The organism is Streptomyces sp. NPDC057697 (assembly GCF_042799335.1).
In the GTDB taxonomy this organism is placed as follows: domain Bacteria; phylum Actinomycetota; class Actinomycetes; order Streptomycetales; family Streptomycetaceae; genus Streptomyces.
On sequence record NZ_JBHVJA010000005.1, the window covers coordinates 230,686 to 288,356 of the forward strand.

At 72.3% G+C, this 57,671-nt stretch carries 39 protein-coding genes and 1 pseudogene (2 of these 40 only partly in view); 29 read left to right on the forward strand and 11 right to left on the reverse strand.

What is annotated here, in order from left to right; all coding sequences use genetic code 11:
* Together ACFVFH_RS16530 and ACFVFH_RS16535 are read right to left on the reverse strand one after the other, a co-directional pair.
* Positions 1-388 carry the start of a PLP-dependent aminotransferase family protein gene (locus tag ACFVFH_RS16530; RefSeq protein WP_383768501.1) on the reverse strand. 929 nt of this gene lie to the left of the window's left edge, so the window shows 388 of its 1,317 coding nt (coding positions 1-388); it begins with the start codon at positions 386-388; its stop codon lies off the left edge, out of view.
* Positions 389-395: 7 nt separating this feature from the next.
* Positions 396-1,049 carry an O-methyltransferase gene (locus ACFVFH_RS16535; protein ID WP_383768504.1) on the reverse strand — a complete coding sequence of 218 codons (654 nt, stop codon included), beginning with the start codon at positions 1,047-1,049 and terminating at the stop codon, positions 396-398.
* 536 nt (positions 1,050-1,585) lie between these two features.
* Between ACFVFH_RS16535 and ACFVFH_RS16540 the strand changes: the two genes are divergently transcribed.
* Positions 1,586-5,449, forward strand: coding sequence for an amino acid adenylation domain-containing protein (locus ACFVFH_RS16540; protein WP_383768506.1), 3,864 nt, complete (start codon positions 1,586-1,588; stop codon positions 5,447-5,449).
* 7 nt (positions 5,450-5,456) lie between these two features.
* On the opposite strand, the gene ACFVFH_RS16545 is transcribed toward ACFVFH_RS16540, so the two are convergent.
* The 9 genes from ACFVFH_RS16545 to ACFVFH_RS16585 all read right to left on the reverse strand — a co-directional run bounded on the left by ACFVFH_RS16545 (position 5,457) and on the right by ACFVFH_RS16585 (position 17,571).
* On the reverse strand, positions 5,457-6,065 hold the full coding sequence (locus tag ACFVFH_RS16545; RefSeq protein WP_383768509.1) for a winged helix-turn-helix domain-containing protein: 609 nt from the start codon (positions 6,063-6,065) through the stop codon (positions 5,457-5,459).
* 125 nt (positions 6,066-6,190) lie between these two features.
* Positions 6,191-7,639 carry an aldehyde dehydrogenase gene (locus ACFVFH_RS16550; protein ID WP_383768512.1) on the reverse strand — a complete coding sequence of 483 codons (1,449 nt, stop codon included), beginning with the start codon at positions 7,637-7,639 and terminating at the stop codon, positions 6,191-6,193.
* Positions 7,639-7,869: a 4-oxalocrotonate tautomerase family protein gene (locus tag ACFVFH_RS16555; protein ID WP_383768514.1), complete on the reverse strand. Its 231-nt coding sequence runs from the start codon at positions 7,867-7,869 to the stop codon at positions 7,639-7,641. Before ACFVFH_RS16555 ends, ACFVFH_RS16550 begins: the two co-directional genes overlap by 1 nt.
* Before the next feature lies 1 nt (position 7,870).
* Positions 7,871-8,689 carry a 2-keto-4-pentenoate hydratase gene (locus ACFVFH_RS16560; protein WP_383768517.1) on the reverse strand — a complete coding sequence of 273 codons (819 nt, stop codon included), beginning with the start codon at positions 8,687-8,689 and terminating at the stop codon, positions 7,871-7,873.
* Complete coding sequence (locus ACFVFH_RS16565) at positions 8,682-10,262, reverse strand: 4-hydroxyphenylacetate 3-hydroxylase family protein (RefSeq protein WP_383768519.1); 1,581 nt, start codon at positions 10,260-10,262, stop codon at positions 8,682-8,684. The genes ACFVFH_RS16560 and ACFVFH_RS16565 overlap by 8 nt, the downstream gene beginning before the upstream one ends.
* A gap of 47 nt (positions 10,263-10,309) precedes the next feature.
* Positions 10,310-10,801: a flavin reductase family protein gene (locus ACFVFH_RS16570; RefSeq protein ID WP_383768522.1), complete on the reverse strand. Its 492-nt coding sequence runs from the start codon at positions 10,799-10,801 to the stop codon at positions 10,310-10,312.
* Positions 10,798-16,206 (reverse strand): acyltransferase domain-containing protein, encoded by a 5,409-nt coding sequence (locus tag ACFVFH_RS16575; RefSeq protein ID WP_383768525.1) that lies wholly within the window; start codon positions 16,204-16,206, stop codon positions 10,798-10,800. Before ACFVFH_RS16575 ends, ACFVFH_RS16570 begins: the two co-directional genes overlap by 4 nt.
* A gap of 40 nt (positions 16,207-16,246) precedes the next feature.
* Positions 16,247-17,158 (reverse strand): catechol 2,3-dioxygenase, encoded by a 912-nt coding sequence (locus tag ACFVFH_RS16580; protein WP_383768528.1) that lies wholly within the window; start codon positions 17,156-17,158, stop codon positions 16,247-16,249.
* Positions 17,159-17,214: 56 nt separating this feature from the next.
* The gene (locus ACFVFH_RS16585) at positions 17,215-17,571 is read right to left on the reverse strand and encodes a 2Fe-2S iron-sulfur cluster-binding protein (RefSeq protein WP_383768531.1); all 357 of its coding nucleotides are present in this window, start codon (positions 17,569-17,571) and stop codon (positions 17,215-17,217) included.
* A 230-nt stretch (positions 17,572-17,801) separates the two neighbouring features.
* Between ACFVFH_RS16585 and ACFVFH_RS16590 the strand changes: the two genes are divergently transcribed.
* The 28 genes and pseudogenes from ACFVFH_RS16590 to ACFVFH_RS16725 form a co-directional block, all read left to right on the forward strand.
* A complete protein-coding gene (locus tag ACFVFH_RS16590; protein WP_383768534.1) occupies positions 17,802-18,743 on the forward strand; it encodes an amidohydrolase family protein in 942 nt (313 codons plus the stop codon).
* A 300-nt stretch (positions 18,744-19,043) separates the two neighbouring features.
* Positions 19,044-25,541, forward strand: a complete 6,498-nt coding sequence (locus ACFVFH_RS16595) for an amino acid adenylation domain-containing protein (RefSeq protein ID WP_383768537.1) — start codon at positions 19,044-19,046, stop codon at positions 25,539-25,541.
* A 65-nt stretch (positions 25,542-25,606) separates the two neighbouring features.
* Positions 25,607-28,345, forward strand: a pseudogene (locus tag ACFVFH_RS16600) (amino acid adenylation domain-containing protein); the annotation flags it as partial.
* Between the two features lie 3 nt (positions 28,346-28,348).
* Positions 28,349-31,912, forward strand: a complete 3,564-nt coding sequence (locus ACFVFH_RS16605; protein WP_383769038.1) for an amino acid adenylation domain-containing protein — start codon at positions 28,349-28,351, stop codon at positions 31,910-31,912.
* Between the two features lie 10 nt (positions 31,913-31,922).
* Entirely contained in the window at positions 31,923-33,062 is a 1,140-nt protein-coding gene (locus ACFVFH_RS16610; protein WP_383768540.1) for an aromatic ring-hydroxylating dioxygenase subunit alpha, read from the forward strand.
* A gap of 59 nt (positions 33,063-33,121) precedes the next feature.
* Entirely contained in the window at positions 33,122-34,150 is a 1,029-nt protein-coding gene (locus tag ACFVFH_RS16615) for a TauD/TfdA family dioxygenase (protein ID WP_383768543.1), read from the forward strand.
* Positions 34,147-35,322, forward strand: a complete 1,176-nt coding sequence (gene vioD / locus ACFVFH_RS16620; protein ID WP_383768546.1) for a capreomycidine synthase — start codon at positions 34,147-34,149, stop codon at positions 35,320-35,322. Before ACFVFH_RS16615 ends, vioD begins: the two co-directional genes overlap by 4 nt.
* Positions 35,319-36,503 (forward strand): cytochrome P450, encoded by a 1,185-nt coding sequence (locus ACFVFH_RS16625; protein ID WP_383768549.1) that lies wholly within the window; start codon positions 35,319-35,321, stop codon positions 36,501-36,503. Before vioD ends, ACFVFH_RS16625 begins: the two co-directional genes overlap by 4 nt.
* A 44-nt stretch (positions 36,504-36,547) precedes the next feature.
* A complete protein-coding gene (locus tag ACFVFH_RS16630; RefSeq protein ID WP_383768552.1) occupies positions 36,548-37,351 on the forward strand; it encodes a thioesterase domain-containing protein in 804 nt (267 codons plus the stop codon).
* 26 nt (positions 37,352-37,377) lie between these two features.
* On the forward strand, positions 37,378-37,605 hold the full coding sequence (locus tag ACFVFH_RS16635) for an MbtH family protein (protein WP_383768555.1): 228 nt from the start codon (positions 37,378-37,380) through the stop codon (positions 37,603-37,605).
* Between the two features lie 52 nt (positions 37,606-37,657).
* Positions 37,658-38,764 carry a 4-hydroxyphenylpyruvate dioxygenase gene (gene hppD, locus ACFVFH_RS16640; protein WP_383768558.1) on the forward strand — a complete coding sequence of 369 codons (1,107 nt, stop codon included), beginning with the start codon at positions 37,658-37,660 and terminating at the stop codon, positions 38,762-38,764.
* 31 nt (positions 38,765-38,795) lie between these two features.
* Positions 38,796-39,881: a histidinol-phosphate transaminase gene (hisC, locus tag ACFVFH_RS16645; protein WP_383768561.1), complete on the forward strand. Its 1,086-nt coding sequence runs from the start codon at positions 38,796-38,798 to the stop codon at positions 39,879-39,881.
* Positions 39,878-40,852: an alanine racemase gene (locus tag ACFVFH_RS16650; RefSeq protein WP_383768564.1), complete on the forward strand. Its 975-nt coding sequence runs from the start codon at positions 39,878-39,880 to the stop codon at positions 40,850-40,852. The genes hisC and ACFVFH_RS16650 overlap by 4 nt, the downstream gene beginning before the upstream one ends.
* On the forward strand, positions 40,849-41,991 hold the full coding sequence (locus ACFVFH_RS16655) for an alpha-hydroxy acid oxidase (protein ID WP_383768567.1): 1,143 nt from the start codon (positions 40,849-40,851) through the stop codon (positions 41,989-41,991). Before ACFVFH_RS16650 ends, ACFVFH_RS16655 begins: the two co-directional genes overlap by 4 nt.
* A gap of 66 nt (positions 41,992-42,057) precedes the next feature.
* Positions 42,058-43,209, forward strand: a complete 1,152-nt coding sequence (locus ACFVFH_RS16660; protein WP_383768570.1) for a SagB family peptide dehydrogenase — start codon at positions 42,058-42,060, stop codon at positions 43,207-43,209.
* Positions 43,202-44,584, forward strand: coding sequence for an MFS transporter (locus ACFVFH_RS16665; protein ID WP_383768573.1), 1,383 nt, complete (start codon positions 43,202-43,204; stop codon positions 44,582-44,584). Before ACFVFH_RS16660 ends, ACFVFH_RS16665 begins: the two co-directional genes overlap by 8 nt.
* A gap of 30 nt (positions 44,585-44,614) precedes the next feature.
* Positions 44,615-45,898, forward strand: a complete 1,284-nt coding sequence (locus ACFVFH_RS16670) for a trans-sulfuration enzyme family protein (protein WP_383768576.1) — start codon at positions 44,615-44,617, stop codon at positions 45,896-45,898.
* A 60-nt stretch (positions 45,899-45,958) separates the two neighbouring features.
* Positions 45,959-47,191, forward strand: coding sequence for an OsmC family protein (locus ACFVFH_RS16675; protein WP_383768579.1), 1,233 nt, complete (start codon positions 45,959-45,961; stop codon positions 47,189-47,191).
* A 78-nt stretch (positions 47,192-47,269) separates the two neighbouring features.
* Positions 47,270-47,935, forward strand: coding sequence for an MSMEG_1061 family FMN-dependent PPOX-type flavoprotein (locus ACFVFH_RS16680; protein WP_383768582.1), 666 nt, complete (start codon positions 47,270-47,272; stop codon positions 47,933-47,935).
* Positions 47,936-48,101: 166 nt separating this feature from the next.
* The gene (locus ACFVFH_RS16685; protein ID WP_383768585.1) at positions 48,102-48,962 is read left to right on the forward strand and encodes a Gfo/Idh/MocA family protein; all 861 of its coding nucleotides are present in this window, start codon (positions 48,102-48,104) and stop codon (positions 48,960-48,962) included.
* Between the two features lie 386 nt (positions 48,963-49,348).
* On the forward strand, positions 49,349-50,308 hold the full coding sequence (locus ACFVFH_RS16690; RefSeq protein WP_383768587.1) for an ArsR/SmtB family transcription factor: 960 nt from the start codon (positions 49,349-49,351) through the stop codon (positions 50,306-50,308).
* A 329-nt stretch (positions 50,309-50,637) separates the two neighbouring features.
* Entirely contained in the window at positions 50,638-51,702 is a 1,065-nt protein-coding gene (locus ACFVFH_RS16695; protein WP_383768589.1) for a phytanoyl-CoA dioxygenase family protein, read from the forward strand.
* A complete protein-coding gene (locus ACFVFH_RS16700) occupies positions 51,684-53,024 on the forward strand; it encodes a DUF6271 family protein (protein ID WP_383768592.1) in 1,341 nt (446 codons plus the stop codon). Before ACFVFH_RS16695 ends, ACFVFH_RS16700 begins: the two co-directional genes overlap by 19 nt.
* Positions 53,025-53,040: 16 nt before the next feature.
* Positions 53,041-54,210, forward strand: coding sequence for a type III PLP-dependent enzyme (locus tag ACFVFH_RS16705; RefSeq protein ID WP_383768595.1), 1,170 nt, complete (start codon positions 53,041-53,043; stop codon positions 54,208-54,210).
* A gap of 9 nt (positions 54,211-54,219) precedes the next feature.
* Complete coding sequence (locus ACFVFH_RS16710; RefSeq protein WP_383768598.1) at positions 54,220-54,777, forward strand: GNAT family N-acetyltransferase; 558 nt, start codon at positions 54,220-54,222, stop codon at positions 54,775-54,777.
* Between the two features lie 6 nt (positions 54,778-54,783).
* On the forward strand, positions 54,784-56,007 hold the full coding sequence (locus tag ACFVFH_RS16715) for an MFS transporter (protein ID WP_383768601.1): 1,224 nt from the start codon (positions 54,784-54,786) through the stop codon (positions 56,005-56,007).
* A gap of 141 nt (positions 56,008-56,148) precedes the next feature.
* On the forward strand, positions 56,149-56,847 hold the full coding sequence (locus ACFVFH_RS16720) for a 4'-phosphopantetheinyl transferase (protein WP_383768603.1): 699 nt from the start codon (positions 56,149-56,151) through the stop codon (positions 56,845-56,847).
* Between the two features lie 63 nt (positions 56,848-56,910).
* Positions 56,911-57,671: the 5' portion of a P1 family peptidase gene (locus ACFVFH_RS16725; protein ID WP_383768606.1), read on the forward strand. Its footprint extends 382 nt past the window's final position; only the first 761 of its 1,143 coding nucleotides appear in the window; the start codon lies at positions 56,911-56,913; its stop codon lies off the right edge, out of view.

A 57,671-nucleotide genomic window follows, 5' to 3' on the forward strand; every position in this document is an offset into this window, starting at 1 on the left:
CCTCGGGCCGGTGGCACAGGGCGCGCAGCGTGATGAACATGCCCTCCTGCGCGCCGACGGTCACCACGACGGCGGCCGGATCGACTTCCATGGACTCGTCGTTGAGGAGCAGCCGGGCGATCAGTTCGTGGATGTGGCCCGCGGTGCGTCCGTACTGGAAGAGCCGACGGGTGATCTCGCTCCGGTCCAGGCCCTCCTCGGTCAGGTGCTCCTCGAACGCGGCGAGGTGGCCGGCGATGTCCGCCGGGTCGAAGAAGTCGTCGAAGGGTCTTCCCGCCGCGAGGCTGAGCGCCTTGGGGTGGCGCGCGGCGATCTCGTTGAGGAAGACCGCCGACCGCATGACGGGATGGCCGAGCGCGGGGCTCAGCTCGTCGTGGGAGAGATACATGCCCGGCTCACGGCTTCCGGCGGATGAGGCGCAGGCCGTCGCGCACGGAGAGCAGCACGGATTCCAGGTCGGTCCGCGCGGTCACCAGGTCGTTGAAGCGGCGCATCCCCTCCGCGCCGGGACGGTCGTCCGTACGGTCCAGTACGGAGCCGCTCCAGAGGGTGTTGTCGGCGGCGAGGATTCCGCGCTCGGAGAGCAGTGCGACGAGCGGGTCCAGGTAGTCCGGGAAATGCGGCTGGTCGGCGTCGAGCAGGATGAAGTCGTACGGACCGTCGAGAAGTCCGATGGTCTCCAGAGCCGGTCCGGTCCGGACGTCGATGCGGTCGTGGTAGGGGCCGGCGGCGATGTGCTTGCGCGCGATGGCGGCGTATTCCTCGTCGAGCTCGCATGTGGTGATCCTGGCATCGCCGGGCAGCACCTTGGCCATGGAGAGCGCGGAGTAGCCGGTGAAAGTGCCGATCTCCAGTACGCGCTTCGGCTGGTGGGCGAAGAGCAGGAACTGGAGGAAGCGGGCCTCCACCGGGCCGACCATCATGTGCGGCCGATCGGATCGCTGGATCGTTTCCTCGGCGAGTTCCAGGAGTTCTTCGGTGTCCGGTGTCGTGTGTTCGAGGATGTACTCCTCGACGCCCGGAGCGGTGAGCGGGATGGGAGCAGGCACAGTGAATTCCCCTCGTTCGATACAGGCCGGCCGGAGCAGAATGCGGAATGCGGCAGTCGGGATGAAGGAGGTGCGGAATTGCGCGCGAATAAGAGAAGCGCTTCGTGCGTTCGATGCTTATATCCGGCCGATTAACAGTTGTGTGTGCGACCGATTGTTGAAATTATTTGCCGGGAGCGTAGTCCCCCGAAGACTCCTTCGTCAAGCATCGCCCGCCGTCGGCCGGCAGGCGTCCGACGACTCGTGTCGGCGCGCGTTCAGGTGTCATTCGTGGCTGTTTGACCCGCGTTGACCGGGCCGGATCGGGTGAGGCGGCGTACGTGGATAAGAGGAGCCCGGACATCCTCCCGCTCACCTGGTCCGACTGCGGAGTGCATTCCTCTAAATGCGTTCCGCCAACTCTTTGAAAACTGTCAAAAATATTGCGCAGACCCAATGCCTGGGACAATCTCGGCCATGGCCATGGCGTGCCGGACCAGAATGTACGCGCACCTGGCCGGCGAGGATCCCGCTCGATCGTGTGGAGGCCCCGAACCATGGTTCCGCTGTCGTTCGCGCAACTCCGTCTGTGGTTTCTGAACCGGCTGGAGGACGTCGGCCCGGCATACAACGTTCCGCTTGTGCTGCGGTTCTCCCGCCGCCCGGACGCCACGGCCCTGGCCGCCGCCCTGACCGATCTGACCGGCCGCCACGAGGTGCTGCGCACCGTCTTCCCCGACGAGGGCGGCGAGCCGCGCCCGCGGGTCCTGGAGCCGGGCGCCGCCGCCCTGGACATGACCGTCCGGGAGGTGCCCGCCGGGGGCCGGGAGGCGGCTGTGGAGGCGTTGCTGGCCGAGGGGTTCGACCTCACCCGGGAACCCCCGCTGCGGGCCACCCTGCTCCGGGAGCGCAACGGCGGCGACACCCTCGTACTGATCCTCCACCACATCGCCACCGACGCCTGGTCGATGGGCCCGCTGGCGCGTGATCTGGACACGGCCTACCGGGCCCGGACCGCCGGACACCCGCCCGCGTGGGAACCCCTGCCCGTCCAGTACGCCGACTACGCGGCATGGCAGCGCAAGGTGCTGGGCAGCGAGACCGACCCCGGCAGCCTGATCAGCGGCCAACTCGCCCACTGGCGAAGGACGCTGGACGGCATACCCGAGCCGCTGCCCCTGCCGGCCGACCACCCGCGGCCCGCCCGGCGCACCCCGCACGGCGGCTCCGCCCCTTTCACGGTGGACCGCGGCGTGCACACCGGGCTGGCCGCGCTGGCCCGCCGCCACCGCGCCTCGATGTCCATGCTCGCCCAGGCGGCCCTGGCGGTGCTGCTGACCCGGCTCGGCTCCGGGACGGACATCCCGATCGGCATCGCGGTCTCCGGCCGCGACGACGAGGCGCTGGACGACCTGATCGGCTTCTTCGTCAACACGCTCGTCCTGCGCACCGACACCTCGGGCGACCCCACACTGGAGGAGATGGCCGTCCGGGCCCGGGACACCGGCCTCGTCGCGCTCGACCACCGCGACATCCCCTTCGACCGGCTCGTCGGCGTACTCAACCCGCGCCGCTCGCTCGCCCACGGCCCGCTCTTCCAGGTCGCCCTGTCCGTCGAGACCGACCCCGGCGAGGAGAACGCCTTCGCCGCGCTCGGAGCCGCCGCGCAGCCGCCTCCCGTCACCACGGCCAAGTGCGACCTCTCCTTCAGCCTCCTGGAACACACCGACGAGAACGGCCCCGCCGGGATGAGCGGCGAAGTGGAGTTCTCCACCGACCTGTTCACCCAGGACACCGCCGCGGCCCTCGGGGAACGCCTCGTCCGCGTGCTCACCGCGCTGGCCACCACGCCCGAGCTGCGCATCAGCCGGGTCGGGGTCCTCACCGACGCCGAGCGGGCCCGGCTGGCGGACGACGCCCGCCGGGCCTCCACCGACGGCTACGAACCCCGCACCCTGCCCGAACTCTTCGAGGCCCAGGTCCGCCGCACCCCCACGGCCACCGCCCTGGTGCACGGCACGGTGTCCCTGGAGTACGCGGAACTCGACCGGCGGGCGAACCGGCTGGCCCGCCGGATCGTCGCGGCGGGCGCGGGCCCCGAGGACACCGTGGCCCTCGCGCTGCCCCGCTCCACCGCGCTGGTGGTCGCCGTCCTCGCGGTGCAGAAGGCCGGAGCCGCCTATCTGCCGCTCGACCTCGCCCACCCGCGCGAACGCATCCGCCACATGATCGAAGACGCCGGGGTACGGCTGGTGCTCACCGCCGGCGAGCCGCCCGAAGGAATCACCGCGCCCGCCCCCGCCGTGCTCCGCGTGGACGACCCCGGACCGGCCCCGGACGGGGCGGCCGACGACCCCCGCTCCGCCGCCCTGACCGACGCCGACCGGCTCCGGCCACTGACCCCCCACCACCCCGCCTACGTCATCTACACCTCCGGCTCGACCGGCAGACCCAAGGGCGTGGTCGTCACCCACGCGGGCCTCCGCAACCTCGCCGGACGGCTGGCCGCGGGCCCGGGACGCCGGGTGCTCCAACTGGTCACGCCCGGCTTCGACGTGTTCGTCTCGGAGCTGTGCATGGCCCTGCTCTCCGGGGCCGCGCTGATCCTGCCCCCCGAAGGCCCGCTCCTCGGCGACGCCCTCCACGAACTGCTGCGCGCGGAGCGGATCACCGACGCCTCGGCACCGGCCGCCGTCTTCCGGAGCATGCCCGACGGACCCCTGCCCGAACTGCGCCGGATGCTGGTCGGCGGCGAGGAGTGCCCGCCCGGCTTCGTCGCCCGCTGGGCGGACCGCGTCCAGCTCCTCAACTGCTACGGGCCCACCGAGGCCACGGTCACCACGACGCTGACCGCGCCGCTCACCGCCTCCGCCGAGCGCCCCTCCATCGGCCGCCCCCTCGATCACGTGGGCGTGCACGTGCTGGACGAGACCCTTCGGCACGTACCGGCCGGATCCGTCGGCGAGCTGTACATCACCGGGGCCGGGCTGGCCCGGGGATACCTGCGCCGCCCGGGGCTGACCGCACAGCGCTTCGTCGCCTGCCCCTTCGAACCCGGCCGCCGGATGTACCGCTCCGGTGATCTGGTACGCGTCCGGCCGGACGGCGGGCTCCAGTTCGCGGGCCGCGCCGACACCCAGGTGAAGCTGCGCGGACTGCGCATCGAGGCGGGCGAGATCGAGGCCGTTCTCTCGGCGGTCCCCGGGGTGGCCGAGGCGGCGGTGCTCGTCCGCGAGGACCACCCGGGCGACCAGCGGCTCGTCGCCTACGTGGGCGCCGCCCGGCCCTGCGACGTCTCCGCGCTGCGCGACGCCGCGCACAGGAGCCTGCCCGGATACATGGTGCCGTCCGCGTTCACCGTGCTGGACCGGTTGCCGCTGAGCCCCAACGGCAAGGTCGACCGGAAGGCGCTGCCCGCCCCGGGCCCCGCCGACGCACCCCGCCCGGCTGCCGGACGGGCCGCCGACGGGCCGGACGAGCGCTTCCTCTGCGACCTCTTCGCGGACGCCCTCGGGCTGCCCGGGGTGGGCCCCGACGACGACTTCTTCCGGCTGGGCGGCCACTCACTGCTCGCCGCCCGGGTGGTGGGCCGGGCCCGCGAGACGTACCCGGCCCTGGGCATCCGTCACCTCTTCGCCCACCCCACCCCCGCCGGGCTGGCCGCCGCCGCCCGGGACACGGCGGACACGGGCCGCGACCTGGACCCGCTGCTGCTCCTGAGGGAGGCCCCGCCCGGCGGGACCCACCTGTTCTGCGTCCACCCGGTGGGCGGACTGAGCTGGTGCTACGCACCACTGGCGCACCGCCTCGCCCCCGGGACCGCCGTGCACGGCCTCCAGTCGCCCGTCCTGCTGGGCGCACCGGCCCCCGGCACGGTCGAGGAACTGGCCGAGGTCTACGCGGAGCGCATCCGGCAGGCCCGGCCCACCGGCCCCCGCGCCCTCCTGGGCTGGTCCCTCGGCGGCACGCTCGCCCACGCCGTGGCGGCCCGGCTGGAGGCCGCCGGTGAACGGGTGAGCGGACTGGTCCTGCTCGACGCACTGCCAAAAGCACCGGCGGACCGGCCGGCGCGCGAGGTCCCCGAGGGGGAGGACGGACTGCTGGAGCTGGCGCTGGCCGGTCAGCCCGCCGCTCTCCTGGACGGGCGGGGGCGCGAGCGGGTGGCCGCGGCCACCCGGGCCGCGCTGCGCCTCGGCGGACCGGCCGGTGCCGGGCGGGTCGGGGCGCCGACGCTGCTCGTGGAGGCCGTCCCGCCGGGCCATGAGCCGCTGGACCTCGCGGCCTCCTGGGCACCACTGCTGACCGGGCCGGTCGAGGCGCACACCCTGGCCACCGATCACGCGGGGATCGTCTCCGCCGACGCCGCGCGGCTGCTCGGCCCGCTGGTCGACCGGACGCTGCACCGGTCCGCGGGCGGCTGAGACCCGGTCAGGAGACCGGGCGGTAGGGGAACCCCTGGAACTGGAGGACGACGTCCTGCACATCCCGGGCATCCGGCCCGTCCTCGCCGTCCGAGCGCTCGGGGTCCTCGGCGCGCCGAGCCTCCCAGCGTTCGAATAGGGCGGCCAACTCGGTCCGCAGCTCGCCCAGTTCGGAGGAGCTCAGCCGGAACCGCCAGTACCCCACGGCCGCGGCCTCCTGCCACCGCGCGGGCCAGTCCTGGTCGGTGAACTCCTCGGCGCGGCGGAACTGCTCGGTGATGACGGCCTTCTTGAGCGTCGAGAGCAGCCCCCTCAGCTCCTGCTCGGAGAGGAAGTCCGACTGCTCCACCGCGATGTACTTGTGCAGCGCGAACCACCAGCGTTCCCGCTTGGTGCCGCGTTCCTTGTCCTCGGCGATGAAGCCGTGCGTGGCCAGCTGGCGCAGGTGCCAGCTCATGTTCCCGCTGTCCTCGCCGAGCCGGTTGGCCAGCATCGTCGCGGTGGCGGGGCCGTCGGAGCGCAGAACCTCCAGGATGCGGACCCGCAGGGGGTGGGCGAGGCCGCGCAGGGAGTGGGCGTCGAGTCGCATCATGGCCTCGGTCGGTCTGTCCTCCATGGGCGGGACGCTACCCGTACGCAAATGCCTTCGTAAAGGCGCGACGTCCGTGGGCCGGCCCGGCGCTCGGGCCGGCCCACGGAACACGCACCGCGTCCACCGGCCGGTCCGGCCTGCGGACACGGTCAGTCGCGCGGGTCCGCGCCGATCCGCATCACCACGGCCTTCGGCTCGGTGAAGAACTCACGGCTGAACGCCCCTCCCTCCCGGCCGACCCCGGAGTCCCCGGCCCCGCCGAACGGCGCGCGCAGATCGCGGACGAAGAAGCAGTTCACCCAGACCGTCCCCGCGCGCAGGGCCGCCGAGACCCGGTGGGCACGGTCCAGGTCGCCGGTGAACAGCATCGCGTTGAGACCGTACGGGGTGTCGTTCGCCGCCCCGACGGCCTGCTCCTCGTCGTCGAAGGGCGCCACCGCCACCACCGGGCCGAAGATCTCCTCCCGCCAGAGCGGGGAGTCGGCCGGTACGTCGGTCAGGACGGTCGGCCGGACCGACCACCCCTCGCCGAGGCCACCGGTGGCCACGGTCGCCCCCTTGCCGCGCCCGGCCTCCGCCAGATGACCGGCGACCTTGCGGAAGTGCTGCTCGGAGGCGAGCGGACCGATCTGCGTCTTTGGGGCGAGCGGGTCCCCGACGGTCATCGCCGCGGCGGCCTGCGCGAACCGCGCGGTGAACTCCTCGTACACCGGGCGCTGCACCAGGACCCGGCTGCCCGCCAGACAGATCTGGCCCGCGTTGGAGAAGGCCGCCTTCACCGCCCAGTCGACGGCCGCGCCGAGATCGGCGTCCGCGAAGACGAGGTCGGCCCCCTTCCCGCCCAGCTCCAGGCTGACCGGCGCGAGATGGGCGGCGGCCGAGGCGGCCACCGCGCGCCCGGTCCGCGAGGAGCCGGTGAAGGTGATCCGGTCGACCCGGGGGTCGCGGGTCAGTGCCGCGCCCGCGTCCGCGCCTAGCCCCTGGAGGACGTTGAGCACCCCGGGCGGCAGCCCGGCCTCCAGGGCCAGCCGGGCCAGCAGCGTCGCCGAGGCCGGTGACCCCTCCGCCGGTTTCAGCACCACGGTGTTCCCCCAGGCCAGTGCCGGGGCCACCTTCCAACTCGCCAGCATCAGGGGGAAGTTCCACGGCGCGATCGCCGCCACCACCCCGGCGGCCTCGAACCGGCCGTAGCAGTGGTGCCCCGAGTCCATCGGCAGCACCTCGGCGGTGGCCAGCCGGGCGTGGTCGGCGAAGAACCGGAAGTTGGCCGCAGCCCTCGGCACATCGGCGTCCCGGCTCTGGGTGAGCGGCTTGCCCATGTCGTGGGTGTCGGCCATGCCGAGTTCCCCCGCGTGCGCCTCGATCAGATCCGCGAGCCGGTGCAGTGCCGCACCGCGCTCGGCGAAACCCATCCGGGGCCACGGCCCGGTGTCGAACGCCCTGCGGGCCGCGGCCACCGCCCGCCCGGCATCCGCCTCGCCGCCGAGCGGGAAGCGTGCCCACGGACGGCGCGTCCACGGGTCCACCGAGTCGGCGGCGGCCGCGCACTCGCCCTCCGCCGACTCCCGCCCGTCGATGACATGCCCGAAGAACTCCATCAGGACGCCTCCCCGGGCCCGTCGGCGGGTGCCGCGCGCGCGGCACCGCGTTCCGCGATCGTCACGTCACCGGCGGCCCACAGGGTCGCCGGAACCTCCCGGACCACCACCCGGACGGCACCGCCCGGCACTCCCAGCGACCGCTCGACGGCGGCGTGCACCTCATGGATGAGTTCACGCAGCAGTTGCGGCGGCCGGCCCTCCACGAGGGTGATCTCCACGAGCGGCACGTCACCCCACCCCCACGGTCCCGAGCCGCCCGAACCGGGCGGTCACCGGATGGCCCGGGACCAGCGGCACCGCCGCCGTCATACCGCCGGTCAGCACCAACGACCCGGCTTCGACGGCCAGTCCGCGCTCCGCCAGCTCATTGGCGGCACGGGCCAGCGCCTCGGCCGGCGAGCCCAGCACGTCCGCACCGGTCGCCGTGGCCACCGGCTCCCCGTCGACCTCCAGCAGGCACTCCTCGGCGACCAGATCCATCTCGTCGGGCGCCAGTTCGCGCTCACCGAGGACGAAGAGCGCGGCGGAGGCGTTGTCGGCGACCACGTCCGGCAGCGAGAAACGGAACCCGGCGTAGCGGCTGTCGATGATCTCGATCCCGGCCCGGACGCCGCGCACCGCGGCCAGCGCCGACGCGGCCGTCGCACCGGGTCCGGCCAGCCGCTCGCCCAGCACGAGCACCAGCTCCGGTTCGGCCCGGGGCTGGATCAGCCTGTCGTACGGCACCGCCCGGTCCCCGGGCCACCGCATCGCGTCGGTGAGCCATGCCGTGACGGGGGCGTCGATCCCGATGCTGCGCTGCTTCGCCACCGAGGTCAGACCGAGCTTGACGCCGATGAGCCGCGCCCCGTCGGCCGTCCGGCGGCGCAGGGCGGCGTCCTGGACCGCGTACGCGGTGCGCAGGTCGAGGTCGGGCCACTCCTCGGTGAGCTGCCGTACGGCGGTGTGCCGTCGCTCGGCGCCGAGCAGGGTCTCCGCCGCCCGGCCGATCCGTCCGGTGTCCGGGGCGCCGGGCGGCGCGGTGGTCGCGAGGTCCGGCTCAGCCATGGTGGGTCCAGTCGTCGAAGGCCCCGCGCAACGGCTCGAAGGACTGCATGTCGGGGGCGCGCCAGCCGTCCAGGTCGTACTCGGCCAGACAGCGTTCCGCGAAGCCCTTGTACTCGTCCAGCTGGCCGGTGGCGCCCTGGATCATCAGGATCTCGGTGCGCACCGACTCGTGGTTGCCCGCGTAGTTGCGTTCGTAGAGGCGGTGGCGGCCGGCGAACTCGGTGCCGACCGCGTCCCACAGCAGCTTCATCAGCTTGACCCGGTCGACGGCCTGGTAGCCGTGGGAGCCGCGTACGTACTTGTCGAGGTAGGGGCGGATCTCCGGGTTGGCGAAGTCCGCGCTGCCGGAGTTGACGTAGATCAGTCCGCTCGCCACGTCCTGCTCGATGATCTCCTGGATCCGCGGATAGCCGATGGTCATGAACCAGCGGTACGCGAGGCCGTAGTCGAGCCGGGGCAGCAGCGAGCCGTCGTGCCACGGCTGGGGGTTGCGGGCCGCCGCGTCGCTGAGGGCCCAGAACATGTTCCGCCAGGCCAGCACCTCGCCGACGCGGGCCTGGACCCCGCGGAAGTCCTTGCTGCCGGTGACCTCCAGCGCCTTCAGCAGCAGTCCGGCGATGAAGTCGATCTTCACGGCGAGCCGGATCGAGCCCTGGAAGGTGAGCCGCTCCAGGAACCCGGACTGCGGCACGAAGTTGCTCACCCGCTCCGGGTCCCCGTAGAGGAAGACGTTCTCCCAGGGGATGAACACCTTGTCCATCACGAACATGGTGTCGTTCTCGTCGAGACGGCTGGAGAGCGGGTAGTCGAACGGCGAACCCATGGCCGTGGCCATGGCGGAGTACGAGGGGCGGCAGATCAGTTTCAGCCCGGGGGAGGCCATCGGCACCGTGGCGACCAGGGCGAACCGCTTCTTCTTCAGCGGAAGCCCGTAGTGCGAGACGAAGTTGAAGTGGGTCAGCGCCGAACCGGTCGCGACCACCTTGGCGCCGCTCACCACCAGACCGGCGTCGGTCTCCTTCTCGACGTGCACGAACACGTCCTCGACCTCGTCCGAGGGCCTGTGCCGGTCCACCGGCGGGTGGACGATCGCGTGGTTCCAGTACAGGACCTTCTCCTGCGACTCCCGGTACCAGCGCTTGGCGTTGTCCTGGAACGGCGCGTAGAAGTCCGAGTTGGCGCCGAGCGTGCCGAGGAACGCGGCCTTGTAGTCGGGGCTGCGGCCCATCCACCCGTACGTCATGCGGGCCCACGCGGCGATCGCCTCGCGGTCGCCGACCATGTCCTCGACGGTGCGTGGGGTGCGGAAGAACTTGTGGGTCAGACCGGTGCCCGCGTCGGTGGGGGCGGTCAGCACGGACTGGTGGGCGGGATCGTGCAGCGCGTCGTAGAGGCGCGCCACCATCCGGGCGGCGTTGGCGAAGGCGGGGTGCCGGGTGACGTCCTTGACCCGCTCGCCGTAGAGGTAGATCTGCCGGTCGTCCCGGAGGCTCTCCAGGTATTCGTCACCGGTCAGCGGGCGGGTGGCGGCGGAGCCGGCCCCGGCGGGGGCGGTCTGCTGAGGGATGGTCATGTGGCGTGGTCCGTCCGTGGGAGAGGTGGGAGCCGGCCGGGCGGCGGTCAGATGCGCGTCACGCGGGAGATGTCGTCGAGCCGGTGGAACTGCCGCCGGTGGAGCACCAGCGGGTCGTCGTCACGGAAGTCCAGACGCCGGACCTCCCCGAGGTAGAGCAGGTGGTCGCCGCCGTCGTAGCGGGCCCAGGGGGCGCAGGACAGGTACCCCAGGCAGTCCCGCAGCCGCGGCGGGCCGTCGGCGGGCTCCTCCCAGGACAGCGCGGCGGTCGGGTCGTGCCGCTGCCCGGCGAAGTGCAGTGCCGTGTCGAGCTGCGAGGCGCCGAGGATGTTGACGCAGAACGGCTCGTTCTCCAGATGGGCGGCGGCACGGCTGGACCGGTTGACCGAGACCAGGACGAGCGGCGGTTCCAGGGACACCGAGGTGAAGGCGCTCACCGTCAGCCCGTGCGGCCCGTCGGGCGTGCGGGTGGTGACGACCGTGACCCCGCTGGTGAAGCGGGCGAGGCACTCGCGCAGCGCGCGACCGTCGACGCTCATGCCATGACCACGGGCTGCTCGGCGGCGGACGACGGACCGGTGTCCGGTCGGTCCGACCCGTCCGGTCCGGCGGTCTCCGCTCCCGCGGCCTCCGGTTCCGCGGCCTGCGCCGTGCCCGCCAGTTCGGTCAGGTAGCCGCCGATCGCGGCCACCGTCGGGTGCTTCCACAACAGCGTGGAGGGCAGTGGCATGCCCAGCCGCTTCTGGAGCCGGAGCCGGATCGCCACCGTCATGATCGAGTCCAGGCCCAGTTCGACCAGGGGCCGGTCGATGTCCAGCTGGTCCGCGGGCAGCCGCATCTCCTGGGCGGCCTGCTCGCGCACCTGCCCGACGAAGTAGGCGGGCCGTTCCTCCGGTGCCAGCGCCTCCCAGGGCAGTACCTGCCCGGCGGCCCCGGGGCCGTTGCCCTCCGGCTCGGGAGGGGTGAGGTCGGACAGGAGCGGCGGCCGGACGACCCCCGGCGCGGCGGGCAGGGTACGGAACACCGCCGCGTGGCCGAGGTCCTGCCGCCCGACGGCGTCCCAGGCGCCGAACGCCTCGGCGGCCGTGATGTCGCCGGTGCCGCGGGCGGCCAGTTCGCCGTCGATCACCTCGGAGGAGGTCGACATGCCGAGCCCCCGCCAGGACGTCCAGGCCAGGCTCACGGTGTCCCGGTGGCCGTCGGCCCGGCGATGGGCGGCCAGGGTGTCGAGGAAGGCGTTGCCCGCGGCGTAACTGGTCTGTCCCGGCAGGCCGAAGAGATAGCCGGCCGAGGAGAACAGCACCAGGAAGTCGAGGGTGCCGGGCGGGAACAGCTCGTGGAGGACCAGCGCGCCGTCGGCCTTGGGCCGCATCACCCGGCGCAGCGACTCCTCGTCGGTGTCGCGGGCCGGCCGGTTGTCCACCACCCCCGCCGCGTGCACCACGCCGCGGATGGGCGGCAGTCCCAGGGCCGCCGTGTCCAGCGCCCGCCGGGCCTCCGCGAGGTCGGTGACGTCCAGGCTGACCGACCACACGGTCGCGCCGCCCTTCTCCATGCGCCGCACCGCGTCGATCCGCTCCAGGTCACCGGGGTCGGTGACGGTCGGCCACTGCGCGCGCGGCGGCAGCGGGCGGCGGCCGGCCAGCAGGATGCGCCGTGCGCCCCGCCCGACCAGCCACTCGGCCGTCAGCAGACCGAGGACGCCGAGCCCGCCGGTCACCAGATAGGTGCCGTCCGGGCGGCACCGCACGGCCTCGCGCTCGCCGCCCCCGCCGCCCTCGACGAGTGCCAGCCGGGCGGTCTCGGCCCCGCCGGGGCGCAGCGCGACGACGTCCTCGTCGTGCCGTTCGCGGACCACGGTCAGCAGGGCGTCCGCGACCGCGTGCGGCTGTCGGGCCGGGAGGTCCAGGACGCCCCCGAAGGTGTCGGCGTACTCGGTGCCGAAGACCCGGCCCAGGCCCCACAGCGGCGCGTGGTGGAGCGCGGCCGGACCGTCCGCCTCCCGCACACCACGGGTGACCGCCCACAGCCGGGGCGGTACGGAGCCCTCCTCCTCCTCCTCCTCCCAGGCGGCCAGCAGACCGGCCGCCTCGGTGAGTAGCCAGGCCGCGGACGCGGGGTCCGGGCGGCCGTCGGCGGGGACGGCGGGGGAGACCAGGACGGCTCCGCCGCCGCCCAGGGCGTCACGGTGCTTCTCCAGGTCCGCGGGGACGGCCGCCGTGACGACGCGTACGGCGGCCGTGCGCCAGGCGTCCGCGAGGTGCCCGGCCAGCCCCGGATCGCCCAGCACGGCCACGGTGGTGACCTCGGCGGGGGGACGGCGGGCCGGGCCCAGCGGGCGCCACACCAGTTCGTGGACGAGGCGCCGGGGGTTGGTGCGGGCCCCGGGATCGCCGTCCAGCCTGCCGTAGCGCAGACCGGTCAGCTCGGCGACCACCGCGCCGTCCGGGGCGAGGATCTCGACGTCCACGGTGTCCGCACCGGCCGCGCCCGGCAGCGTACGGGTACGGATCAGGGCGGTGGCCGGCGGCGGGCCCGTCACGACGACACGCCGGATTCCGGCGGGCATCCGCAGCAGCGCCTCGCCGGGGAAGACCACGGAGGCGATGGAGAGCGCCGCGTCCAGCAGCGACGCCCAGGTGCCGTCCGCACCGGCGGGGACGGTGACCTCGGCGAGCGACGAGCCCTCGCCGCCCGCCAGCCGCTCGACGGCCCACGGGAAGCCCATGGCGGCCACGCCGATGCCGGCCAGCCGCTCGACCGGGAACCCGGCGTCCAGCGGCTGCGGGTGGGCGGCCCACAGCGCCGCCGGGTCGCGCCGGGCGGCGGGCGTGTGGTCGCCGGAGGTCCGGGCCAGGGTGTGGGTGAGCCAGAACCGGCCGGAGCCGGGCTCCCGCTCCCGCGGGGGGCGGGAGTTGAGACGCAGGGTGCCCGCCTGCCGGAGGATCTGCACCTCGCTGGGCTCCGAGACGGTGACCGGTGTCCGCAGATCGACGTCGGCCAGCGCGTGCGGGCCGCCGACGGCCGGGTCGCCGTGGGCCGCCGTCAGGAAGGTGTTGAGCAGGACGGCGGCGGGCACGATCTCCACCCCGCGGACCGGATGCCTGCCCGGGTAGGGGCGGCTGACCTCGTCCAGGGTGGTGTGCCACAGATCGATCGTGGTGTCCGCGACGACCGAGGTCCGGCCGCCGAGCAGCGTGTGGGTCCCCGGGTCGTGCGGTTCCTGGGCGTCGCCGGAGCGCCGGGGCGCGTCCAGCCAGTAGCCGACGTGCTGCCACGCCGTGGTCGGCAGGTCGGCCAGCGCGCCGTCGGGCTGGAGGGCGTGCCAGGCCACCCGGGCACCGGCGCAGTGCACCGCGGCGAGGTTCTCCAGCAGGAGCCGCTGCTCGGGCCGGTTCCGGCGCAGGGTCGCCGTCACCGCGCAGCCGCGGACCCCGGCCGACTCCACGGTCTCGTTCACCGAGTGGATCACCACCGGGTGCGCGGAGACCTCTGTGAACAGCCGGTGGCCGTCCGCCAGCGCGGCGCCGACCGCCGCGGTCAGACGCACCGGGTTGCGCAGATTGGCCGCCCAGTAGGCCCCGTCCCGGGGAGCGTCGGAGCGCGGGTCGGCCAGGGCGGTGGAGTACACCGGGATGCGCGGGGCGCGCGGGCGCAGTTCCGCGGCGGCCGCCGCGAGTTCGTCCAGGAGCGGGTCCATCTGCGGGCTGTGGAAGGCCACGTCGCTGTCGACCCGGCGCACCATGATCCCCTCGGCCTGCCACCCGGCCACCAGGGCGTCGACCGCGTCCGGACCGCCCGCGACCACGGAGCTTCCGGGGGAGGCACAGATCGCGGCGGCCAGCCCGGACCGGCCGCGCAGCCGCTCCTCCGTCTCCGCGAACGGGAGCCCGACCATGGCCATCGCCCCGGCGCCCGCGACCCGGCGCAGCAGCCGGGAGCGGCGGCACACCAGCCGCGCGCCCTCGTCCAGGGTGAGCACGCCCGCCGCGACGTTCGCGGCGATCTCGCCCACCGAGTGCCCGATGACCGCGGCGGGTTCGACTCCGTACGAGCGCCAGCACTCGGCGAGCGCCACCTGTACGGCGAAGATCAGCGGCTGGATGGTGTCGACACCGCCGAGCAGGCCGTCCTGGAGGGCCTGCCGGGGAGAGAGACTGAGCTCGGCGGTGAACGTGTCGTCCAGTTCGTCCAGGACCTTGCCGAAGACCGGTTCGGTGCGCAGCAGATCCTGCCCCATGCCCGCCCACTGGGAGCCGTGGCCGGAGAAGACCCACACCGGCCCGCGCGATGCGTCTGCCACCGGTGTTCCGGTGACCACCCCGTCCGCGCCCTCACCGGCCGCCAGGGCCCGGAGCCCGGACGCCAGCCCGGTGCGGTCGGCGGCCACCACGGCCGCGCGGTGGGTGAGATGGGAACGGCGGTGCGCGAGCGTGTGGCCCACCGCGGCGACGGGGACCCCGGCGCCCTCGCCCTCCAGCCAGTCCGCCAGCCGCGCCGCGGCCTCGGCCAGCCCGGCCGCGCTGCGCGCCGACAGGGGGACGAGGGTGTCCGGGGCGGCCTGGTCGGTGTCGGCACCGGACGCCGGGAAGTTCGCGTCGGGCCCGGCGGGTGCCTCCTCCAGGATGACGTGGGCGAGCGTGCCGCCGTAGCCGTAGCCGGACACCCCCGCGCGGCGCAGCCGCTCGCCGGCCGGCCAGGGGCGCGCCTCCCTGACCAGCTCCAGGCCCGAAGTCTCCCAGGGGACAGCGGGGTTGGGGGTGGTGAGGTGCACGCTCGGGGGCAGCTCCTCGCGGGTCAGCGCCAGCACCGTCTTGATCACACCGGCCACTCCGGCGCCCGCTTCCAGGTGCCCGATGTTGGCCTTCACGGAACCGATCAGGCACGGCCGGCCGGGCTCGCGGCCCGCGCCGAGGACGCTGCTCATCGCACCGGCCTCGATCGGGTCGCCGACCCGGGTGCCGGTGCCGTGGGCCTCCACGTAGTCGACCGACAGGGGGTCGATCCCGTTCATGGCGTAGGTCCGCCGCAGCAGGTGCCGCTGCGCCTCCTCGCTGGGGGCCATGATCCCTTCGGTCTTCCCGTCCTGGTGCACGGCAGAGCCGCGGATCAGGGCGAGGACGCGGTCGCCGTCCCGCCGCGCGTCGGAGAGCCGCTTGAGGACCAGGACGCCGCCGCCCTCGCCGCGTCCGTACCCGTCCGCCGAGGCGTCGAAGGACTTGGAGCGGCCGTCCGGCGAGGTGGCCCCGGCCGAGTCCAGCACCAGGGTCAGCCCCGGGGCGGCCACCAGCAGGACGCCACCGGCCAGGGCCAGCGGGGTCTCGCCGAGCCGCAGGGCCTGGCACGCGTGGTGCAGGGCCACCAGCGACGACGAGCACGCGGTGTCCAGGGCCATGCTGGGCCCGCGCAGGTCGAGGGTGTACGAGACCCGGTTGGCGACCGCGCAGAAGGCGCCGCCGATGCCGCTGCGCGCCTCGACGCCGGGCAGGTCCTCCAGCATCAGGCGGCCGTAGTCGTCCGCGCCGACGCCGATGTACACCCCGGCGTCCGTCCCGGCCAGGGTGTGCGGAGGGATCCCGGCGTGTTCGAGGGCCTCCCAGGAGAGTTCCAGGATCATCCGCTGCTGGGGGTCCATGAGCTCGGCCTCGCGCGGGGATATCCCGAAGAAGGCGGCGTCGAAGCCCTTGATGTCGGACCGGAACGAGCCCCGGCGGGTGGCGCCCGCCAGAGCCCGGCGGGTGTCGGCCCCCGCCGTCTCGTACTCCTTCCAGCGGTCCGCCGGCAGGTCGCCGACCGCGGTGCCGCCGTCCGTGAGGAACTTCCAGAACTCGTCGGGCGAGTCGACCTCCCCGGCGAACCGGCAGCTCATCCCGACGATGGCGATGGCTTCCGGGGGCACCGGCCTGCCGGGGCCGTGCTGTCCCGCTCCGTCAGTCTCCGTCACCGGTCTCTCCTCTCCGCGTTCAGGTTGGGGACGCATCGGCTCAGGTGAGAACCGAGGTGAAGCGCTCGTTGACCTCGCGCCCGATGTAGAAGATCCCGGTGGCGAGCTGGTCGGCCGTCCAGGTGATGGTGGGGAAGTCCGGGAAGGTGGTGTACCCGCCGGAGAACACCTCGTTGCGGTTGCCCGACGGGTCGAAGAAGTAGATGGTCTGGCCGCGGGTGATGCCGTGGCGGGTCGGACCGATGTCCACCGACACGTCGTCCATGGAGAACAGGTCCCCGGCATGCCGGATCGCGTTCCAGTCCTCCAACTGGTAGGCGAAGTGGTGGAGTTTGCCGTTCGGTCCCTTGAGGAAGGCGATGTCGTGCGGCGAGTTGCCGCAGAACATCCAGGAGCCGATCAGCTCCTCCGTGCTGTGGTCGGTGATCAGGCGCTCCGCGGGGCGGAAGTCCAGGCACTCGGCGAAGAACCGCTCCAGCAGGGCGGGTTCCTCGGCGGTGATCAGCGCGTGGTCGATCCGGGGCACCCCGACGCCCACCAGGTGGCGGGGGAAGGGGGCGGGGTTGAGGGTGCCGGTCTCGGTGCCGGTGAACTCGATCTCGTGGTACAGCTCCACCACGTGCTCCGAGGGCAGCACGATCCGTACCCCGTCGCCCACCGCCAGGTTGTCGCCCCGGCTCATCCGCTTCGTCGTGCAGCCGAACCGCTCGGCACGCCGCTCGAACACGTCGAGGTCGGCGGTCCTCTCCACCTTGTAGCCGAGCTTCACCAGGCCGACGCCGCCCTCCTCCAGGACGACCGAGTGGTGGTCCCACTCGTCCCAGGACTTCAGGTACAGACGGCCGTCGCCCTCGTGCACCACGCGCATCCCGAGGGTCTGCGCGTAGTGCGACCGGGACGCGTCCAGATCGGTGACGCGGGCGTGCACGTACCCGAGCCGCATGACAGCCATGGGTCACTCCTCGATCTCGCGGGATCGCCGCGTGGTGGGTCGGGGTCGGTGGAAGATCAGGGCCCGAAGAGGTGGTGCAGGCGGCGCAACCGGTGGTTCCGCAGACGGACGACCACGTCGCCGACCGGGACGGCGCGGCAGCTCAGACAGGTGCCGGCGGCGATCTCCGTGTCGTCCAGCACGGTCGCCGCGACGGGCGTCCGGTACTCGACCCGGCCGGAGAGCACATCCATCTTGCAGACGCCGCAACCGCCGCGGCGGCAGCCGACCCGGTAGCCGAACCCGGCGGTGGAGAGCGCGCTCATGATGGTCTGGCCGGGAGCGGCGCGGACCACCACCTGGTCGGGGGAGACCGTGACGGACGACGGGCCGTCGGGGGAGGCCGTGACGGACGACGAGTCCTCAGCGTTCATGCCGGACCTCGAAGGGCGGTAGAGGATTTCAGGGAAATCAAAAACTCGGTCCGACGGGGCGGCGATTCGGCCCGCACACCTGGTCGGGTAATGCCAGGGGACTGTAATGAATGCGCCGTGCCATTGTCTAGGCTTTCCGTCTGGGCTTTCCTTGTCGAAGTCCTGTCGCCCCGGGCTCCTGGCGGCGGCCCGAGGGTAATTCGAAATCCTTCAAAAAGTCGGGAGACGGCATGTCCGAGTATCGCGTCGACACCCACCACCACATCGTTCCGCCGAAGTACGCCGAGTGGCTCGGCGCCCGCGGAATCACCGCGGGCGGCATGCCGCTGCCCACCTGGACCCAGGCGGGCGCACTGGCCCTGATGGACGAGCTCGCGGTCCGCACCGCGGTGCTCTCCGTGTCCACCCCCGGAGTGCACCTTGGCGACGACGACGCCGCGCGCCGGATGGCCCGCGAGGTGAACGAGTTTGCCGCCGAACAGGTCAAGGACCGCCCGGAGCGCTTCGGCCTGTTCGCCACCCTCACCCTGCCGGACGTGGACGGCGCGCTCGCCGAGGCGGCGTACGCCTTCGACGTCCTGGGCGCGGACGGGGTCGTACTGCTCGCCAACTCCGCCGGCCACTACCTCGGCGACGCCCGCTTCGACCCGCTGATGGACGAGCTGAACCGGCGCGCCGCCGTGGTGTTCGTCCACCCCTCGCACCTCAACGCCCCGCCGGTGGACGGCATCCCGCCCTTCCTCGCCGACTTCCTCCTCGACACCACACGGGCCGCCGTCAACCTGGTGCACGCCGACGCGCCGCACCGCTGGCCGGACCTGAAGATCATCCTGTCGCACGGCGGCGGCACCGTGCCCTACGCGGCCCACCGCATCGCCTACACCCGGACCGGCGACGACCCGGCACCCGAGCGGGTGCTGGAGGGCCTGCGCACCTTCTGGTTCGACACCGCGCTGTCCACCAGCCCCACCGCACTGCCCAGCCTGCGCGCGTTCGCCCGGCCGGACCGGATCCTGTTCGGCAGCGACTGGCCCTACGCCCCGGTGCGCACCGTCCGCCACTTCGCCGCCTCCTGGGACGCCGAACAAGGCATCGACCCCGCCGGGCGGGCCGCGGTCGATCACGGCAACGCGGAGGCCGTCCTGCCCCGGCTGAAGGAGCTGCGACCGTGAAGGTTTTGAACGGCATCAAATGCATTGCCAGCCCCCGGGGGGCTCTGTAAGACTCCACCGCGGATCAAATGGGATTGCGCCCGGATCATCCGGTGCGAAAAACCCGGGCGGCCTTCCAGGTCGCCCGGGTGAATCCCGCCGACCCCGCGGCTCCTTTTCTTTTCATGGACCGTGAATTCGCGTGCACATTTCCGCGGTGAAAGCACCGGCCGGATCCGGGCCCGGTGCGTCCGGCCGGTATGCCACCCCGGCCCGTACCTCCGATCCACGACCTCGCCCGTCTCGTCAAGGGAGTGCCACGTGTCGACGTCCCCCGAATCCGCGACCGCGTCGGACTTCGCGGCCGACGGGCCCGCCGCGAGTCTCCCCCTCTCGGCCGCGCAGTACCGCGTCCATGTGCTGGGGCAGTTCGAAGGCGCCCGGCCGGTGGCCAACACCGCGGCCGTCCTCCGTGTGCCCGCCCCGGTGGACCCGGGCGCGCTGCGCGCGGCGGTGGCGGACGTCGCCGCGCGCCACCAGGCGCTGCGCTCCCGCATCGTCGAGACCGACGACGGCCCGCGGCAGCTGGCCGACGACGAGGCCCGGCCCGCCTTCACCGACCGCACCGGCGAACCGTTCGGCACACCGGACCCCACCGACCCCGACGGGCTGCCCGAGCAGGTCCGTGCCGCCGCGCGCCACCGCTTCGACCCGGCCCGCGAACACCCCCTGGCCGTCACCCTGTTCGCCCCCGGCACCGACGAGCGCCTGATCCTGCTCACGGCCCCCGGAATCCTCTGCGACGCCCCGTCGATGGACACGGTGGCCACCGACCTCGCCGCCGCCTACCGCGCCCGGGAAACCGGCCGCGCCCCCGACCTCGGCGCCCCGCCCGCCCAGTTCCCCCGGCACCTGACGGACCGCCTCCGCGCGCACGGCGACGCGTCCGACCCCGGCACGCCCCTGCGCCGCGACCTCGACCACTGGGCCCGTGCCCTCTCCGAAGCCCCCCTGCTGTCCGAACTCCCCCGCGACCGCGCCCTCGCGGCCACCCCCACCTACCGCACCGGCAGGGCCCCCTTCGCCCTGACCGCCGCCGACACCGCCCGGGTCCACGCCCTCGCGGCCCGCCTCGGCACCGGTACCCGGGCCGTCGCCCACGCCGCACTGGCCGCACTGCTCACCCGGGTCGGCGGCAACCCCGACGTGCTCATCGGCACCTGGGACCCCGGCCGCACCGCCGACGAGCAGCACCTGGTGGGACCCGTCCGGCGCACCCTCGTGCTGCGCACCCGCAGCACCGACGACCCGTCGTTCGCCGACCTCGTACGGCACGCCGCCGGGGTGGCCGACGAGGCCGCCGACCACGCCCACGCACCGTTCGAGCGGATCGCCGAACTGGTCAACCCGGTCCGCTCCCTCACCCACCACCCACTCTTCCAGGTGGCGCTGGACGTGACCGAGGGCCCACGGCCGACCGTCGACCTGACCGGCACCCCGGTGCCCGTCGAGCAACTCCGCCTCGGTGACAGCGAACTCGACCTGTGCCTGCGGCTGAACACCGGCGCACCGGGCACCGAGGGCGCCCGGTGCGACCCGGCGGAGCGCGGCACCGACCGCCCGGACGCGGCCGACGACGGCGCGGCCCCGTGCCTGCACGGCGAACTGGAGTACGCCCTCGATCTCTTCGACCCCGCCACCGCCGAGCGCCTGGCGGGCCTGTACGCCGGTCTGCTGGCGGCCGCCTGCGCCGCCCCGGACAGCCGCATCGGCACCCTCGCCCTGCTCCCCGAGGCGGAGCGGAAGCTACTGGACTCCTGGAACGCCACCGCGCTCCCGGTCACCGCCGAGACCCTGCCCGCCGCCCTCGCCCGCCAGGTCCGGGAGACCCCGGACGCGCCCGCCGTACTGGCCGGCGGCACCACCCTGGCCTACGCCGGGCTGAACGCCCGAGCCAACAGGCTCGCCCGCCTGCTGATCGCCGAGGGCATCGGCCCGGAGGACCGGGTGATGCTCGCGCTGCCGCGCACCGAGGATCTGCTCACAGCCGTCTGGGCGGTACTGAAGTCCGGCGCGGCCTACGTACCCGTCGACCTCGGCCACCCACCGGAGCGCATCGCCCGGGTGGCGGCCGACAGCCGACCGCGGACCGTCCTCACGCACACCACCGTGACCGGTCTTCCGCAGGACCTCGGCCGCCTCGACCTCGACGCGGCGGAGACCGCCGACCGGCTGGCCCGCACCTCCGACACCGAGGTGGACCAGACCGAGCGGACCCTCCCGCTCACCCCCGACCACCCCGCGTACGTCATCTACACCTCGGGCTCCACCGGAGAGCCCAAGGGCGTCGTCGTCGCGCACACCGGCGTCGTGGCCCTCACCGCGTGGGCGGCACGGACACTGGGCGCCGACCGGCTGCACCGGGTCGTCGCCGGCACCGCGCTGACCTTCGATGTCTCCGTCTTCGAGACGATCGTGCCGCTGCTCGTCGGCGGCCGGGTCGAACTGGTGGAGAACGCCCTGGCACTGGCGGACCGCCCGGCCGGCAGCGAGGCGACACTCGCCTGCATCGTCCCCTCCGCGCTCTCCGCGCTGCTCGCCCAGGGCCGGCCGCTGGACGTCCCCTTCCTGGCGATCGCCGGTGAGGCACTCAACGGGACCCTCGTCCGCAGCCTGCGGCGTGTCTCGCCCAACACCCGGTTCGCGAACATCTACGGACCGACCGAGGCCACCGTCTACTCCACGGCCTACTTCCCCGACCCGGCCACCGCCGAGGCCGAACCCGCCGAGCGCACTCCCATCGGTGGTCCGGTGGGGAATGTGCGGGTGTTCGTGCTGGATGGTGGGTTGTCGCCGGTTCCGGTGGGTGTGGTGGGGGAGTTGTATGTGGCCGGGGTGGGTTTGGCGCGGGGGTATTTGGGGCGTTCGGGTCTGACGGCGGGGCGGTTTGTGGCGTGTCCGTTCGGGGTGGGTGAGCGGATGTACCGGACGGGTGATCTGGTGCGTTGGGCTTCGGACGGGGTGTTGGAGTTCGTGGGTCGGGTGGATGACCAGGTGAAGGTGCGGGGGTTCCGTATCGAGCTGGGTGAGGTGGAGGCGGGGATCTCCTCGGTGTCCGGTGTGGGCCAGGTGGCGGTGCTGGTGCGTGAGGACACGCCGGGTGATCGTCGGTTGGTGGCGTATGTCGTGCCGGACGGTGGTGCGGTGCTGGATCCCGGGGCGTTGCGGTCCACGGTGGCGGGGGTGTTGCCGGAGTACATGGTGCCGTCGGCGTTCGTGGTGCTGGAGGCTTTGCCGTTGACGGTGAACGGGAAGCTGGACCGGCGGGCGTTGCCGGTTCCCGAGGTGGTGGTGGGTGAGGGGGGTCGGCCGAGGTCGGCGCGTGAGGAGATTCTGTGCGGTTTGTTCGCGGAGGTGTTGGGTCTGCCGGATGTGGGGGTGGATGACAGTTTCTTCGATCTGGGTGGGCATTCGTTGTTGGCGACGCGTCTGATTGCGCGGGTGCGTTCGGTGATGGGTGCTGAGCTGGGTATTCAGGCGTTGTTCGCGGAGCCGACGGTGGCGGGGTTGGTGTCGCGGTTGGGGTCGGTGGAGGGGCGGGTGGTGCTGGGTCGGCGGCGGGTGCGGCCGGAGCGGTTGCCGTTGTCGTTTGCGCAGCGTCGGTTGTGGTTCTTGTACCGGTTGGAGGGTGCGAGTTCGACGTACAACATGCCGTTGGTGTTGCGGTTGTCGGGTGCGGTGGATGTGGGGGCGTTGGGGTCGGCGCTGGGTGATGTGGTGGGTCGGCACGAGAGTCTGCGGACGGTGTTCCCGGAGGTGGACGGGGAGCCGGTGCAACAGATCGTGCCGGTGGACGAGGTGCGGTTGGGGTTCGAGGTGCGTGATGTGGTGCCGGGCGAGGTGGACTCGGTGGTGGCGGAGTTGGCGGGGCACTGCTTCGAGCTGGCGGAGGAGATCCCGGTGCGGGGCTGGTTGCTTCGTACGGGTGATGAGTCGTCGGTGCTGGTGTTGTTGATCCATCACATTGCGGGTGATGGCTGGTCGATGGGTCCGCTGGGCCGTGACCTGGCCGTGGCCTATGAGGCGAGGCGTCGTGGGGTTGGGCCGCAGTGGTCGGAGCTGGGTGTTCAGTACGCGGATTACGCGTTGTGGCAGAAGGAGTTGCTGGGCTCGGCAGACGACCCGGAGAGCCTGGTCTCGTCCCAGCTCGCCTTCTGGAGCGAGGCGCTGGCAGGCGTCCCGGAGCGGCTGGACCTTCCGACGGACCTCCCCAGGCCCGCAGTGGCCAGTCATGCGGGGGCGTCGGTCGACTTCACCGTGGATGCCGGTACGCACGAGGCGTTGCTGAGTGTTGCCCGGCGTCATCACGCCACGGTGTTCATGGTGATCCAGGCAGCCCTGGCCGGTCTGCTCACACGGCTCGGAGCCGGTACCGACGTGACGGTCAGCTCACCGGTGGCCGGGCGTTCCGACGAGGGCCTGGACGATCTCGTGGGTTCCTTCGTGAATACGTTGGTGTTGCGGACGGACGTGTCGGGTGATCCGACGTTCGCGGAGCTGATCGACCGGGTCCGGGAGGCGGATCTGGCGGCCTACGCGCACCAGGACCTGCCCTTCGACCGGCTGGTGGAGCACCTCAACCCCACCCGCAGCAGTGGCCGCAGTCCGTTCCTCCAGGTCGTGCTGGCCCTCCAGAACTACGCGGCCGGAGAGTTCGGCTTCGATGACGTCCAGGCCGTCGGCGGCTTCGTCAACGCGGGGGTCGCCCGCTGCGACCTGTGGTTCGGGCTGGAGGAGGCGCCGAGCGAGGGCGGAGCACCGGCCGGTCTGACCGGCTGGCTCGAATACACCACCGACCTGTACACCGAGGCGGGCGCCCGGCGCCTGGTCGACCGGCTGGTCCGGATGCTCACCGCCACGGCGGCGGAACCGCAGCGGCGCCTCCAGGACGTGGACATCCTCGGCGCCGACGAGCGCGACGCACTGGTGACGGCCTTCAACGCCACCGACCGGCCGGACCCCCTCCTGAGCCTGCCGGCGCTGGTCGAACGACAGGCCGCCCGCACCCCGGACGCCCCGGCCGTGCTGGCCGGTGACACCACCCTGACCTACGCCGAGCTCAACGCCCGAGCCAACCGCCTGGCCCACCAGCTCATCGCCCGCAGGATCGGCCCCGAGGACGTGGTCGCCCTGGGGATGCCCAAATCGGCCGACAACGTGATCGCCGCCCTGGCCGTGTCCAAGGCGGGTGCGGCATTCCTCCCCATCGACCTGGACTATCCGGCCGCCCGCATCGCGTACATCCTGGAGAACGCCGCCCCGCGCGCGCTCCTCGTCCGCTCACCGGAGCCGGAGGCGTTCCGCGGCCTGGCCGTGGACCGGGTGGACCTCGCCGATCCGGCCCTGCACGAGGACCTGGCCACCCTGTCGGCCTCCGACCCGACCGACGCCGACCGTACGGCACCGCTGCGGCTCGCCAACGCGGCCTACCTGATCTACACGTCCGGTTCCACCGGGCAGCCCAAGGGCGTCACCGTCAGCCACACCGGAATCTTCAGCGTCATCGACTCCGTGATCCGGGCGCTGAGGATCGACGCGCACAGCCGGGTGGTGCAACTGGCCTCGCCCAGCTTCGACGTCGCCGTGTGGGACATGTGCTGCGCGTTCTTCTGCGGCGCGGCCCTCGTACTGCCGCCACCGTCCACCGAGGACTTCGCGACCTCGTTCCTCGACCTGGTGGCGCGCACGGCCGCCACCCATGTCACGCTCCCGCCCAGCGCCCTCGACGTACTGCCCGTCGACGATCCCCGGCTGGACGGTCTGTCCATCGCGGTGGTCGGCGAGAACTGCGGGACCCACATCAACCAGCGGTGGGCACCGGGGCGCCACTTCATCAACGGCTACGGCCCCACCGAGGTGACCATCTGCGCCACCCTGAGCGCCCCGCTCACCGGGACCGAGGCCCCCGTTCCGGTCGGCGGCCCGGTCGGAAACGTGCGGGTGTTCGTGCTGGATGGTGGGTTGTCGCCGGTTCCGGTGGGTGTGGTGGGGGAGTTGTATGTGGCCGGTGTGGGTTTGGCGCGGGGGTATTTGGGGCGTTCGGGTTTGACGGCGGGGCGGTTTGTGGCGTGTCCGTTCGGGGTGGGTGAGCGGATGTACCGGACGGGTGATCTGGTGCGTTGGGCTTCGGACGGGGTGTTGGAGTTCGTGGGTCGGGTGGATGACCAGGTGAAGGTGCGGGGGTTCCGTATCGAGCTGGGTGAGGTGGAGGCGGGTGTCTCGGCCGCGCCCGGTGTGGGCCAGGTGACGGTGCTGGTGCGTGAGGACACGCCGGGTGATCGTCGGTTGGTGGCGTATGTGGTCCCGGACGGTGGTGCGGTGCTGGACCCGGCGGAGTTGCGGTCCACGGTGGCCGGGGCGTTGCCGGAGTACATGGTGCCGTCGGCGTTCGTGGTGCTGGATGCCTTGCCGTTGACGGTGAACGGGAAGCTGGACCGGCGGGCCCTGCCCGTTCCCGAGGTCGTCGTGGGCGAGGGCGGCCGGCCGAGGTCGGCGCGCGAAGAGGTCCTGTGCGGTCTGTTCGCGGAGGTGCTGGGTCTGCCGGATGTGGGGGTCGACGACAGCTTCTTCGATCTGGGTGGGCATTCGTTGCTGGCGACGCGTCTGATCGCGCGGGTGCGTTCGGTGATGGGCGCCGAGCTCGGCATCCAGGCGCTGTTCGCCGAACCCACCGTGGCCGGACTGGTGACCCGGCTCAACGAGGCCGCGCCGACCCGGCCGGCGTTTCGATCGATGCGTGGAATGCGAGGGAAGGCATGAGCACGAATATGTATCCGTTGTCGTTTGCACAGCGTCGGTTGTGGTTCTTGTACCGGTTGGAGGGTGCGAGCTCGACGTACAACATGCCGTTGGTGTTGCGGTTGTCGGGTGTGGTGGATGTGGGGGCGTTGGGGTTGGCGCTGGGTGATGTGGTGGGTCGGCACGAGAGTCTGCGGACGGTGTTTCCGGAGGTGGACGGGGAGCCGGTGCAGCGGGTGGTGCCGGTGGACGAGGCATCGTTGGGGTTCGAGGTGCGTGATGTGGTGCCGGGTGAGGTGGACTCGGTGGTGGCGGAGTTGGCGGGGCACTGTTTCGAGCTGGCGGAGGAGATTCCGGTGCGGGGCTGGTTGCTTCGTACGGGTGATGAGTCGTCGGTGCTGGTGTTGTTGATCCATCACATTGCGGGTGATGGCTGGTCGATGGGTCCGCTGGGCCGTGACCTGGCCGTGGCCTATGAGGCGAGGTGTCGGCAGACTGCTCCGCAGTGGTCGGAGCTGGGTGTTCAGTACGCGGATTACGCGTTGTGGCAGAAGGAGTTGCTGGGCTCGGCGGATGATCCGGAGAGTCTGGTCTCGTCCCAGCTGGCTTTCTGGAGCGAGGCGTTGGCGGGGATTCCGGAGCGGTTGGATCTTCCGACGGACCTTCCCAGGCCCGCAGTGTCGAGTTATGCGGGGGCGTCGGTCGATTTCACTGTTGATGCCGGTACGCACGAGGTGTTGCTGAGTGTTGCCCGGCGTCATCACGCCACGGTGTTCATGGTGGTGCAGGCGGCTTTGGCGGCGTTGTTGAGTCGTCTGAGCGGTAGTAGTGACATTGCGTTGGGTTCGCCGGTGGCCGGGCGTTCCGACGAGGGCCTGGACGACCTCGTGGGTTCCTTCGTGAATACGTTGGTGTTGCGGACGGACGTGTCGGGTGATCCGACGTTCGCGGAGCTGATCGACCGGGTCCGGGAGGCGGATCTGGCGGCCTACGCGCACCAGGACCTGCCCTTCGACCGGCTGGTGGAGCACCTCAACCCCACCCGCAGCCTCGCCCACAACCCCCTCTTCCAAGTCATGCTGACGACGCTCGGCGACATCGAGGGCAGCTTCTCCTTCACCGGGGTGGATGTCGACGGCAACTTCGTCAACCCGGGCGTCGCCCGCTCCGATCTCTCCTTCGGCATCTTCGAACGACTCGACGGCGACCGGCCCGCCGGCATCCGGGGCAACCTGGAGTACGCGACCGACCTGTACACCGAGGCGGGCGCCCGGCGTCTGGTCGACCGGCTGGTCCGGATGCTCGGCGCCATGGCGGCGGAACCGGACCGGCACCTGCTGGAGGTGGACCTCCTCGACGCCGACGAGCGCGACCAGCTGGCGGGCTTCAACGCGACCGCCCAGACGGTCCCCGACACCGACCTCGTCACCCTGATCGAGCGGCAGGCACGGAAGACCCCGGACGCTCCCGCCGTACTGGCCGGTGACACCACCCTGACCTACGCCGAGCTCGACGCCCGCGCCAACCGCCTCGCCCACCACCTGGTCGAGCGGGGCGTTGCCCCGGAGAGCGCCGTAGCTCTCCTGATGGAGCGGTCAGCGGAGCTGATCGTCGCCCAGCTCGCCGTCCTCAAGGCCGGTGGCTACTACGTTCCGCTGCATCTGTCCGACCCGGCGGACCGCATGCGGTACGTGCTCCGGGAAACGGCCGCGGAACTCCTGCTGACCGACGCCCACACCGAGAGCCACGCCCTGCGGGCCGGGAGCGGCCCGGCCGGTCTCGCCCTGATCCACGTCGACGACCCCTCGGTCGATGCCTCGTACCCGGCGACCGCACCGGTCGTCCCGCGCCACCCGGACCGGCTCGCCTACGTGATGTACACCTCGGGCTCCACCGGAGAGCCCAAGGGCGTCGCGACCCCGCACCGCGGCGTGGTCGACCTCGGCCTGATCGACACCTGGGACATCGGTGCGGCGGACCGGGTGCTGTTCCACTCACCGCACGCCTTCGACGCCGCCACCTACGAGGTCTGGGTGCCGCTGCTCGCCGGCGCGGCCGTCGTGGTCGCTCCGCCGACCGTACGGGTCGACGCGGCCCTGATCACGGAACTCGTCGACACCTACGCCCTCACGCACGTACACGTGACCGCCGGCCTCTTCCGGGTCTTCGGCGAGGAGAGTCCCGAGTGCTTCGCCGCCGTGCGCGAGGTCTTCACCGGGGGTGACTCGGTCACCGCCAGCTCGGCGCGCCGGGTACTGGAGAAGTGCCCCGACACGGTCGTCCGGCACGGATACGGCCCCACCGAGATCACCTTCGCCGCCACCTCCAACCTGTTCCACACCCCCGACTCCGTGCCTTCGACCGTTCCGGTCGGTGGTCCGGTGGGGAACGTGCGGGTGTTCGTGCTGGATGGGGGATTGTCGCCGGTCCCGGTGGGTGTGGTGGGTGAGCTGTACCTGACGGGGACGGGTTTGGCGCGTGGGTATGTGGGGCGTTCGGGTCTGACGGCGGGGCGGTTTGTGGCGTGTCCGTTCGGGGTGGGTGAGCGGATGTACCGGACCGGGGATCTGGTGCGCTGGGTCTCGGGTGGGGTGTTGGAGTTCGTGGGTCGGGTGGATGACCAGGTGAAGGTGCGGGGGTTCCGTATCGAGCTGGGTGAGGTGGAGGCGGGTGTCTCGGCCGCGCCGGGGGTCGGTCAGGTGACGGTGGTGGTCCGTGAGGACGTGCCGGGTGATCGTCGGTTGGTGGCGTATGTCGTGCCGGATGGTGGTGCGGTGCTGGATCCGGCGGAGTTGCGGTCCACGGTGGCGGGGGTGTTGCCGGAGTACATGGTGCCGTCGGCGTTCGTGGTGCTGGAGGCTTTGCCGTTGACGGTGAACGGGAAGCTGGACCGGCGGGCGTTGCCGGTTCCCGAGGTGGTGGTGGGTGAGGGGGGTCGGCCGAGGTCGGCGCGTGAGGAGATTCTGTGTGGTCTGTTCGCGGAGGTGCTGGGTCTGCCGGATGTCGGGGTCGATGACAGTTTCTTCGATCTGGGTGGGCATTCGTTGCTGGCGACGCGTCTGATTGCGCGGGTGCGTTCGGTGATGGGTGCTGAGCTGGGTATTCAGGCGTTGTTCGCGGAGCCGACGGTGGCGGGGTTGGTGTCGCGGTTGGGGTCGGTGGAGGGGCGGGTGGTGCTGGGTCGGCGGCGGGTGCGGCCGGAGCGGTTGCCGTTGTCGTTCGCGCAGCGTCGGTTGTGGTTCTTGTACCGGTTGGAGGGTGCGAGTTCGACGTACAACATGCCGTTGGTGTTGCGGTTGTCGGGTGCGGTGGATGTGGCGGCGTTGGGGTCGGCGCTGGGTGATGTGGTGGGTCGGCACGAGAGTCTGCGGACGGTGTTTCCGGAGGTGGACGGGGAGCCGGTGCAACAGATCGTGCCGGTGGACGAGGTGCGGTTGGGGTTCGAGGTGCGTGATGTGGTGCCGGGCGAGGTGGACTCGGTGGTGGCGGAGTTGGCGGGGCACTGCTTCGAGCTGGCGGAGGAGATCCCGGTGCGGGGCTGGTTGCTGCGCACGGGTGATGAGTCGTCGGTGCTGGTGTTGTTGATCCATCACATTGCGGGTGATGGCTGGTCGATGGGTCCGCTGGGCCGTGACCTGGCCGTGGCCTATGAGGCGAGGTGTCGGCAGACTGCTCCGCAGTGGTCGGAGCTGGGTGTTCAGTACGCGGATTACGCGTTGTGGCAGAAGGAGTTGCTGGGCTCGGCAGACGACCCGGAGAGCCTGGTCTCGTCCCAGCTGGCTTTCTGGAGCGAGGCGTTGGCGGGGATTCCGGAGCGGTTAGATCTTCCGACGGATCTCCCCAGGCCCGCAGTGTCGAGTTATGCGGGGGCGTCGGTCGATTTCACTGTTGATGCCGGTACGCACGAGGTGTTGCTGAGTGTTGCCCGGCGTCATCACGCCACGGTGTTCATGGTGGTGCAGGCGGCTTTGGCGGCGTTGTTGAGTCGTCTGAGTGGTAGTAGTGACATTGCGTTGGGTTCGCCGGTGGCCGGGCGTTCCGACGAGGGCCTGGACGATCTCGTGGGCTTCTTCGTGAATACGTTGGTGTTGCGGACGGACGTGTCGGGTGATCCGACGTTCGCGGAGCTGATCGACCGGGTCCGGGAGGCGGATCTGGCGGCCTACGCGCACCAGGACCTGCCCTTCGACCGGCTGGTGGAGCACCTCAACCCCACCCGCAGCCTCGCCCACAACCCCCTCTTCCAAGTCATGCTGTCGTTCGCGGACGACGTGGACGGTCAGTTCGTCCTTGACGGTCTTGAGGCCGAGGCGGCCACCGAGATGGCCGGTGCCAACTTCGACCTGCTGTTCGCCTTCTCCCCCCGGACGGACACCGACGGGCGGCCGGCCGGCATGACCGCCGAACTGGAGTACGCCACCGACCTCTTCACCGAGGCGGGCGCCCGGCGCCTGGTCGACCGGCTACAGCGGATGCTCGCAGCCCTGGTCGCGGACTGCGACCGTCGCCCGCTCGCCGCGGACATCCTCGGAGCCGACGAGCGCAGGGAACTCCTCACGGAGCTGGGCGGCCGGACCGTACCCGTCCCCGACGTCGATGTGCCCGAGCTGTTCGAGCGGCAGGCACGGAAGACCCCGGACGCCCCCGCCGTACTGGCCGGTGACACCACCCTGACCTACGCCGAGCTGGACGCCCGCGCCAACCGCCTCGCCCACCACCTGGCCGCCCGGCTTTCCGGCACCGGCTCCACCGTCGCGCTCGTCCTGGAGCCGAGCACCGACCTGGTCGTGGCCCTGCTGGCGGTACTGAAGGCCGGTCACGCCTTCCTTCCGCTCGATCCGAAGCTCCCGCCGGACCGGCTCCGCCGCATCGTCCGGGACTCGAAGGTCCGGCTGGCCGTCGGACGCTCCGCGCTGCTGGAGTCCGTGCTCGACGGCCGGTCCGCCTGCACGGCCCTGCCGACGGAGACGCTCGCGGACGCCGTCGCCGCGATGCCGGACACGGCACCGCCCACACGTTCCGTCCGCGGCGACCAATCCGCCTGTGTCTTCTACACATCCGGGTCCACCGGACAGCCCAAGGGCGTGGTGTTCACCCGCCGTGCGGTCGTGGACTACACGCTCACGATGGTCGGCGAGTTCGCCCTCACCCCGGCCGACCGGATCCTCCAGGTCGCCTCCCCGGGCTTCGACGTCCTGCTGGAGGAGGTGCTGCCGACCCTCGCCGCGGGCGCCGCCCTCGTGGTCCCCGCCCCCGGCGTGCTGTCGTCCGTCGTCGGCCTCAACCAGTGCCTCGCGGAATACGGCGTCACCGGGGTCGAGCTGACCACCGCCTTCTGGCACGAGTGGGTGCACGAGACGACCGGCCAGCACCTCGCCGTCCCGCCGTCGCTGCGGTTCGTCGCGGTCGGCGGCGAGCGCATCCAGCCGGAGCTGCTGCGGCGCTTCGGCACGACGGGCGTCGAACTCATCCACGTCTACGGACTGACCGAGGCCACCGTCACCTCCACCGTCTGGCACCTGCGGCCGGGTGAGACGTGCGACCGCCGTGAGATCCCCATCGGCGGCCCGGTCGGAAACGCGCGGGTGTTCGTGCTGGACGGTGGGTTGTCGCCGGTTCCGGTGGGTGTGGTGGGTGAGCTGTATGTGGCCGGTGTGGGGTTGGCGCGTGGGTATGTGGGGCGTTCGGGTCTGACGGCGGGGCGGTTCGTGGCGTGTCCGTTCGGGGTGGGTGAGCGGATGTACCGGACCGGGGATCTGGTGCGCTGGGCTTCGGACGGGGTGTTGGAGTTCGTGGGTCGGGTGGATGACCAGGTGAAGGTGCGGGGGTTCCGTATCGAGCTGGGTGAGGTGGAGGCGGGGATCTCCGCCGCGCCCGGTGTGGGCCAGGTGACGGTGCTGGTGCGCGAGGACACGCCGGGGGACCGCCGGTTGGTGGCGTATGTCGTCCCGGACGGTGGTGCGGTGCTGGATCCGGCGGAGTTGCGGTCCACGGTGGCGGGGGTGTTGCCGGAGTACATGGTGCCGTCGGCGTTCGTGGTGCTGGAGGCTTTGCCGTTGACGGTGAACGGGAAGCTGGACCGGCGGGCGCTGCCCGTTCCCGAGGTGGTGGTGGGCGAGGGCGGTCGGCCGAGGTCGGCGCGCGAAGAGGTCCTGTGCGGTCTGTTCGCGGAGGTGCTGGGTCTGCCGGATGTGGGGGTCGACGACAGCTTCTTCGATCTCGGCGGGCATTCGCTGCTGGCGACGCGTCTGATCGCGCGGGTGCGAGCGGTGATGGGCGCCGAGCTCGGCATTCAAGCCCTGTTCGCCGAACCCACCGTGGCCGGACTGGTGACCCGGCTCAACGAGGCCGCGCCGACCCGGCCGGCACTCCGACCGACGCGCGAGGAATGAGGTCTTGACCATGACCAACCATCAGCACACCCCCTCCACCGGCGCCGAGCTGCCCAAATACCTCCTCGCCGCACAGGAGCAGATCGCCCTCGGCCGGGGACTGCCCGCCGACTTCTACACCAGCCCCCTGCTGTACGCGACGGAGCAGCGTGAGCTGTTCGGCCGCGGCTGGGTCCCGGTCTGCCGGGCGGACCAGCTGCCCGGACCCGACACGTACCGGCCCGCCGAGGCCGCCGGGTACAGCCTGCTGCTCACCACCGACGCCACGGGAACGCTCCACGTCCTCCCCAACGCGTGCACCCACCGTTCCATGCGGCTGGCCGAGGAACCCGGCGAGACCTCCCGGATCGTCTGCCCCTACCACCGCTGGACCTTCGGGCTCGACGGCGGCCTGCTCTCCGCCCCGCTGGTCGGCCCCCGGATCGACCGGGCGGCCTGCGGGCTCACCGAGATCCCGCACGAGCTGTGGCAGGGCTGGCTGTTCGTCAACCCGGCGGGCGGCGCCGAGCCGCTCGGGCCCTCGCTGGCCGGACTGGACGCCGTCCTGGACGGCTGGGGGCTCGCCGACATGGTCACCGTCGCCGCCGTCGAGTTCGACTCGGCCTGGAACTGGAAGGTGATGTGGGAGAACTTCAACGAGTACTACCACCACCTCGGCACCCACTCCGGCACACTCGACCCGCTGCTTCCGGCCAAGACCGCGCGCGCCGTGGACAACAACGGCGAGCCCTGGAGCTGTGCGTCCATGACCTGCGGCGACGACTACCTGTACATGCAGTCGTTCGTCGACGTCGAGGGCTCCCCGTCCAAGGACATGCACCTGTTCTCGGTGTTCCCCCTGCTCTGCGCGGGCGTCCAGCCCGGCTCGGCGTTCTGGCTGCGGATCATCCCGGAGAGCACCACCCGGCACCGTGTGTCCTGGGAATTCCTGCTGCCTCCCGAGGAGCTGGAGACCCCGGACTTCGCCGAGCGGCTGGAGGTCACGATGGAGGGACTGAAGGCGATCCACGTCGAGGACATGGAAGCCTGCGCCCTCGTCCAGAGCGGTCTGGAGAGCGGCCTCGCCGAGCCCGCCCGGCTGACCGATTTCGACCTGCCGGTCCACCAGTTGCACGACTGGATGCTGCGCACGCTGACCGGCCGTTCCTGAGCCGCCGTCGCGGCCACCCGCCCGAATCCCGCGTGGCGGGCCACCCCTTGAGGAGCCCCATGACCAGCACGGCACATCCACCGGTGCACCCGCACGACGAGAACGTGGACCGGGCCGGCCCCGGCTTCGTGATCCGCTGCGCACTCACCCCCGAGGAAGCCGGCCAGGCACACCGGCTGGCGCAGCAGTGCGCCGACGAGTACGGACACCCCGGTGACCCGGCGTTCCTGGCGGACGTCGCGGTGATCTCCCACGACCTGCCCAGGCGCGCCCGCCGCCTCCTCAACGCCGGGCGTCTCGACGAACGGAAACACGCCCTGGTGGTGAGCGGCAACGTGATCGACGAGGAACACCTGGGGAAGACCCCGGACAGCTGGCGCGACGCCGACCGCGAGGACTGCCGGGCGTACGGGTTCCTGGCGATGCTGTACGGGGCCCTGCTCGGCGACCCGATCGGCTGGGCCACCCAGCAGGGCGGGCGGCTCGTCACCGACGTGGTGCCGACCCGGGGATACGAGTACAGCCTGATCAGCGCCAGCAGCACGCAGGAGCTGGGCTGGCACATCGAGGACGCCTTCTCACCGGCCCGCGCCGACTACGTCGGCCTGCTCTGCCTGCGCAGCCCGGACCTGACCCCCACCACCGTCGGGTACGTCGACCTGGACCGCATACCCGAGGACATCGGCCGGATCCTCGCGGAGCCCCGCTTCCGCACCCGCCCCGACGCGGCCCACGAAGGGACCGGCACCGAACGGGGCCAGGCACCGGCCGTCGCCGTCATCGAGGGCTGCGCGGACGCGCCCGTCCTGCGCATCGACCGGGACTACACCGTCGCCGCGGACGACGACGAGGAGGCCAAGCGCGCCCTGGAGCACGTGGTCGCCCACATCGACAAGAGCCTCTACGACCTGGCTCTGCACGCCGGGGACATGGGGTTCATCGACAACCGGAACGCGGTGCACGGCCGTCGGCCCTTCCGGGCCGCGTACACGGGGGCCGACCGCTGGCTCAAGCGGATCAACATCGTCGAGGACCTGCGCCGTACCCGGCCCGGATGGGTGGACGGTTCCGCCCGGGTGATCGGATGACGGCCCCCGACTTCGCGGGCCTGGCCGCCATCGCGCCCGCCCGCCTCGAATACTGGCTCCGCGACCGCTACTTCGACGCCCGGACGGACATCTCCAGCTCCGGGGTGGAGAACTACACCCTGGGCGACCTGCGGGAGCTGGCCGGAGTCGACCTGGCCGCCCTGGCCGACCTGCCGTTCCGTGACAGCCCCTCCACCGGTGCGGCACCGCTGCGCGAGGCCATCGCCCGCCACATCGGCGTGCCCGACCCCGAGCGGGTGGCCGTCGGACACGGCTCGTCGGAGGCGATGTTCCTGGCCCTGTCCGCGCTGATCCGGCCCGGCGACGAAGTGGTGACGGTCCGCCCCGCCTACCAGTCGCTGTGGAGCATCGCGGAGGCGCTCGGCGCCCGGCTGGTCGAATGGCCGCTCGACGGCGACGCGGGCTTCGCCCCCGACCTGGACCGGCTGGCCGGCCTGCTGACCGAACGCACCCGCGCGGTGGTCGTCAACTTCCCGCACAACCCCACCGGTGTCACCCTCGACGACACCGGATTCCGGCGGCTGCTCGACCTCGTGGACCGGCACGGCTGCCACCTGTTCTGGGACGGCGCCTCCACCATGCTCACCTACTCGGCCCCGCCGCTGCCCGACCCGACGACGCTCATCGAGCGCTGTGTCTCCTTCGGGACCCTCTCCAAGGCGTACGGCCTGCCGGGGCTCCGGCTGGGCTGGACGGTGGCCCCGCCCGCGCTGATCGACGACATGGTGCGGCTGCGGGACTACCTGACGCTGTCCACCTCACCGCTCAGCGAGGCCATCGCCACCGCCGTGATGGAGCACGCCGACGCGGTGCTCGCCCCGCAGCAGCGTCGGGCGAGGCAGGGCCGGGAGATCTTCGCCGGGTGGCTCGCCGACAACGAGGACCTGTTCGCCTGCGCGCTCCCGGAGGGCGGCGTGGTCGCACTGCCGCGGGTACGGGGAGTGGCCGATGTCGAACCGCACTGCGAGAAGCTCCTCGCCGAGCACGGCGTTCTCGTCGTCCCCGGCAGCTGTTTCGACCACCCGGACAGGATGCGGATCGGGTTCGGCTGCGACACCGCCGTCCTGGAACGCGGCCTCGGAGCGCTGGCGCACGTCTTCCGGGGCGTCGTCACGGGGGCCGGTGCCCACCCCGAGAGAGGCACGTCATGACCACTGAGACCCCGGACCTGGCCGACCCCGGGCTGTACACCAGCTCCGACCGCTTCCGGATGTGGCGGGAGCTGGCGCTGGCCCAGGCCGTCCCCTGGACCGGACCGGGCGCCACGCCCAGCGGCTTCTGGTCGGTGTTCTCGCACCGGCTGGGCAGCCGGGTCCTGGGCCCGAAGGGCCCGTTCACCTCCGAGTACGGCATGATGCTCGGCTTCGACGCCGAGCACCCCGACCACGCCGGCGGCCGCATGATCGTGGTCACCGACGGGGCCCGCCACCACGCGCTGCGCAAACTGATCGGCCCCTTCCTCTCCCGGCTGAAGGCCGACACGATGGCCGAGTTCGTCGCCCGGGAGGCGCACAGCCTGCTGGACCGGCTGGAGGGCGAACCGGCCGTCCAGGTGGCCAAGGACATCGGCCCGCGGCTGCCGGCCTCCGTGGTCTGCGAGATCCTCGGGATCCCCGAGTCCGACCGGGAATGGCTGATCGCCCTCACCCGGGACGCGTTCGGCGAAGCGGGCGCGGGCGGCAACGAACTGTCACCGGGCGAGGCCCACACCCAGATCCTGGTGTACTTCAACGAACTCGTCGACTTCCGCCGCGAACACCCAGGTGACGACCTGCCCAGCGCGCTGCTGGCCGACGGCTCCCTGCCGTTCGAGGACGTGGTGATGAACTGCGACAACGTCCTGGTCGGCGGCAACGAGACGACCCGGCACGCGATCACCGGGGCCTTCCACGCCGCCGCCGTCACCCCGGGACTGCTGCCCGCCCTGGCCGCCGACCGCTCCCTGATCACGGCCGCCGTCGAGGAGACCGTCCGCTGGACCGCCCCCGCGATGCATGTGCTGCGGGTGGCGTGCGAGGACACACAGGTCGGTGACGCGTCGATCCGCAAGGGCGACGCCGTCGCGGTGTGGCTCGCCTCCTGCAACCGCGACCCGGCCGTCTTCGCGTCCCCCGACGCGTTCCGGCTCGACCGCGGCAACGGCCACCTCGGCTTCGGCCACGGCCCCCACCACTGCCTCGGCGCCGCGATGACCCGCATCGAACTCCACTCGCTGTACTCCGCGATGGCTGACCGGATCGACGGCGTCGCACTCGCCACCGAGCCGTCATGGCTGCACTCCAACATCATCCAGGGCTACCGCGCCCTCACCGTGGACCTGACCTGGCGCTGATCCACCCCGACCACCAACCCACCACCATCAGAAGGGAGTCGGCAGTGGACGACACCGGTGAGGGCCTCGCCACCCTGCTGGCCCTGCGCCCCCGCGGCACGGCCGAGCCGCTGTTCTGCGTCCATCCCGGCATCGGCGTCGGATGGTGCTACGCCACCCTGTGCGGGGCGCTCGCGCCCGCCCACCCGCTGTACGCGATCCAGTCCCCGGGGCTGCTTCCCGGTGCCGCCCTGCCGCGCTCCGTGCACGAGATGGCGGTGACCTACCTCCGGCTGATCCGGACGGTGCGGCCCACCGGTCCGTACCACCTGCTCGGCTGGTCGCTCGGCGGATTCGCCGTCCACGAGATGGCACGGATCCTGCACGCGGCGGGCGAGGAGGTCGGACTGGTCGCGATCCTCGACAGCTTCCCCGGCGACGGGGAGCGCTTCACCGAAGGCGGCCCCGGCGCGATCCGCGCGGGGTTCCTGCACGAACTGCGGGCGGACATCGAGGACCTGGACCCCGCCCGTGCGACGCCCCCCGAGCTCTGGGAACGCGTCAGGGCGACGGGCAGCGCCTTCGCGGGGTGGGAGGAGGACCACCTCGCACGGCTGCTGGACGTCTTCGCCAACAGCTGCGAGATCATCGCCGCCCACCGGCCCGGCCACTACGACGGCGACGTACTGCTGATGAGCGCGGCGAAGGAGCCCGGCCGCTCCCGGACCGACGCCGACCAGTGGCGCCCCCACATCGGCGGCGACCTCGACGTGCACGAACTGCCGTGCGAACACCGCGCGGTGCTCGACCCCGAACACGCCGGGGAGATCGCGCGTGTCGTCACCGGGCACCTCGCCCGCCTGGCATGACCACCGGCCCACGGAAGGAAACCGCGATGACCAACCCCTTCGAGGACGACGACGCCCGCTACCTCGTGCTGCGCAACGACGAGCACCAGTACTCGATGTGGCCGGCCCGGCTGCCCGTGCCCGAGGGCTGGGAGCAGGTGTACGGGGAGGACAGCCGGCAGTCCTGCCTTGACCACATCGAGCGGACCTGGACGGACATGCGTCCCAGGAGCCTCGCCGAAGCCATGGACGACGCCGCGCAGCCCGTCGCCTGATCCGCAACAGCACCCGGCTCCCCGGCCGGACCGAGGAAAGGACAACAGTCCCATGACACAGACAGGTGACAGCGGGACGGACGTGTTCCACGGACTCACCCTCGATCACATCGAGTTCCACGTGGCCGATGTGGACGCCGCGCTGCCCGCGCTGGTCGACGGCCTCGGGCTCGCGCCCTACGCCCGCTCCGCGACGCCCGCCGCCCACGACACCCGGTCGGTCGCCGTGGGCGGCGGCGACATCCGGCTGGTGCTCACCGAGACCACGGTGCAGGACCACCCCGCAGGGTTCTACGCGGAGGCGCACGGCGACGGTGTGGCCGGCATAGGGCTCGGCGTCCCCGACACCCGCGCCGCCTTCGCCACCGCGGTCTCCCGCGGGGCCCGCCCCGTCGCCGCGCCCACCGAGCACGACGGCATCGTCACCGCCTCGGTGGCGGGCTTCGGCGACGTGCTGCACACCTTCGTCCAGCGGCCCCCCGGCGCCGACCCGCGCGCCCTGCCCGGCCTCACGCCCCTGGACCGGCCCCCGTCCCCCGCAACCCGCGACGGCGAGCCGGAGCTGTACGCGGTGGACCACCTCGCGGTCTGCGTGGAGGCCGGCCAGCTCGACCCGACCATCGAGTTCTACGAGACGGTGCTCGGCTTCACGGTGATGTTCGAGGAACACATCGAGGTCGGCACCCAGGCGATGAACTCGAAGGTCGTCTGCAGCCCCTCCCGCGAGGTCGTGCTGACCCTGCTGGAGCCCGATCTCGGGGCCGAGCCCGGCCAGATCGACCAGTTCATCAAGAACCACGGCGGGGCCGGCGTCCAGCACATCGCCCTCACCACCACCGACATCGTCGCCACCGTCGGCTCGATGCGCCGCCGCGGTGTGGAATTCCTGCGCACACCGGGCGCGTACTACGACACCCTCGCCGAACGGCTGGAACTCTCCCGCCACTCGATCGCCGAACTGCGCGGGCTCGACCTGCTGGTCGACGAGGACCACAACGGCCAGCTCTTCCAGATCTTCTGCCGGTCCACCCACCCGCGGAAGACCTTCTTCTTCGAGGTCATCGAGCGGGCCGGAGCCAACACCTTCGGCAGCGCCAACATCAAGTCGCTCTACGCGGCCGTGGAACAGGAACGGCTGCGGCAGCGCGACGCCGTGTAGCCGCCGGGCGTCCGAGTGAGGAGAATGGATCATGCCAGTCCGAACCCGTCCGGATCTCGACGATCTCGCCGGATTCAGTACCGTCCCGATTCCGGCCGACGCGGTCGAACTCGCCTCCAACGAGCTGCCGTTCGGTCCACTGGACCCCGTCGTCGAGGTGATCGGCCGGGCCGCGGGCCGGGCCCACCGCTACCCCGACAGCAGCGGCCGCGTCCTGCGCGAGCACCTGGCCGGACGCTTCGGCGTCACCCCCGGCCAGGTGTCGCTGGGCGCCGGATCCATCGCGCTCTGCCTGCAACTGGCCCAGCTCACGAGCGCGCCCGGCGACGAGATCGTCTTCCCCCAGCCCTCCTTCGAGGCGTACTCCCTGATCGCCAGGACGGTCGGCGCCACCGCACGCCCGGTGCCGCTGCGCCCGGACGGACGGGTCGACCTGACGGCGCTCGCGGACGCGGTCGGGGACCGCACCCGGCTGGTCTTCGTCTGCACCCCCAACAACCCGACCGGCGCCGACCTCGGCAGGGCGGAGCTGGAGAAGTTCTTCGACTCCGTCCCCGAGGACGTCCTCGTCGTGCTCGACGAGGCGTACTGGGAGTTCGTCCGCAGGCCGGACGCGCTGGACGGGATGGCCTACGTCCGGGACCGGAGCGCCGCCGGACGGGGCAACGTCGTGGCGCTGCGCACCTTCTCCAAGGCGTACGGCCTCGCCGGGATGCGGATCGGCTACGGCGTCTCCTGCGAGGACGTGGCGGAACGGCTGCGCAGGCTGGCCCTGCCCTACTCGGTCAGCAGCGTCGCCCAGGCCGCCGCCGTCGCCTCGCTCGACGCCGACGAGGCCCTGGCGGTGCGCTGCGCGGCCGTGATCGAGGAGCGCGAACGGGTCAGGGCCGAGCTGCTCGGGCTCGGCCACGAAGTGCCGTTGAGCGGGGCGAACTTCCTCTGGCTGGGGCTGGGCCCGCACGCCGACGCGTTCCGGCGGCACTGCCTGGAACGCGGGGTCCTCGTCAAGGCGTTCCCCGGCGAGGGCATCCGCATCACCGTAGGCACCGCGGACGAGAACGCGCGGTTCCTGGCCGCCGCGGCGGAGTTCAGGACACCGGCCGGGCCCGCGCTGTGACGGCGGACGCGGTCGCCCACGTCGACACGGACCGGCTCGACGCCAATCTGCGCAGCTTCCACGGCCGGGCCGCCGCGGCCGGTGTCCCGGTCAGGGCCCACATCAAGGGACACCGCACCGTGGAGATCGCCCGGCGGCAGATCGCGGCCGGGGCCCGGGGCATCGCCGTCCACCACGCGCGTGAGGTCCGCCGCTACGCCGGGGCGGGGATACGGGACATCGTCGTCGCGCACCCCTGGGAGGACCCCTGGCGCTGGGAGCTGTTCGCCCGGTCGGCGGCCGACTGCCGGCTGACGCTGCACGTGGCGTCCGCCGAGGCGGTCGCCGGACTCGGCCGGGCGGCCGCGCGCCGCTCGACACCGCTCGGCGTCCTCCTCGACCTGCGCGCGGGCCCGGACGGCCACCCCCCGGCCCCCTCCGAGGTGCTGGCGCTGGCCCGCGCGGTCCAGGACCGGCCGTGGCTGCGGCTGCGCGGCGTCACCGGCTACCGCGGTCTCGACACGGCGGCGGACGCCGAGCACCGGCACACGATCGGCGCCGAGTACGCCGCCTTCCTGGTCGGGACGGCCGGGCTGCTGCGGTCGCACGGCCTGCCCTGCGCCACGGTGAGCGTCGGCGGCACCCCCACCGCGGCCGGAGCCCTCGGCGTGGACGGCGTCACCGAGGTGTGCGCGGGGGCGTACGCCCTCCAGGACGTGGGCCTGGCCGCGATCGGCGTATGCACCGAGGAGCAGGTCGCCCTCTCGGTGTCCGGGCCGCGCGAGGCCGCCGACCTGGTGGGGGAGTACGGCTACGCCTGGCTCGCGGCGGACGACACCGCCCGCCGGTCCGGGAATCGCTGGCTGCCCGCCCATGTGTGCCCGGTGGTGCAGCGGGTCAGGGCGCTGCTGCCCGAGCGCGAGCGACCGGACGAGCCCGCGGAGTGGACCGTCCTGGCCACGGGCGACAAGGAAACGGACGTCATCACATGACCACCGCACCGTACGGAACGGCACCCGCGCGGGAGACTCGCCCCGCGGACCTCGCCGCGCTGCTCAGCGTGGCGGATCTCGAACACGCCGCCGCCGGGCGGATGGAAGCCGGGCTGCGGGACTTCGTGGACGGAGGCGCGGGCTCCGAGCGGACCGTCGCCGCCAACCGGTCCGCCTGGCAGCGGATCGCGTTGGTCCCCCGGATGCTCAACGACGTCTCGCGGTGCACCACCCGGACCACCCTGCTGGGCAGTCCGCTCGGCCTGCCGCTCGGGATCGCCCCCATGGCGTACCAGAAGCTGCTGCACCCCGACGGCGAACTCGCCGCGGCCGCGGCCGCCCGGGACGCCGGGGCGGTGTACGTCGGCGCCCTGCTCAACAGCTGCTCCATCGAGGAGATCGCCGCGGTCGGCGCCTGCACCTGGTTCCAGCTGTACTGGCTGCGGGACCGGGGGCTGACCCTGGACCTCCTGCGCCGCGCCGAGGACGCGGGCTGCCGGGCCGTCGTGCTGACCGTGGACGTACCCAGGATGGGGCGGCGCCTGCGCGACCTGCGCAACGGCTTCACCGTGCCGCCGCACATCCGGGCGGTGAACCTGCCGTCCGGGGCCCAGCTGTCGCCCGCGCACGACGCACGGCCGGACGCCAGCTCCCTCATGGTGCACACCACGGCCACCTTCGACCCCCGGCTGCAATGGTCCGACCTGGCCTGGCTGCGCGAGCACACCGAACTGCCCCTGGTGGTCAAGGGCATCCTCGACCCCGACGACGCGGCCCGCGCCGCCCGCCTGGGGGCGGACGCGGTGGTGGTGTCCAACCACGGCGGCCGCCAGCTCGACGGGGCGGTCGTCGGCGCCGAGGCCCTGCCGGCCGTACGCCAAGCCCTGCCGGACGGTGTGCAGGTCCTGGTGGACGGCGGCATCCGCAGCGGGGTCGACGTGCTGCGCGCCCTGGCGCTGGGGGCCTCGGCGGCCCTGGTCGGGCGGCCGGCGCTCTGGGGCCTCGCGGTGGGCGGCGCCGCCGGGGTGCGGCGGATGCTGGAACTGCTCGCCCTGGAGCTGGAGGACGCGCTGGCCCTGACCGGCTGCGCGCGGCCCGAGGCGGCCGCGTCGCTCCGTACCGCGCCGCTCACCACCTGAGACCACCGCACCGTCCGCAGCGGGCCGCGACACCGCCCGACCGCCACCCGAGAAAGGGCCCGTACCGTGCGCCTGCGCATCTCGCGACTCTCCGTCTTCACCTGGCGCGACGGCACGATGGTGTGCGACGACCCGGTGCGCCACCGGCAGTTCGCGCTGAGCGCCGACGCCCGCCGTGTGCTGCCCCGCTTCGCCGACTGGTCCCCGGCCCCGGGCGAGGGCACCGCGGACCGGGACCCGGACGCCCGCCTCGTCGCCCAGCTGCTGGCCGCCCACGTACTGGTCGCGGAGGGTTCGCCCGAGCACGACTTCGAGGAACGGCTCGGCCCGTGGGCGGAGTGGGGCACCGCGGCCCGGTACTTCCATCTCGCCACCCGTACCCACGCCGACCAGCGGTTCTCCACCGCCGCCGAGGACACCGCCTGGCTGCTGCGGACCCTGCCCGACCGGCCGCAGCCCGCCGGTGCGAAGCAGTACCCGGACGCTCCCCGCGTCCCGCTGCCGCCCGCCGACGACACGCCCCTCGCCGGGCCGGGGCTGGACCAGGTGCTGCGCCGCCGACGCACCACCAGGCGGTTCGAGCCCGGCGCACAGGTGCCCCGGCAGGAGCTCGCGACCCTGCTGCACTGGGTGGCCGGCGCCCTGCACACGGTCGAGCCGAGCGGTCTTCAGCCGCAGCTGCTCAAGGCCAGTCCCTCGGCCGGCGCGCTGCACACCCTGGAGGTCTACCCGGTCGTGCTCGGTGTGGAGGGCGTCGAACCCGGCATCTACCACTACCGGGCCGCCGAACACGCCCTGGAGGCCCTCGCGCCCGGCCGGAAGGTGGACGCGGACGAACTCGTCCACTGGTGCGGCGGACAGACCTACGTCGGCGGGGCCGGTGCCGTGCTCTTCTACACCGCCAGCCTGGAACGGACCGCCTGGAAGTACCGCACCGGCCGCACCTACCGCACCCTGTTCATGGAGCTCGGGCACTTCAGCCAGACCGCCTATCTGGTGGGCACGGCCCTGGACCTCGGGGTGTTCTTCACCGCCGCGACCCGGGACGGCGCCGTCGAGGAGGCGCTGGGGCTGGACTGGACGACGGAGATCCTGGTCGGTCTCAACGGCATCGGCGTCCCCGCCCGCGACGAGACGGAGCGTCAGAAAGCCATGCTGGAAGGCGGTCCGGCCGATTTCTCGTTCGCCGGGGACGCCTGGGACGGTCGCGGTGCATGATGTCGGGGAGGTCCCGGCGCGGGGCGGCGCAAGGCCGTCGGCGCCGCGGCCGACCGGGTCCGCGGGGGAGGCACCGATCGACAGCGCAGAGGGGACCGACGCGGTCCGCGAGGACGGCGAGCGGCCGTCGGGGGCGGGGTTACCGAAGGGCCGGGCGCGGCTCGCCGTGCTGCGCCGGCCCGCCTACCGGTGGTTCTTCCTCGCCCAGCTCAGCTCCTCCTTCGGAGACTTCCTGGTCGGCCCGGCCATGGCCTTCGCCATCCTCGGCCTGACCGGATCGGCGGGCGACATCGGGCTGGTGATGGTCGCGAGGTCGCTGCCGATCGTGGGGTTCATGCTGATCGGCGGTGTGATCGCGGACCGGCTGCCCCGCTACCGGGTGATGATGGGCTCGGACCTGGTCCGGCTCGTCTGCCAGGGCGGTTGCGCCGCCCTGCTGCTGACCGGCACCGCGAGCATCTGGCAGCTCGCCGCACTGCAGGCGGTCTACGGCACGGCGAGCGCCATGTTCACCCCGGCGGTGACGGGGCTGGTCCGGCAGGTGGTCCCCGACGACGAGCTCCAGTCCGCCAACGCCCTGCGGTCGATGTCGTACTCGGGGATGATGGTCCTCGGACCGGCGGTCGCCACGGCACTGGTGATCCTGGCAGGACCCGGCTGGGCACTGGCCTGCGACGCCGCGACCTTCGCGGTGAGCGCCTGCTGTCTGGCCCGGCTGCGGACCACGGCGGCGCAGCACACCGGGCCGCTCCAGGCCCGCGACATCCTGGGCGATCTCCGGGAGGGCTGGCGGGAGTTCAGCGGCCGGACCTGGGTCTGGAGCGTCATCGCCGCCGCCTCCCTCACCAACGGGCTCTTCGCGGTGTTCACCGTGCTGGGCCCGGTGCTCAGCGAACGCGAACTGGGCGGCCCGAAGACCTGGGGCCTGGTCCTCGCGGCGTCCGGCGTGGGGGCGGTGTGCGGTGGCGCGCTGGCCGTCTGCGTCCGCCCGAGACGGCCACTGCGGTTCGGGGTCTGCGCGGTGGCGGGCTTCGCGGCCCCCGCCCTGGTGATGTCCCAGGCGTCCTCGGCGGTGCTGCTGGCGGCGGCCGGGTTCGTCGGCGGCCTCGGCCTGATGGTGTTCAACCCCCTGTGGGAGACGGTGCTGCAACAGCAGGTGCAGCCCTCGGCGCTCTCCAAGGTCAGCGCGTACGAATGGTGCGGCTCCTACGCGAGCCAGCCGCTCGGCCTGCTGGCGGCGGGCCCGCTCAGCGGCCATCTGGGCCTGCGGCACACCCTGCTGGCCTGCGGACTGCTCCATCTGGTGATCAGTCTCAGCCCCCTCGCGGTGCGCGAGGTGCGGTCCCTGGAGGCGACGGCCGCGCGGCCCGTGTAGTTCCCGTGTTGTGAGGAGAGGACGACGACCATGGCGACATCCGAGGGGAACGCCCCCCGTCCCGGTCCGGGCCGGCAGTGGGTCGACAGCCTGCAGCGCGGCCGGGTCCCCGGCCCGCGCCTGCCGCAGCAGCGAGTGGTGGACGACACCGGGCCGAGCACCCGCAGCGTCCACGCCGGGACCTACGAGGACCCGGTCACCGGGGCGGTGGGCACCCCGGTCTTCCAGACCACCACCTTCGAGTTCACCGAGGACAGCTACGCGGCCTTCGACCAGGGGCACATCCGCGACGTCGCGATCTACGGCCGCTACGGCAGCCCCAACCAGTGGGCGGTGCAGGAGAAGATCGCCTCGCTGGAGTCGGCCGAGAGCTGTCTGGTGTTCTCCTCCGGCATGGCCGCGATCAGCACCACCCTGCTCGCCCTGACCAACCGCGGCGGCCACATCATCAGTTCGCGCGATGTCTACGGCGGCACCTTCAGCCTGCTGCGCGAGGACATGCACCAGCTCGGCCGGTCCGTCACCTTCACCGACCCCACGGACCCGGACGCGGTTCGCCGGGCGGTCCGCGACGAGACCCAGGTGCTGTTCTTCGAGACGCTCAGCAACCCCCTGCTCAAGGGCCTCCCACTGAAGGAACTCGGCGAGGTGGCGGCCGAGTCGAACCTCCTCCTGGTGGTCGACAACACCTTCCTCACCCCCGTCCACCTGCGACCGCTCGCCCACGGGGCCCATCTCGTCGTCCACAGCGCGACCAAGTACCTCAACGGGCACAGCGACGTGACCGCCGGCGCCGTCTCGGGCTCGCGCAAGTACGTGGACCGCATCTGGTCCCAGATGCTCCGGCTCGGCGGCTCGCTCGACGCCATGACCTGCTTCCTGCTGGAGCGCGGCCTGAAGACACTGGCGCTGCGGATGCGACGGCAGAGCGACAACGCCACGGCGGTCGCCGCCTACCTCGACGGCCACCCCGCGATCCGCCGCGTCCACCACCCCTCCCTCCCCGGCTACCCGTACCGCTGGATGCCGGAGCTGTGCACGGACGGCTACGGCGGCATGGTCGCGTTCGAAGTGGAGGGCGGCGACGAGACGGCCCTGAAACTGCTGGACGCGCTGCGGCTCCCGGTCGTGGCCACCAGCCTGGGCGGCGTCGAGTCGCTGGTGAGCCTGCCCTTCAACACCTCGCACAGCTTCCTGACCGAGCGCCAGCGCAGCGAGGTGGGCATCGAACCCGGCCTGGTGCGCTTCTCCGCCGGGATCGAGGACCCGGAGGACCTCCTGTCCGATCTCGGGCAGGCGCTCGCCTCGCTGTGACCGGGCCCGGGGCGCGGCCGCCCGCCCCACCGCGCGAGAACGACTTCTGGAGGTACGACCATGCGTAACGGCCTGAACATCACCGGGGTCTCGGAGAGCGTGCACGAATACCGCGACCATCCACAGGAGGCGATCGCGGACTTCCGCGTCACCCTGCCGCTGGACACCGGACCGGGCGCGGCACACCGCGACACCGCCTGCCGGACCCGCGCGCTGCGCACCGGAACCCTCCGGGTGGCCCGTGACTTCACCCTCCACCACAGCCCCTTCGCCGTCCCGGACGGAGCGGCGGCGGGCCCGGCACCCGCCCCCACCGCGTACGAGTCCGCCCTGGCCGCGGTGGCCGCCTGCGTGCTGATCACCAAGGTCAACGGCTACACCGCGCGCGGGGTCAGCCTGGGATCGCTGCGGGTGACGGCGCGCGGACGGCTCGCCCTGGACGCGGACGGGCTGCGCCCCCTGCCCGGGGTCCCGTTGACGGATGTGCGCTGGTCGTGCGCCATCGACTGCGAGGCCCCCGCGGAACTGCTGCGGTCCGTCACCCGGCTGGTGGCCGCCTTCAGCCCCAACCACCAGGCACTGCTCGACAACGCGCCCTTCACGGCCTCGGTGCACGCGCTCGACGCCCCGGGCGGGTCCGAGCCCGTCCCCGTCGAGTGGGCCCCGGCCGAGCGGGCCCCGGCCGATGGCGCGGTGGAGTGCCTCGTGGAGGCCGACGCCGTCTGGGAGTACGGCTCCGAAGCGGTGTACACCACCTCGCTCACGGTCGACGGGCGGCGGCGTCGCTCCGAGCCGCTGACCGTGGACCAGGCCAAGCAGATGGTGGGCATCGACAAGGGCCCCAACTCGCAGGAGATCCTGCTGTCGGCGGTCTCCGCGGAAGTGGCCGCGCTGCTGGTGGAGGAGGCGGACCGCCGGTGCGTGCCCCTGGACGGGGCCCGTCTGACGGCCTCGGGCCGACTGGACACGCGCGGCATGCTCAACGTGGTGCGCGAGGTCCCGAGCCGCTTCCACGCGCTGACGCTGGGTCTCGGGGTCACCGGGGCCACCCCGCAGCCGCAGGCACGGGACCTGCTGCGCGCGGCCCTCGCGCGCGCCGTGGTCCCGGCGACGCTGCTGTCCCCGCTCGCGGTGGACATCGAGCTGCTCCACCGGGGGCACCCCGTGGTGTCCTGCACCAGCACCCTGTCCGACACCGAGGCGCTCCGTGACGAGATCACCCGTCGGCAGGCGGCGGCCGCCGACCAGGAGCGGCAGGCGGGGGGACGGGACGCGGATGTCCGGAACTCCTGACGGACCGGCCGGCCCGGACGGCATGGTCCGGTGCGCCCGCCCCGGCCCTCGCCCCGGGCGCCTCCCCGGGGCGTGCGCATGACGAGCGGCGCCGGGACCGCCGGTCCGCTCTTCGCGTCCCTCCAAGCGGACGCGCTCACCGGCCCGGAGCAGTTGCGCGAGCTCTACCCGCAGCCGAACCCGAACTCGCTCCGCAAGGAGACCGACCGCCTGACCGAGGAGACCCGGGCGCTGATCGGCTGCTCCTCGCTGTTGTTCATCGGCAGCGCGGACGCCGAGGGCCGGGCGGACGTGACCCCGCGTGGCGGCCCGGCCGGGTTCGTCCTGGTACTGGACGAACAGACCCTGGTCATCCCCGACGCGACCGGCAACAAGCGGCTCGACACCCTGCACAACGTGTTGCGGAGCGGACGCGTCGGACTGCTCTTCCTCGTTCCCGGCCGCCCGACCACACTGCGTGTCAACGGCCGGGCCTGCGTCTCGGCGCGCCCGGAGCTGCTCGCCGCGCTCACGCCCGTGGGAAAACCACCGGTCACCGCGATCGTGGTGCAGGTCGAGCAGGTCTATCCGCACTGCCCGAAGTCGCTGATGCGCTCGCACGCCTGGCAGCCGGAGCAATGGATGTCCGCCGACGCCCAGCCGTCCAGCGCCGAGGTGACGTCGGCCCAGCTGAACCTGCCGGGCCTGACCATCGACCGGATCGAGGAGGCCGAAAGGGAGTCGCTGCGCCTGCGGTACGAGTGAACCGCGGGCGCGTCCGGGACCGTACGGCGCCCCGGCGGCGCCGGACCGGCCGGCCGAGGCGCCCCCGCCGCCCTGTGGGAAACTCGGTCCTGCGCTGGTCAGGGCGGCCCGCGCGCCCGGAAGGGTGTGTTCCACGGGCCGGTCACCTCGAAGGGAAGCTCTCCGGATGCGCATCGGGATCGTCGGCACCGACAACAGCCATGTCGACCAGATCGTCCGCCACCTCAACATCGAGGGGGGCGGCGGCGACGCCCGTGTGGTGGCGATCAGCGGGGGACACGGCCGGCGCAACGAGGCGCTGGCGGCCACGGGCGGGATCACGGAGATCGTCGACGAGCCCACCGGGCTGCTGGGGCTGGTCGACGCGGTCGTCGTCGCGGACCGCGACGGCGCGCGCCACCGGGACCAGGCGATGCCCTTCCTGACCGAGGGACTCCCGGTCTTCGTCGACAAACCCCTCGCCCGCACCGTCGAGGACGCCCAGGCCCTGATCGACACCGCCCGCGCCCATGACGCGCCGCTCACCTCGTCCTCGGCGCTGCGCTGGCTCCCCGGCACCGACGCGCTGGCGGCCCGGTCGGCGGGGGAGGGGCGGCCGCAGCTGGTCGTGGTGACCGGCCCCGCCGATCCGGCCGGGGACCACGGCGGGATCTTCTTCTACGGCATCCACGCGGTGGACGTCGCCCTGCGGCTCGCCCCCGGTGAGATCTCCGGCATCCGGACGGACACCACCGGCACCACCGTCGTCGCGTCCTTCACCGCGGGCGGGACCCGCGTCGTCGTGAACTTCGTCCGGCCGGGCCGCACGGAGCAGATCCCCTTCCACGCGATGACGTTCACCCGGGAGAGCATGGCCCAGCAGACCCTCGTCCCGGGCGCGGACTACTGTGTGCCCGGCCTCGAAGCGTTCCTGGGCATGGTCCGCACGGGCAGGCCGCCGATCGGCTACGGGGACCTGCTGCGCCCCGTCGAGGTCCTGGAGTCCGTCGCCGCCGCGCTGGACGGAGGACCGGCCGCCGACCGGTGAACCGCACCACGTCCGGGTTACGGACAGGCGAAGAAAACCGGGCCAACAGGCCTACCGCGAGAGACGATTGACCTGGTAGGGGCGGTCTTCGCGGGTCCGGCCGATATGTTCCGGCCACTTACGGAATGACATGCTCCGCTCAACGTCGCGCACAGCCCGCAGTCGCGCATTCGCCCTCCGTGGTGGCGGCGTGACCTGGACCACAAGCGCCTTGACAGTCGCCGGACGGTTGCCGAAAGCTCGTTCATCATTGGTCTGGACCACAATGAATGAGCGGGGTTCATGTTCAAGCCGTCGCGTGCTTCTGCTGTGGGTGTGCTGCCTTCGCCGCTCTCTGAACACCGGTTCAGATCAAGGGAGTTGGATGCGAGGGCTATGGTGCCGTCATGCTCCGGCACCGGCCGGGTGGGCTGATGGAACAGCAGCCCTCGGACGTACGACTGGCGTTGAGCGAGCTGTGGCAGGCGTTCGGTGCGGTCGCGCTGCTCGTCCGGTACGGCGCCGACGTCCCGTGGCCCCACTCCTCCTGGGCCCGTGAGGCGCACGGGGCGCTGACGCCGCGTCTGCGGTCGTTGGCCGCCCTGGCCCGGCCGCGCGGGCGCATCCCCTCGTTCCTGACGGGCGGCGCCACCTCCCGGAAGGCGGGCGTCGCCGATGAACTCGACGGCCTGGCACGCGTACCGGCCGGGCTGGTGCGCGAGGAGATCGCCCGCGAGTACCCGCAGGCGCCGGCGGACCCGCTGATTGCCGCCGTGATCCGCGATCCCGTGGCGCAACTCCGCTATCTGGCCGTTGAGTTGGCGCAATTCTGGCGTACCGCGATCGAGCCGCGCGGGGTCGGACTCGCGCGTTCCCTGGAGGAGGAGATCCTCTTCCGCTCGCGCACCCTGGCGATGGGCGGGGGCGCGGCGCTCCTCCGCGACCTCGGCATCCCGTCCGAGCGCACGGACGGGGTGCACCGTGTGACCGCCGTTCCGATGCTGTTCGCGGACGGCACCCCCTGGTGGTCGGTCGCGGACGGGCGGACCGTGGTCTCCTTCGCGGCGCGGGGAGCCGGGCTCCTGCACACCGCACCGGAGCCGGACGGCCCCGAACGCCCCTCGCGCGAGGACCGGTTGGCGATCCTGCTGGGCCGGGGACGCGCCTCCGTCGTCCGTGAGCTGGCCGTACCGATCACCACCTCCGCCCTCGCCGACCACCTGGGACTGGCCGCGAGCACCGTCTCCCAGCACCTCTCCGCCCTCGTCTCCGCGGGCGTGGTGCAACGCCACCGGGCGGGCACCCGCGTGCTGTACGAACTGAACCGCTCGGGTGTGACGCTGACCCAGTGCCTGACAAACAAATGATCTACGGACCGGTCGGCTGCCACGCCCCTCACCAGCGGGTTCACCGCGCACCGGTCCGTCGCCGCGGCATCCGGAGCAGGTGATTCGGCGTACACCGAAAGGCTTGTCCGCCGTTGCGCGGTCGACAAGAGTCGAGGTGCGGAACGGCTCGGCCGGAGGCCGGCGGAACACCGGAGCGGTGAGACCGGCGGCGAACCGGCCCATCGACCGGTCCACCGGGCCACGGCCCCCTCCCGGTCCCGGGCACACACCGCGCCGACACCGTCGACGAAGACGGCCGCCCGAGACCGTTCCCGGCGCCCCACCGACTTCGAGCCTGGAGTGATTGCATGCCGACGCCCGATCCGTATCTGCACCGAGCCCCCTCGGCCCTCCCGTACTTCAGCTCGGACGGCGAGGCGTACCTGGCACGCACGCCACTGCGGGACATCCGCAAGTCGCGGGAGCTGCGGGTACTGTCCCGGGCGGACTTCGACTTCTGGCAGACGTACGGGTACGTCATCGTCAGGGAGGCGATCCCCGCCGCCGCGGCCAGGCGCCTGCTGGACTTCACCTGGGACTTCCAGGGACTCGATCCCGAACGGCCCGAGAGCTGGTACGAGGACCGGCCGTTCCGCACCGACCTGGACCGCGAACTGCACGTCTACGGCTTCGTCGAGGCCTACCACCACCAGCTCATCTGGGACAGCCGCCAGGCGCAGCGGGTCTATGACGCCTTCGTCGACGTGTGGGACTGCGAAGAGCTCTGGGTGACCCTGGACCGGCTCAACCTCAACCCGCCCAATGTGAAGAACCGGGACCGCGCGCTCATCGCCCCCACGGACCAGGGCTTCGACATCGAGCTCCACTGGGACGTCGACACCACGCTCGGTGTGCTGCCGCAGCGCGTCCAGGGGATCATCGCGCTGAACGACACCCGTCCCGAGCTGGGCGGCTTCCAGTGCTCGCCCGAGCTGTTCCGCCGGTTCGAGGAGTGGAAGGTCGCCCAGCCGGAGGACCGGGACCCGATCAGGCCGGACGCCGACCGTACGGAGTTCCCCGTGGTCCGGCCCGAACTCCGGGCCGGGGACCTGCTGATCTGGAACGGCCTGCTCGCGCACGGGGTGGCCCGCAACACCTCCGAGGACGGTGTGCGGGCGGTGCAGTACCTGTCCATGATGCCCGCGCTGGAGTCGCACGAGGAGCTGCGCCGCTCCCGGGTCGAGTCATGGCGCAGGCTCAGCACACCGGACTGGAACAGGACCCTGGTGGGCGACGTCACGAAACACGAGTCCCTCCGGTACGGCACCGCCGAGCTGAACGGCCTCGGCGAACGGCTGCTGGGGCTGAAGTCCTGGACCGAGCAGGAATCCGAACGGCCCACGGGAGAGCTGGTATGCGCAGAATCTGCCTGACCCTTCCGACGAACAGGGCCTGCGCCGCGACGATCGCGGCCGTGGGCGAGGAGGCGGACCACGCGGCCGAGCGCTTCGGCGTCGAGGTGCGTCTGCTGATCCTGGACTCCTCCGGGGAGGAGACCTTCGGCGAGCACGCCGAGGTGGTCCGCACGGCCCGCCGGGCGCCGAACGTGATCACCCACCACCTCGGCGAGGCCGAGCAGCGGGACTTCCTGCGGCGGGTGATCCACCGCTCGGGCGTCCTCAAGCCGGAGCTGATGCTCGACCTCATGCTGCCCGCCGGTGTGTCGTACGGAGCCTGCACCAACCGCGCGTTCCTCATCGCCGCCTCGCTCGGGTGCGTCTCGGTGCACCGCAGGGACTCGGACAGCACGTACCAGGTGCTGGACGGCGAGACCGTCTTCCCCGTCCACCACGAGCTCGCCTCGCTCGGGAGGACCGCGGCCGACGCGGCGGGCGGTGTGTCCGAGACCGTGCTCGACCCGGAGCACGCGCCCAAGCCCGTGGTGATGGTGGGCAGCTCCTTCGTGGGCGAACTGTCGGTGGACATCGGCGAGATGGCCGAACTGGACCGCGACATCCACCACGACGTCGTCAGCCTGTGGGCGCCCGGCCACTGGTCGGACGAGCGGAAGCGGGAGCTGGTCGACGAGTCGTTCAGGGGAGCGGGCACCACCCCGTTCACCGGCGATCACTCGACCCTGACCCGGGTCGACCCGATGCGCGTGGACATGTGCAACATCAGCTTCCTGCACGAGGTGTACGAGCGGGTGCCGCTGCCGCCCGCCACCGACACCATCGGCAGCGACTACTTCCTCATGCACCTGGTGCACGACGGCACCCTGCCGGGCGTCCTGCACAACCGCAACATCGTGAACTACTACACGCCCGAACGCCGGACCGACGCCGGGTTCATGGCCTATCAGCTGCGGCTGACGAAGTTCTTCCTGTCGATGCTCTACTTCAACTTCATCTACGAGCGGATGGCGGCGGCCGGTGCCTCGCTGATCGACGACGAGTACCACGTCCGTCCGGAAGCGGTGGCCGAGCTGGCGCGACGGAGCGCCGGGGCCGATCGCGCGGAGAACGTACGGCGGCTGGAGGTCCTGGAGCGCTCCTACCGCCGACTGGGCGGCAGATACGCCGAGTTCGCCGGGGTCCTGGCCGCACGGGGCGAGCGGCTCCTCGAAGAGGCCCAGGCGGACATCGAGGACTTCGCGCTGCTGACCGAGGCATGGCAGCCGCTGGTCCGGGCGAGCAGATCCATCGCGACGATCGGGCCCGGTACGTCCACCGGCGTCCACCGGCCGATTCGCTAGGCGGGCGTGGACCATCATGCATCTGAACGCTCATGTGCGCGCCGCGCTGGAAGCCTCCGACGAGGACCGCATCGTCTTCGATCTCGCGGGCATCGAGGCCCAGTACGAGTCGCTGCTGCGGGAACTGCCGGGCATCGCCGTCCGCTTCGCCATGAAGGCCTGCCCGGTGGACGAGGTACTCGGCGCCCTGGCGGCGAAGGGCTCGGGGTTCGACGCGGCGAGTCCCAACGAGATCGCGCAGGCCCTCAGGACCGGGGTGCCGGCCGACCGGATCCACTACGGCAACACCATCAAGTCCGACGAAAACATCGCCGAAGCCCACCGCCTTGGCGTGCGGGACTTCGCGACCGACAGCCTGGAGGACGTGGCGGCGACGGCGGCCCACGCCCCCGGTTCCCGGGTCTTCTGCCGACTCGCCACCAGCGGGGACGGGGCGCTGTGGGGGCTCAGCCGGAAGTTCGGCTGCTCCGGGGCCGACGCGGTGCTCGTCATGGAGGCCGCGCGGGCGGCCGGACTGACCCCGGCCGGTCTGTCCGTACACGTCGGTTCGCAGCAGATGACCTCGGAGGCCTGGCAGGACGCCTTCGAGCGGCTGGCCGACGTACTCACCGCACTGAACGGCCGGGGCATCTTCCCGGACCACGTCAACCTCGGCGGCGGGCTGCCCGCCCTCGGCTACCTCGACAGCCGGGGAACGCCGCTCGACCCGCCCCTGGACAAGATCTTCGCCGTCGTCCGGGAGGGCTTCGAGCACCTCGCGTCGGTCTCGGAGGCCCCGCTGGACTTCGTGATGGAGCCGGGACGCCATCTGGTCGCCGACCACGGCGCGATCAGGGCCCATGTGTCCCGGCTGTCCTCCCGGAAGCAGCTGGACGGCCGGCGCGAGCACTGGCTCTATCTGAGCTGCGGGAAGTTCAACGGGCTCTACGAGATGGACCAGTTGCAGTACCGGCTGCTGTTCCCCTCCCGCTCCGGCACGAAGACCGTACCGGCGGTCGTGGCGGGGCCCACCTGCGACAGCGACGACGCCTACGACCACGAGCACGGCCGGGTCCCCGTACCCGCCTCCGCCGCCTCGGGGGACCCGGTCTGGGTCCTCTCCAGCGGCGCCTACGCCACCGGCTACATGACGCAGGGGTTCAACGGCTTCGACCCGCTGCCGTACACCTGCGTGGACGGCGGCTGAGGGCACGGCATGCGGATACGACACATCGCCGACGGCGACTGGGACGCCGTCGTGGCGCTGGAGGCCGGGGCGTACACCGACGACGGACTGTCGGAGGGGAGGGCGGCGCTCCGGTCCCGGGCCGACGCCTCGCCCGCCACCTGCTTCGTCCTGGACCACGGGGACCGCACGGCGGGATACCTGCTCGCCCTGCCCTACCCGATGTTCGCGTTCCCGGATCTCGACCGGGCGGAGGAGACCGTCATGCGCTCGCGCAATCTCCATCTGCACGATCTCGTCGTCGCCGAGGAGTTCCGCGGCAGGGGACTGGCCGGGGCCCTGCTCCGCCGGCTCACCTCGACGGCGGCGTCGACGGGGTACGGGACGATCTCCCTGATCGCCGTCCTGGGCAGCGACACCTTCTGGACGGCGAACGGGTACCGGGCCCACCGGGAGGTCGCACCACCCGCGAGCTACGGCGCGGACGCGGTGTACATGTCCCGTCCGGTACCGGACGCCCGCACCGGCAGTACGAACCCCGCCCACGCGCCGTCGCGCCGGGCACCTCTGAAAGACGAAGTGGGCTGATTACCTGTGTATGGCGTTCGAGATCCATTCCGCCGGGCGCAGCTCGCGATCGCGGCGCTGTTCTGCTTCCTCGGGTTCCAGTACGCGACCTGGGCGTCACGGCTCCCCGCGCTCAAGACACGGCTGGACCTGTCGGAGGCGCAGCTGGGGCTGTTGCTGATGGCCTGCGGTGTCGGCGCGGCCGTGTCGTTCCCCCTCGTGGCCGTCCTGATGAAGCGCATGGGCTCACGGCGGCTCGCGATCGTGTCGGCGGTGTGTCTGAGCCTGCTCCTGCTCGCGCTGGCGGCGGCGCCGAACTACCCGGTCGCCCTGGTCGTCATCTGCTGCGACGGAATCGCCGTCGGCTCCCTGAACGTCGCGATGAACGCCCAGGGAGCCGCCCTCGAAGCCGTCCATCAGCGCACCGCCATGGCGAGACTGCACGCCACCTTCAGCGCCGGTTCACTGTTCGCCGCGCTGCTCGCGTCCGGGGTGAACCTGGTGACCACGGACCTCGCGGCGCACTTCGGCGTGGCCGCCGTCCTTCTGCTCCTGCTGGTCGGACCGACCTGTCCGGGGCTGCTGACCGAGGCGGAGCAGGTACCGGCCGAAGCCCCGGCCGAGGAGCGGACCCCGGCTCCGGAGAAGGGCCGTCGCAAGCTGAGCATGCCCTCGCGCATGACGGTGTGGATGGGCGGCGCGATGGTGTTCGGCACGGTGACCGAAGGCGCCATGAACGACTGGTCCGCGCTCTACATGAAGGACGTCGTCGACGCGGCGTCGGAGCTGGCCCCCATGGGCATCGCGGTGGTTTCGGTCATGATGGTGCTGGCCCGGGTCTTCGCCGACGGCTGGCGCAGCCGCTGGGGCGACGGCCGCATCGTCCGCGTCGGCAGCGTGCTGGCCGGTGCGGGGCTGGCGCTGGCCCTGCTGGCCGGTGGTGTCGTGCCGACGCTGATCGGGTTCGCCTGCGTCGGGCTGGGCGTCGCGGCCGTGACGCCGTGCATCTACGTGGCCGCGGCGGCGCAGGGCACCGACGCCCTGGCCCTGGTCGCCGCCATGGGCACGACGGGCCTGCTGGCCGGACCGGCGGTGATCGGCTTCATCGCCGGGGCCGGCAGCCTGGTCTGGGGGATGGCCGCCGTCGCCGCGTCGGCGATCCTGGTGTCCGTGTGCGCCACGCAGATCCGCTGGCCGGGTCCGGCCGCGGCGGCCCGGGTCCTGGTCCCGAGCCCCGGCCCGGAGTCCTGATCCGGAGAAGGGCAGAGAAGGCGGTTGAGGGCGGCGCTGTGGCCGACGCAACACGGAGAAGTCGGCACCCGCGCCGCCGATCGGTTGGGTGAGCCCGCGTTACCGGGCAGGATGGGGCAGTCCAGCCGGTGAGGGGAAAACATGATCGAGAAAATCCTGCCGTCCCGGATCGCGGTGGCAGAGGCGTTCTCCGACCTGCCCGACGCCGTGCTCCTGCCCGGTGAGGAGCAGCTGACCCGCGGATTCGTGGAGAAGCGGCGCAAGGAGTTCACCACGACGCGGCACTGTGCCCACCGCGCGCTCGACTCGCTGGGCATCGCTCCCGTACCCGTCCTCAAGGGCGAGCGGGGCGTCCCGCTCTGGCCCGAGCACACGGTCGGGAGCCTGACCCACTGCACCGGCTACCGCGCCGCCGCCGTGGCCCGCCGGGCGGACGCGCTCAGCATCGGCATCGACGGCGAGCAGGACGCGCCGCTGCCCGGCGGCGTCCACGACAGCATCGCGCTCGTGGCGGAGCAGCGGCGCGAGCGCGAACTCCGCCTGGAACACCCGGAGATCCACTGGGACCGGCTGCTGTTCAGCGCCAAGGAGGCCGTCTACAAGACGTGGTTCCCGCTCACCCACCGCTGGCTCGGCTTCGAGGAGGCCGACATCGAACTCCGGCCGGACGGCGGCTTCACCGCCGAACTGCTGGTCGCCGACCGGCGGACGGTGGCCGGGGCGGGGGTCACGGAGGTCCCCGGCAGCCTCCAGGGCCGCTGGCTGTCCGGAGGGGGCCTGGTGCTGACCGCGATCGTCGTCGGGAACGGCCCCGGCACCGCGCGGGAAGCGGGTCGGTAGGTACGGGGGACCCGCGCCGGGGGTCTCGTCCGAGGAACGGGTGTTCCCGTACCCTCTCTCCGCATGAGCGAAGATCACCCGGGCGAAGAGCGCAGGCGCGCACGTGAGTTGGGCATCACCCTGGACGGCGAGCCGGGGCCGTGGAACGCGATCACGGACGTACCCGGTGTCGAGGTCGGCTACGTCACCCTCGTCGAGGGCGACGACGTGCGCACCGGAGTGACGGCGCTGCTGCCGCGCGGCCGGGACGGGGTGGGTACGCCCTGCGCGGCGGGCTGGCACTCGTTCAACGGCAACGGGGAGATGACCGGGACCGCGTGGATCGAGGAGAGCGGCTCGCTCGCCGTCCCGGTGGTCATCACCAACACCTACGCGGTCGGTCCCGTGCACCGGGGCGTGGTCGACTGGGTGCGCGCCAACTGCCGCGGCATGGCCCCGGAATGGCTGCTGCCGGTCGTCACGGAGACCTGGGACGGCCACCTCAACGACATCCACGGCACGGCCGTGGAGCCCCGGCACGCGGCGGCCGCGATCGAGTCGGCGGCCTCCGGCCCGGTCGAGGAGGGGTGCGTGGGCGGCGGCACCGGCATGCGCTGCTACGGCTTCAAGGGCGGCTCCGGCACCGCGTCGCGCGTGGTGCAGTACGGCGAGGACCGGTACACCGTCGGCGCCTTCGTCCAGGCGAACTTCGGCGCGCGGCGCGAGCTGACGGTGGCCGGGGTGCCGGTGGGGCGCCGGCTGACCGACCCGGCCGGGGCACCGGCCCCGGAGACGGCGCCCGACGGGGAGCGTCCGGTACCGCCGGGCGCGGGTTCGGTGATCGT

Bases quoted from the DNA above. Each gene is read 5' to 3' on its own strand.
- ACFVFH_RS16540 (WP_383768506.1), top strand. From the start codon at position 1,586: ATGGTTCCGCTGTCGTTCGCGCAACTCCGTCTGTGGTTTCTGAACCGG.
- ACFVFH_RS16545 (WP_383768509.1), bottom strand. From the start codon at position 6,065: ATGGAGGACAGACCGACCGAGGCCATGATGCGACTCGACGCCCACTCC.
- ACFVFH_RS16550 (WP_383768512.1), bottom strand. From the start codon at position 7,639: ATGGAGTTCTTCGGGCATGTCATCGACGGGCGGGAGTCGGCGGAGGGC.
- ACFVFH_RS16560 (WP_383768517.1), bottom strand. From the start codon at position 8,689: ATGGCTGAGCCGGACCTCGCGACCACCGCGCCGCCCGGCGCCCCGGAC.
- ACFVFH_RS16565 (WP_383768519.1), bottom strand. From the start codon at position 10,262: ATGACCATCCCTCAGCAGACCGCCCCCGCCGGGGCCGGCTCCGCCGCC.
- ACFVFH_RS16570 (WP_383768522.1), bottom strand. From the start codon at position 10,801: ATGAGCGTCGACGGTCGCGCGCTGCGCGAGTGCCTCGCCCGCTTCACC.
- ACFVFH_RS16580 (WP_383768528.1), bottom strand. From the start codon at position 17,158: ATGGCTGTCATGCGGCTCGGGTACGTGCACGCCCGCGTCACCGATCTG.
- ACFVFH_RS16585 (WP_383768531.1), bottom strand. From the start codon at position 17,571: ATGAACGCTGAGGACTCGTCGTCCGTCACGGCCTCCCCCGACGGCCCG.
- ACFVFH_RS16590 (WP_383768534.1), top strand. From the start codon at position 17,802: ATGTCCGAGTATCGCGTCGACACCCACCACCACATCGTTCCGCCGAAG.
- ACFVFH_RS16605 (WP_383769038.1), top strand. From the start codon at position 28,349: ATGGTGCCGTCGGCGTTCGTGGTGCTGGAGGCTTTGCCGTTGACGGTG.
- ACFVFH_RS16610 (WP_383768540.1), top strand. From the start codon at position 31,923: ATGACCAACCATCAGCACACCCCCTCCACCGGCGCCGAGCTGCCCAAA.
- ACFVFH_RS16615 (WP_383768543.1), top strand. From the start codon at position 33,122: ATGACCAGCACGGCACATCCACCGGTGCACCCGCACGACGAGAACGTG.
- vioD (WP_383768546.1), top strand. From the start codon at position 34,147: ATGACGGCCCCCGACTTCGCGGGCCTGGCCGCCATCGCGCCCGCCCGC.
- ACFVFH_RS16625 (WP_383768549.1), top strand. From the start codon at position 35,319: ATGACCACTGAGACCCCGGACCTGGCCGACCCCGGGCTGTACACCAGC.
- ACFVFH_RS16635 (WP_383768555.1), top strand. From the start codon at position 37,378: ATGACCAACCCCTTCGAGGACGACGACGCCCGCTACCTCGTGCTGCGC.
- hppD (WP_383768558.1), top strand. From the start codon at position 37,658: ATGACACAGACAGGTGACAGCGGGACGGACGTGTTCCACGGACTCACC.
- hisC (WP_383768561.1), top strand. From the start codon at position 38,796: ATGCCAGTCCGAACCCGTCCGGATCTCGACGATCTCGCCGGATTCAGT.
- ACFVFH_RS16655 (WP_383768567.1), top strand. From the start codon at position 40,849: ATGACCACCGCACCGTACGGAACGGCACCCGCGCGGGAGACTCGCCCC.
- ACFVFH_RS16670 (WP_383768576.1), top strand. From the start codon at position 44,615: ATGGCGACATCCGAGGGGAACGCCCCCCGTCCCGGTCCGGGCCGGCAG.
- ACFVFH_RS16675 (WP_383768579.1), top strand. From the start codon at position 45,959: ATGCGTAACGGCCTGAACATCACCGGGGTCTCGGAGAGCGTGCACGAA.
- ACFVFH_RS16680 (WP_383768582.1), top strand. From the start codon at position 47,270: ATGACGAGCGGCGCCGGGACCGCCGGTCCGCTCTTCGCGTCCCTCCAA.
- ACFVFH_RS16685 (WP_383768585.1), top strand. From the start codon at position 48,102: ATGCGCATCGGGATCGTCGGCACCGACAACAGCCATGTCGACCAGATC.
- ACFVFH_RS16690 (WP_383768587.1), top strand. From the start codon at position 49,349: ATGCTCCGGCACCGGCCGGGTGGGCTGATGGAACAGCAGCCCTCGGAC.
- ACFVFH_RS16695 (WP_383768589.1), top strand. From the start codon at position 50,638: ATGCCGACGCCCGATCCGTATCTGCACCGAGCCCCCTCGGCCCTCCCG.
- ACFVFH_RS16700 (WP_383768592.1), top strand. From the start codon at position 51,684: ATGCGCAGAATCTGCCTGACCCTTCCGACGAACAGGGCCTGCGCCGCG.
- ACFVFH_RS16705 (WP_383768595.1), top strand. From the start codon at position 53,041: ATGCATCTGAACGCTCATGTGCGCGCCGCGCTGGAAGCCTCCGACGAG.
- ACFVFH_RS16710 (WP_383768598.1), top strand. From the start codon at position 54,220: ATGCGGATACGACACATCGCCGACGGCGACTGGGACGCCGTCGTGGCG.
- ACFVFH_RS16720 (WP_383768603.1), top strand. From the start codon at position 56,149: ATGATCGAGAAAATCCTGCCGTCCCGGATCGCGGTGGCAGAGGCGTTC.